The sequence below is a fragment of the uncultured Roseovarius sp. genome, from assembly GCF_913054395.1.
Lineage (GTDB): Bacteria > Pseudomonadota > Alphaproteobacteria > Rhodobacterales > Rhodobacteraceae > Roseovarius.
This window is the reverse complement of the sequence record NZ_CAJXIP010000013.1, coordinates 1-47,521: the sequence shown is the minus strand read 5'-3', so window position 1 is coordinate 47,521 and position 47,521 is coordinate 1. Positions and strand designations below refer to the sequence as shown.

At 61.5% G+C, this 47,521-nt stretch carries 41 protein-coding genes and 1 riboswitch; of the genes, 21 read left to right on the top strand and 20 right to left on the bottom strand.

The annotated features are described in order from the left end of the window. The 6 genes from QZ522_RS03375 to QZ522_RS03350 form a co-directional block, all read left to right on the top strand. On the top strand, positions 1-850 hold an 850-nt coding region (locus tag QZ522_RS03375), incomplete at its 5' end, for a formate dehydrogenase subunit alpha (protein WP_294607479.1). A 12-nt stretch (positions 851-862) separates the two neighbouring features. Then, positions 863-1,456: a formate dehydrogenase FDH3 subunit beta gene (gene fdh3B, locus QZ522_RS03370; RefSeq protein WP_294607476.1), complete on the top strand. Its 594-nt coding sequence runs from the start codon at positions 863-865 to the stop codon at positions 1,454-1,456. A gap of 116 nt (positions 1,457-1,572) precedes the next feature. After that, complete coding sequence (locus QZ522_RS03365) at positions 1,573-2,781, top strand: formate dehydrogenase subunit gamma (protein WP_294607474.1); 1,209 nt, start codon at positions 1,573-1,575, stop codon at positions 2,779-2,781. 2 nt (positions 2,782-2,783) lie between these two features. Beyond that, positions 2,784-4,097 (top strand): c-type cytochrome, encoded by a 1,314-nt coding sequence (locus QZ522_RS03360; RefSeq protein WP_294607472.1) that lies wholly within the window; start codon positions 2,784-2,786, stop codon positions 4,095-4,097. Between the two features lie 2 nt (positions 4,098-4,099). Further along, a complete protein-coding gene (locus QZ522_RS03355; RefSeq protein WP_294607470.1) occupies positions 4,100-4,237 on the top strand; it encodes a hypothetical protein in 138 nt (45 codons plus the stop codon). Continuing rightward, a complete protein-coding gene (locus QZ522_RS03350) occupies positions 4,234-5,607 on the top strand; it encodes a sigma-54 dependent transcriptional regulator (RefSeq protein ID WP_294607467.1) in 1,374 nt (457 codons plus the stop codon). The genes QZ522_RS03355 and QZ522_RS03350 overlap by 4 nt, the downstream gene beginning before the upstream one ends. A gap of 34 nt (positions 5,608-5,641) precedes the next feature. On the opposite strand, the gene QZ522_RS03345 is transcribed toward QZ522_RS03350, so the two are convergent. The 5 genes from QZ522_RS03345 to QZ522_RS03325 all read right to left on the bottom strand — a co-directional run bounded on the left by QZ522_RS03345 (position 5,642) and on the right by QZ522_RS03325 (position 10,879). Continuing rightward, positions 5,642-7,612 carry a HAMP domain-containing sensor histidine kinase gene (locus QZ522_RS03345; RefSeq protein ID WP_294607465.1) on the bottom strand — a complete coding sequence of 657 codons (1,971 nt, stop codon included), beginning with the start codon at positions 7,610-7,612 and terminating at the stop codon, positions 5,642-5,644. 79 nt (positions 7,613-7,691) lie between these two features. Beyond that, the gene (locus tag QZ522_RS03340; protein WP_294607462.1) at positions 7,692-8,708 is read right to left on the bottom strand and encodes an extracellular solute-binding protein; all 1,017 of its coding nucleotides are present in this window, start codon (positions 8,706-8,708) and stop codon (positions 7,692-7,694) included. Positions 8,709-8,823: 115 nt separating this feature from the next. After that, positions 8,824-9,642 (bottom strand): iron chelate uptake ABC transporter family permease subunit, encoded by an 819-nt coding sequence (locus QZ522_RS03335; RefSeq protein WP_294607459.1) that lies wholly within the window; start codon positions 9,640-9,642, stop codon positions 8,824-8,826. Beyond that, positions 9,639-10,400 (bottom strand): metal ABC transporter ATP-binding protein, encoded by a 762-nt coding sequence (locus QZ522_RS03330; protein WP_294607458.1) that lies wholly within the window; start codon positions 10,398-10,400, stop codon positions 9,639-9,641. The genes QZ522_RS03335 and QZ522_RS03330 overlap by 4 nt, the downstream gene beginning before the upstream one ends. Continuing rightward, complete coding sequence (locus QZ522_RS03325; RefSeq protein WP_294607456.1) at positions 10,391-10,879, bottom strand: transcriptional repressor; 489 nt, start codon at positions 10,877-10,879, stop codon at positions 10,391-10,393. The genes QZ522_RS03330 and QZ522_RS03325 overlap by 10 nt, the downstream gene beginning before the upstream one ends. Positions 10,880-10,975: 96 nt before the next feature. Between QZ522_RS03325 and QZ522_RS03320 the strand changes: the two genes are divergently transcribed. Next, entirely contained in the window at positions 10,976-11,950 is a 975-nt protein-coding gene (locus QZ522_RS03320; RefSeq protein WP_294607454.1) for a zinc ABC transporter substrate-binding protein, read from the top strand. A 118-nt stretch (positions 11,951-12,068) separates the two neighbouring features. After that, on the top strand, positions 12,069-13,955 hold the full coding sequence (locus QZ522_RS03315; RefSeq protein WP_294607452.1) for an acyl-CoA synthetase: 1,887 nt from the start codon (positions 12,069-12,071) through the stop codon (positions 13,953-13,955). Here QZ522_RS03315 and QZ522_RS03310 read toward each other — a convergent pair. Continuing rightward, entirely contained in the window at positions 13,952-14,554 is a 603-nt protein-coding gene (locus QZ522_RS03310; protein ID WP_294607449.1) for a TetR/AcrR family transcriptional regulator, read from the bottom strand. The two genes, QZ522_RS03315 and QZ522_RS03310, sit on opposite strands and share 4 nt — an antisense overlap. 67 nt (positions 14,555-14,621) lie before the next feature. Here QZ522_RS03310 and QZ522_RS03305 point away from each other — a divergent pair, with 67 nt between their 5' ends. Both QZ522_RS03305 and QZ522_RS03300 read left to right on the top strand, forming a co-directional pair. Continuing rightward, positions 14,622-15,203 carry an NAD(P)H-dependent oxidoreductase gene (locus QZ522_RS03305; protein ID WP_294607446.1) on the top strand — a complete coding sequence of 194 codons (582 nt, stop codon included), beginning with the start codon at positions 14,622-14,624 and terminating at the stop codon, positions 15,201-15,203. A 24-nt stretch (positions 15,204-15,227) separates the two neighbouring features. Continuing rightward, on the top strand, positions 15,228-15,716 hold the full coding sequence (locus QZ522_RS03300; RefSeq protein WP_294607443.1) for an anthrone oxygenase family protein: 489 nt from the start codon (positions 15,228-15,230) through the stop codon (positions 15,714-15,716). A gap of 74 nt (positions 15,717-15,790) precedes the next feature. Here the strand turns inward: QZ522_RS03300 and QZ522_RS03295 are convergent, their stop codons facing one another. Continuing rightward, on the bottom strand, positions 15,791-17,383 hold the full coding sequence (locus tag QZ522_RS03295; RefSeq protein WP_294607441.1) for a 2-isopropylmalate synthase: 1,593 nt from the start codon (positions 17,381-17,383) through the stop codon (positions 15,791-15,793). 270 nt (positions 17,384-17,653) lie between these two features. On the opposite strand from QZ522_RS03295, the gene QZ522_RS03290 reads away from it, so the two are divergent. Both QZ522_RS03290 and QZ522_RS03285 read left to right on the top strand, forming a co-directional pair. Next, positions 17,654-18,319 (top strand): SDR family NAD(P)-dependent oxidoreductase, encoded by a 666-nt coding sequence (locus QZ522_RS03290; RefSeq protein ID WP_294607485.1) that lies wholly within the window; start codon positions 17,654-17,656, stop codon positions 18,317-18,319. Next, entirely contained in the window at positions 18,313-19,842 is a 1,530-nt protein-coding gene (locus QZ522_RS03285) for a cryptochrome/photolyase family protein (RefSeq protein ID WP_294607439.1), read from the top strand. Before QZ522_RS03290 ends, QZ522_RS03285 begins: the two co-directional genes overlap by 7 nt. On the opposite strand, the gene QZ522_RS03280 is transcribed toward QZ522_RS03285, so the two are convergent. After that, complete coding sequence (locus tag QZ522_RS03280; RefSeq protein ID WP_294607436.1) at positions 19,843-21,282, bottom strand: 2-isopropylmalate synthase; 1,440 nt, start codon at positions 21,280-21,282, stop codon at positions 19,843-19,845. It lies immediately after the preceding gene. Between the two features lie 177 nt (positions 21,283-21,459). On the opposite strand from QZ522_RS03280, the gene QZ522_RS03275 reads away from it, so the two are divergent. Next, complete coding sequence (locus QZ522_RS03275; RefSeq protein ID WP_294607434.1) at positions 21,460-23,127, top strand: NAD+ synthase; 1,668 nt, start codon at positions 21,460-21,462, stop codon at positions 23,125-23,127. Between the two features lie 27 nt (positions 23,128-23,154). Here QZ522_RS03275 and QZ522_RS03270 read toward each other — a convergent pair whose 3' ends face one another. Both QZ522_RS03270 and QZ522_RS03265 read right to left on the bottom strand, forming a co-directional pair. Beyond that, complete coding sequence (locus tag QZ522_RS03270; RefSeq protein WP_294607432.1) at positions 23,155-25,350, bottom strand: ATP-binding protein; 2,196 nt, start codon at positions 25,348-25,350, stop codon at positions 23,155-23,157. Positions 25,351-25,354: 4 nt separating this feature from the next. After that, positions 25,355-25,750, bottom strand: a complete 396-nt coding sequence (locus QZ522_RS03265) for a hypothetical protein (RefSeq protein WP_294607429.1) — start codon at positions 25,748-25,750, stop codon at positions 25,355-25,357. A 200-nt stretch (positions 25,751-25,950) separates the two neighbouring features. On the opposite strand from QZ522_RS03265, the gene QZ522_RS03260 reads away from it, so the two are divergent. Continuing rightward, on the top strand, positions 25,951-26,763 hold the full coding sequence (locus QZ522_RS03260; RefSeq protein WP_294607428.1) for a PHB depolymerase family esterase: 813 nt from the start codon (positions 25,951-25,953) through the stop codon (positions 26,761-26,763). Positions 26,764-26,872: 109 nt separating this feature from the next. Here QZ522_RS03260 and QZ522_RS03255 read toward each other — a convergent pair whose 3' ends face one another. Then, complete coding sequence (locus tag QZ522_RS03255; protein ID WP_294607426.1) at positions 26,873-27,796, bottom strand: MBL fold metallo-hydrolase; 924 nt, start codon at positions 27,794-27,796, stop codon at positions 26,873-26,875. Between the two features lie 173 nt (positions 27,797-27,969). Here QZ522_RS03255 and gltX point away from each other — a divergent pair, with 173 nt between their 5' ends. After that, on the top strand, positions 27,970-29,295 hold the full coding sequence (gene gltX, locus QZ522_RS03250; protein ID WP_294607423.1) for a glutamate--tRNA ligase: 1,326 nt from the start codon (positions 27,970-27,972) through the stop codon (positions 29,293-29,295). Here gltX and QZ522_RS03245 read toward each other — a convergent pair. Together QZ522_RS03245 and QZ522_RS03240 are read right to left on the bottom strand one after the other, a co-directional pair. Next, positions 29,279-30,547 carry a DUF2254 domain-containing protein gene (locus QZ522_RS03245; RefSeq protein WP_294607421.1) on the bottom strand — a complete coding sequence of 423 codons (1,269 nt, stop codon included), beginning with the start codon at positions 30,545-30,547 and terminating at the stop codon, positions 29,279-29,281. The genes gltX and QZ522_RS03245 overlap by 17 nt on opposite strands. Positions 30,548-30,611: 64 nt before the next feature. Beyond that, positions 30,612-31,184 (bottom strand): gamma-glutamylcyclotransferase family protein, encoded by a 573-nt coding sequence (locus tag QZ522_RS03240; RefSeq protein ID WP_294607482.1) that lies wholly within the window; start codon positions 31,182-31,184, stop codon positions 30,612-30,614. A gap of 93 nt (positions 31,185-31,277) precedes the next feature. Between QZ522_RS03240 and QZ522_RS03235 the strand changes: the two genes are divergently transcribed. The 4 genes from QZ522_RS03235 (at position 31,278) to gcvP (ending at position 36,484) form a co-directional block, all read left to right on the top strand. Beyond that, positions 31,278-31,730, top strand: a complete 453-nt coding sequence (locus QZ522_RS03235) for an Rrf2 family transcriptional regulator (protein ID WP_294607419.1) — start codon at positions 31,278-31,280, stop codon at positions 31,728-31,730. A gap of 31 nt (positions 31,731-31,761) precedes the next feature. After that, positions 31,762-31,848: riboswitch (glycine riboswitch) on the top strand. 167 nt (positions 31,849-32,015) lie between these two features. Continuing rightward, entirely contained in the window at positions 32,016-33,140 is a 1,125-nt protein-coding gene (gene gcvT, locus QZ522_RS03230; RefSeq protein WP_294607417.1) for a glycine cleavage system aminomethyltransferase GcvT, read from the top strand. 20 nt (positions 33,141-33,160) lie between these two features. Further along, a complete protein-coding gene (gcvH, locus tag QZ522_RS03225; RefSeq protein WP_294607414.1) occupies positions 33,161-33,520 on the top strand; it encodes a glycine cleavage system protein GcvH in 360 nt (119 codons plus the stop codon). A 114-nt stretch (positions 33,521-33,634) separates the two neighbouring features. Beyond that, entirely contained in the window at positions 33,635-36,484 is a 2,850-nt protein-coding gene (gcvP, locus tag QZ522_RS03220) for an aminomethyl-transferring glycine dehydrogenase (protein WP_294607413.1), read from the top strand. A 279-nt stretch (positions 36,485-36,763) separates the two neighbouring features. Here gcvP and QZ522_RS03215 read toward each other — a convergent pair whose 3' ends face one another. From QZ522_RS03215 to QZ522_RS03200, 4 genes are all read right to left on the bottom strand, one after another. Next, positions 36,764-38,548, bottom strand: coding sequence for a helix-turn-helix transcriptional regulator (locus tag QZ522_RS03215; protein ID WP_294607411.1), 1,785 nt, complete (start codon positions 38,546-38,548; stop codon positions 36,764-36,766). An 86-nt stretch (positions 38,549-38,634) separates the two neighbouring features. Next, on the bottom strand, positions 38,635-39,510 hold the full coding sequence (locus QZ522_RS03210; RefSeq protein ID WP_294607409.1) for an inositol monophosphatase: 876 nt from the start codon (positions 39,508-39,510) through the stop codon (positions 38,635-38,637). Between the two features lie 60 nt (positions 39,511-39,570). Beyond that, positions 39,571-42,090, bottom strand: coding sequence for an FtsX-like permease family protein (locus QZ522_RS03205; RefSeq protein WP_294607405.1), 2,520 nt, complete (start codon positions 42,088-42,090; stop codon positions 39,571-39,573). Further along, positions 42,087-42,773, bottom strand: a complete 687-nt coding sequence (locus tag QZ522_RS03200) for an ATP-binding cassette domain-containing protein (protein ID WP_294607403.1) — start codon at positions 42,771-42,773, stop codon at positions 42,087-42,089. The genes QZ522_RS03205 and QZ522_RS03200 overlap by 4 nt, the downstream gene beginning before the upstream one ends. 52 nt (positions 42,774-42,825) lie before the next feature. Between QZ522_RS03200 and QZ522_RS03195 the strand changes: the two genes are divergently transcribed. Then, positions 42,826-43,449, top strand: a complete 624-nt coding sequence (locus QZ522_RS03195) for an arylesterase (RefSeq protein WP_294607400.1) — start codon at positions 42,826-42,828, stop codon at positions 43,447-43,449. Positions 43,450-43,494: 45 nt separating this feature from the next. Here QZ522_RS03195 and QZ522_RS03190 read toward each other — a convergent pair whose 3' ends face one another. From QZ522_RS03190 to QZ522_RS03180, 3 genes are all read right to left on the bottom strand, one after another. Next, positions 43,495-43,701 carry a cold-shock protein gene (locus QZ522_RS03190; RefSeq protein ID WP_294607398.1) on the bottom strand — a complete coding sequence of 69 codons (207 nt, stop codon included), beginning with the start codon at positions 43,699-43,701 and terminating at the stop codon, positions 43,495-43,497. A gap of 276 nt (positions 43,702-43,977) precedes the next feature. Further along, complete coding sequence (locus QZ522_RS03185; protein WP_294607396.1) at positions 43,978-44,544, bottom strand: L,D-transpeptidase; 567 nt, start codon at positions 44,542-44,544, stop codon at positions 43,978-43,980. Positions 44,545-44,902: 358 nt separating this feature from the next. Beyond that, positions 44,903-46,156: a multidrug effflux MFS transporter gene (locus tag QZ522_RS03180; RefSeq protein ID WP_294607393.1), complete on the bottom strand. Its 1,254-nt coding sequence runs from the start codon at positions 46,154-46,156 to the stop codon at positions 44,903-44,905. Positions 46,157-46,289: 133 nt separating this feature from the next. Between QZ522_RS03180 and QZ522_RS03175 the strand changes: the two genes are divergently transcribed. Next, the coding region (locus QZ522_RS03175; RefSeq protein WP_294607390.1) for an acyl-CoA carboxylase subunit beta at positions 46,290-47,521 on the top strand (1,232 nt) is incomplete at its 3' end.

Sequence of the window (47,521 nt, the reverse complement as noted above, 5' to 3'; positions counted from 1 at the left end):
CTTCCGTGCCCGATTTGGTGGGGAACGAGACGGTGACAACCTGCTGGCCGATGGCGTCTACTCGGTGAACTCGGAGATCCAGGACGGGTATCCGGAATTCACCATGCAGATGCTGATGGATCTGGGTTGGGATGGCGATCTTACGGACGAGGAACGTGCATCCATCGATGCGGTGGCTGGTCCTAAAACCAACTGGAAAACCGACCTCTCGGGCGGCATCCAGCGGGTTGCAATCAAGCACGAATGTGCGCCATTTGGTAACGCCAAGGCTCGCGCTGTTGTGTGGACGTTCCCGGATCCAGTGCCTGCGCACCGCGAGCCTCTGTACACCAACCGTCGCGATCTGGTCGAAGACTACCCAACATACGAGGACCGTCAGGCCTATCGCCTGCCAACTCTCTATGCCTCGATCCAGAAGAAAGACGTGTCCAAGGACTTCCCGATCATCCTGACATCCGGCCGCTTGGTCGAATATGAGGGCGGCGGCGACGAAACCCGATCCAACCCCTGGCTGGCGGAATTGCAGCAGGACATGTTTGTCGAGATCAATACCCGTGATGCCAACAATTTGGGTGTTCGTGACGGGGCTCAGGTCTGGGTCGAAAGTCCCGAAGGCGGCAAGGTCAAAGTGATGGCCATGGTCACTGAACGGGTCGGTGAAGGCGTTGCCTTTATGCCGTTCCACTTTGGTGGGCATTTCCAGGGCAAGGACCTTCGGGACAAATACCCGGATGGGGCGGACCCTTACGTGTTGGGCGAAAGCTCGAACACCGCTCAGACCTATGGCTATGACTCAGTCACGCAAATGCAGGAGACAAAATGTACTCTCTGCAGCATCAGTGCAGCATAAGGAGAAAGAAAGATGGCAAGAGCTAAGTTCCTCTGCGACGCCGACCGCTGCATTGAATGCAACGCCTGCGTCACTGCCTGTAAGAACGAGCATGAGGTACCTTGGGGTATCAACCGCCGCCGTGTTGTCACCATCAACGATGGTAAGCCCGGTGAACGGTCGATCTCAGTCGCCTGTATGCATTGTTCGGATGCGCCCTGTATGGCCGTGTGCCCAGTGGATTGCTTCTACCAGACCGACGACGGTGTGGTGCTGCACTCTAAGGATCTGTGCATCGGTTGTGGCTACTGCTTCTACGCGTGCCCATTTGGTGCGCCGCAGTACCCGCAGGCCGGCAACTTTGGCAGCCGTGGCAAGATGGACAAATGTACCTTCTGTGCCGGTGGCCCAGAGGAGAACCACTCCAACGCGGAATTCTCCAAATACGGCCGCAACCGGATTGCAGAAGGCAAACTGCCTCTCTGCGCCGAGATGTGTTCCACCAAAGCGCTGCTGGCGGGTGACGGGGACGTTGTGTCCGCGATCTACCGTGAGCGTGTTGTGGCACGCGGCTTTGGTTCCGGTGCATGGGGCTGGGGTACAGCCTACGAACAGAAAGGCGGCTGACCGATGGTCAGGGGCGTACCCCTTGTGGTGCGCCCTTCCGCAGTTCGGACCGGGTGGGCGACGGTTAAGTCGCCCACCTTGCCAATGTTTGAAATTCCCAGACAGGATGACCCGCGATGACCCGCATTATCATGACACTACTGGTGTCTCTTTTCCTGACGGTGCCGCTGGCCGCGCAAGAGGCGGTCGAGGTGCCGCAACCGGACCGTTCGGCGACCGGTGGGGCGCAGACACTGGACGATATCCTTGCCCGGCAACGTGGCGAGAAGATTGACGATTCATTCCGCTCCGGCGCGACGGGCGATCCCGACAACGCCGCCGGGGTTGCAAATCAGCTTGGCACGCTTGGCGGCACATCGGATGCCGAGGTCTGGCGCGGCCTGCGCTATGGGCTTTCCGATGTCAAAGTCTCGGCCGGTGGCCCCGAGGCCCGCGTCCTGATTCAGGATGGTGGGATGAGATGGCTGGAATTCCGCCAGGGGCCGCTGGCGACATACGGCGCCTATCTCCTTGGTGGCACCATCGTGTTGCTGGCGCTGTTCTTTCTGTTGCGTGGCCGTATCCGCATCGACGGCGAAAAGACCGGGCGTACCGTGACTCGCTTTCAGGCGGTCGAGCGCTTTGGCCACTGGCTTATGGCCGGCTCATTCGTGGTGCTTGGCATTACCGGGCTGATCACGCTGTTTGGCCGCAAGGTCCTTATTCCCGCTTTTGGGCATGAGGCGTTCTCGACCCTCGCGATTGCGTCGAAATGGGTGCATAACAATATCTCATGGGCCTTCATGATCGGTCTCGTGATGGTGTTTGTCATGTGGGTCATGCACAACATCCCCAACAAGACCGATCTGAAATGGATCGCCGTTGGCGGCGGCATCTTCAAGAAGGGCGTCCACCCGCCTGCCAAAAAGTTCAATGCTGGCCAAAAGATGATCTTTTGGGCGGTGATCCTGTTTGGCGCCTCGATCTCGGTGACGGGCCTGTCGCTTTTGTTCCCGTTCGAGATGCCGATGTTCGCCAAGACCTTCGCCATCCTCAATCAGACCGGCCTGCCGCAGGCGCTTGGCTTTGGCGAATTGCCGGTGATGCTTGCGCCGCATGAGGAAATGCAGCTTGCGACGCTCTGGCATTCGATGATGGCCTTTGTCCTGATGGCGATCATCCTGGCGCATATCTATATCGGCTCGGTCGGGATGGAAGGCGCCTATGACGCGATGGGGTCGGGCGAGGTCGAAGAGCAATGGGCACGCGAGCACCATAGTCTCTGGCTTGAAGAGGTGCGCAAGGCCGAGGGTCAGACCGAAGGCAAAGCGACCCCCGCAGAGTAGCGATGCGCAGGCATTTGACAGGCCTGTTGTGTCTTGGGCTGGTGGCGGTTGCGCCGCCACTGGCCGCGCAGGAGTTTACCACGCTCAAGGGGCATGGCGGACCGATCATGGGAATTGCCGTGCACGACCGCACCGGACAGGTGGCCTCGGCCAGTTTCGACAACTCGGTCGGTCTCTGGCAGGGGCGCAAGCCGCGCTGGCTTGAGGGGCACCGCGCGGCGGTGGTCAGCCTTGAGTATCTCGGTGAAACCCGGCTTGTCTCGGGTGGCGATGATTTCGCGGCCATGATCTGGGATATTGAAAGCGGCGCGTACACCCGCCTTGAGGGGCACAAGGGCAAGATCGCGGCGCTGGATGTGTCACCCGATGGCCAATGGATCGCCTCGGCAAGCTGGGATGGCGCGATCGGGATATGGCCGCTGGCGGGGGGCGCCCCCACGTTTCTGCGCGGCCATGACACCGCCGTGACCGATGTCGCCTTTGGCCGCGACAGCGCGCTGCTTTATTCGGCCTCCTCGGATGGCACGGTGCGCGAATGGCACTGGCAGGACCCGGCCATGCGGCCCCGGGTGGTGATTGATCAGGGGTTCGGCGTGAACCGGATCGTGCTTGGCCCTGACGACACATGGCTTGCCTATGGCGCGGTTGATGGCGCAACGCGGGTGATCCGCCCTGAAACAGGCGAGACCCTGGCCGATTTCACCCTCGACCGCCGCCCGATCCTGTCGCTGGCCCATCACGCCGGGACCGGGCAATTGGCGGCCGGGGACGGGCATGGCTATATCATGGTGATCGACACCCACGGCTGGCAGATCGCGCGCGACTTTCGCGCCATGCAACGCGGCCCGGTCTGGGCGCTTGAATTTTCGCCCGACGGCAAGATGATCTATGCCGGGGGGCTTAACGATGTGGTCTACGGCTGGCCTGTCGCCCTGTTGAGCGAATATGACCCGGCGGGCGCCCCTGAGCACAGCTTTTTGCGTGCCCCGAGGGAGATGAGCAACGGCGAGCGCCAGTTCATGCGCAAGTGCTCGATCTGTCACGCGCTGACGCCGCCACCCTCGCGCAAGGCGGGGCCTACTTTATACGGGGTGTTCGGGCGCCCGGCCGGAAGCGTGCCGGGCTATGCCTATTCCGAGATCCTGACCGGATCTGATATCATCTGGTCTGACGATACGATAGACGCTTTGTTTGATCTTGGGCCGGATCACTATATCCCCGGCTCGAAGATGCCTATGCAACGGATCACGGCGGCGCAGGACCGAGCCGATATGATAGACTACCTGCGTGATGCCACGGCCAAACGGGAGAACTGAGAATGAAAGCTATGATCACGGCCTTTGTCGCCTGCGCCATTATTGCCGCTGCCGCGCCCTATCTGCTTGAGGCCGCGGGCTTCAGCACCGAAGCCAAGCGCGCGGGCGATGCGGTTCGCCTAGGTGACGCCGCACAATGAGCCCAACTGCGGCGCGGGGGCGGCCTGCGCAGGACGAGCGTGACGATTACGGCGAAAATCTCGGTGCGGCATCGGTCCTTGTGATTGATGACGAGCCGGGGATGCGTAATTTCCTGGTCAAGATCCTCGGCCCGCGCTGCAAGCGGGTCGAGCAGGCGCGCTCTTGCCGTGAGGCGGGCGATATTCTTGATCAGGCCCATTTCGACCTGGTGATCCTCGACAACATAATGCCCGACAAGACCGGGCTCGATTGGCTTGAGGAACAGCGCCATGTGGGCTTTTTTGCCGATACGATCCTGATCACTGCCTATGCCGATCTGGATACCGCGATCAAGGCGCTGCGGGCAGGGGTGACAGATTTCGTCCTGAAGCCGTTTCGCGCCAATCAGATTTTGAATGCCGTCGCGCGTGCGCTGGATCGCAAATATCTGCGGCGCGAAAACTATTTGTTGCGCCACGAGTTGTCAGAGGGCGGACAGGCCGCGCGCGGGCGGCTTTTGGGCAATTCCGAACCGGTTCAGGCGGTCCGCGAGATGCTGGGGAAACTGGCGCCATTGCCCACATCGGTGCTTTTCACCGGCGCCAGCGGCACCGGCAAGGAGATCGCCGCGCGCACCCTGCATGGCATGTCGGATCGCGCGGAAAAGCCGTTCGTCGCGATCAACTGCGCCGCGATTTCCCCCGACCGGATCGCGGAAGAGCTTTTTGGCGTGGTTGAAGGCGAGCGCTATCGCAAGGACGGTCTTTTGCTGCATGCGGACGGCGGCACGTTATTGCTCGATGAGGTGGCACAACTGGCCGAGAACGTGCAGGCCGCGCTGCTTCGGGTGCTGGAGGACAAGCGGATCAGGCCGCTTGGCTCGGAACGGGAAATTCCGCTGAACCTGCGCTTTCTGTTCGCCACCAATGCCGACCTGAAACAGGCGGTCGATGAGGGCCGGTTTCGCGCCGATCTCTACCATCGGATCAATGTGGTCAATATCGCGATGCCGCATCTCAAGGAGCGCAAGGAGGATATCGTCGAACTGGCCGCCTTGTTCATGAGTGAATTTTCCAGAAGCCTTGGCATGCCCGCGCTTGAGTTGAACGAAGAAGTCCTGCTGAAGCTAAGCCGCTATGACTGGCCCGGTAATGTGCGCGAATTGCGTAACCTGATTGAACGTTCGGTCATCCTTGGCGCCTTTCCGGACGAGTTCGCGGGCAATGGCCGCATGACCGGAACGCAGGCCATCGAGACGCTGGAACTGGTTGAACAGCGCCATATCATGGCGGTGCTGGATGCCTGCGGCGGGAACCGCGCCGAGGCCGCAAGGCGGCTTGGTGTGGCGCGCAAGACGGTGGATCGCAAATGCGCGGCCTGGGGGCTTTAGCCGCGCGTCGCGCCCTTGTCCGCCGCAAAGGCGCTCAGATATCCTTGCCGCTGTCCTCGGGAAGCCAGACCGTGAATTCGGCGCCGCCCGTCGTTTGGTTGCGCACCGAAATAAGCCCTTTGGCCTGTTGAATAAGGGTCTGGCTGACCGACAGGCCAAGCCCGGTGCCCTCGCCAAGCTTGGTTGTGAAGAACGGATCGAATACCGAGGCAAGCTTGTCGGCGGGAATGCCGGGGCCGGTGTCGGCGATCACCAGAGCGGCGCCACTCTGGCCGTCGTGCTCTGCACGCCGCAGGGTGATCGTCAGTTGGCCGCGCGGTCCCATTGCCTGAACCGCATTGACCACGAGGTTGATGATCACCTGCTGCAATTCGCCGGGGTTGATGCGCACGGGCGGCGTGTCCTCGGCCACCTTGATGCAAAGATGGGTCTGGGCGTTGACGATCACGTGATCCACCAGCACGAGACAATCCTTGAGCACGGCCGCAATGTCGATCTGCTCTTCGAAACTGCCAAATTCGGTGGGCCGGGCGAATTGCAGCAATTTACTCACGATGGCACTTATCCGCCCGACTTGCCGGTCGATCAGCGATAACTCGGTCTCTACCGGTTCCGTGCTCTTGCCAAGGGTCTGGCGGATGACGTCGACATTGCCCTGAATGACCGCCACGGGGTTGTTGATTTCATGCGCGACCCCGGCGGTGATCTCGCCGATCGAGGCCAACTTTTCCGACATGACCAGTTGTTGATAGGTGGTTTCCAGCTTTTGATTGGCCTCGCGCAATTCTGCCGTGCGCTCTTCGACGCGGGTGTTCAATTCATCCGCCCAGGAGCGCAGATCGCGGTCGCGTTCCTGAACCTGGTCAAGCAGGCTATCGAGATGTGCGGCCACCGCGCCGATTTCATCGCGTGAGGGCACCGGCCCGATCCGCGCGTCAAGCTCTCCGCTTTCGACCTTGCGCATGGTCTGGGTCATCCGTTCCAGCGGCGAGAATATTCCCCCCGCCATCCGCAGGAACAGTGGGATGGTCAGCGCCAGAATGGCGAGAAAGGCCACGAAGATAAGGATATAGGCGCCGCGTTTCACGGCGGTGAACGGCGCCTCGAGAAAGCCCACGTAGAGCATCCCGACGCGGTTGCCAAAGCTGTCGGTCAGCGGTTCATAGGCCGAGATATACCAGTCATTTACCACGAAGGCGCTATCCAGCCAGGTGCGCCCGGCATCCAGAACAGCGCCGCGCACCGCCGCCGATACGCGCGTACCAAGGGCGCGCTCGCCCTCGAACAGGCGCACATTGGTCGAGATGCGCACATCGTCGAGAAACAGCGTCGCGGTGCCCTGACGGTCGTCGCTGGCGCCGGTCGTGCGGTAGACAAGCGCATTGATCGTGTCGATGAAATCAAGGTTCCGGTTAAGCAATATCCCCCCTACAAGCACCCCGCTGCGCCCCGGAGTGGTCACTGCGGTGGCGGTGTGCATGACCATGCCGCGATCCTCGACCTGTCGATCTGTCGGCACGGCGGCGCGGGTCGCGATCAGCGGGACGCGCGCGCGGGCCGCAAGACCCGACCCGCTGGGAAGGGCATCGAGATCAGCGCCCGAAAGAATGTCGATTTCCGTGGCCGATCCGCCTCGTACCGCTGCCGCGATCACCGGCCAGCTATTGGCCTTTTCGCGGGCCTCGGGGGCGGGCAGGAAATAGAGGAAATCAAGCCCGAGGGTCGTGCGGTTGTCCTGAAGGAAGCGGTTGAAGCGGTCCGACGCGTGCTGGCTGGCGCGGTTGAACTCAAGCGAGCGCGCCAGACTTCGGACGTCGTTGCCGGTGGTGTCGAGGATGCGTTGCAGATACTGATCGGCGATGCGCAGGTCACTCTGCACATTGGTGATCAGCAGGTTGTCGTAATTGGCTGACCAGCGGTTGACGGCCAGCAACAACAACAGCGGCATCAGCACCATCAGGGGCAGCAGGGCCAGGATCAGTAGTCGAAGCCGAACTGAGGTCATGAAAATGTCGGGCCCTTTGGTCTGGGCCCGACATTAGGTCATTTACAGGTTGCAGGCAATTGCCCCTGCGCGGCAGGTCTTAGTTCCAGCCGACCTGGTTGAAGATCGCCTGTGCCTCGGCGGCATTGCGGCTAAAGGCCGAGGTGTTGGTGGTGGTGTCGGCCTTGAACGTGCCAAGCCGCGCCGTACCCTCGTCACCGGCCACGCCCTCGACGGCGGGGTATTCGTGGTTGTCGCGGGCAAACTGGGTCTGGGCAAAGTCACCTGTCAGAAACTCGAGCAAGGCGGTCGCCTCGTCGGGGTGCGGAGCCGCCGCAGTCATCGCGGCCACTGCGAGGTTGACGTGCGCGCCGCGTCCGTCCTGGTTGGGCCAGACCCAACCGATGCCTTCGATTCCCGAGGTCAGCCCGTCAACGTCGCCGTCAAAGCCACGCAGGAAGTAATAGTTGTTGGCCACTACCACGTCGCATTCGCCCGACACGATACCGCGGAGTTGGTCGGTATCGCCGCCCTGGGGCGGGCGCGCCATGTTCGCGACAACGCCAGCGGCCCAATCCTTGGCGGCCTCGGCCCCGTTTGCCTCGATGAGCGAGGCCAGAAGCGACTGGTTATATACGTTCGACGAGGAGCGGATACAGACCTTGCCCTGCCATTTCGGATCGGCAAGCTCTTCGTAGGTCTGCGGCGGGGTCTCGACGCGATCCTTGGCGTAAAAGATGATGCGCGCGCGCTGTGACAGGCCGAACCAAAGATCGTCGGGGTGGCGCAGATGGGCAGGCACGCGATCCTTGATGGACTCAGAGGTGAAGGCCTGCAGGACACCGGCCTCTTCGGCGCGTGCCATGCGACCGACGTCAACGGTGATGAACACATCGGCGGGGCTGTTGGCGCCCTCGGCGGTGAGGCGCGCTATAAGCTCGTCTGCGTCGGCCTCGATCCGGTTCACGGAAATGCCGGTCTTGTCGGTGAATTCCTCGTAAAGCGCGTTATCGGAATCATAGTGGCGGCTGGAATATACATTGACCTCCTGTGCGAGCACGGGGGTGGTCAGCGCCAGCGTTGCAGTAATGCCAATGGCAGCTTTGAGCGATTGCATCGGGTGTCCTCTCTTGGGTGTCCGAGTGAATTGATGCGCCCGTTCTCATGTTTCTGACTAAAAGAGTCAATATATAATTCCGACAAAAATAGTCGGACCTTTTCAGGGGTGCGATTCAGCGTGCCGCGCGACCTGATCGACGGCTGGCAAGGCTGCCGCCGATGCTTGTCACGGCAAAGACAAGCGCGGCGAGACAGACAATCGTCGGCCCCGTCGGCGTATCAAGCCGGAATGAAGCGCCAAGCCCGCCTAGCGCCGCGATGGCGCCGATCAGCATGGCAAATGCGGCCATGCGCTCTGGCGTGGCGCTGAGCGGACGCGCGGCGGCGGCGGGCACGATCAGCATGGCGGCAATCAGCAGCACGCCGACGACCTTGATCGCCACTGCCACCACAAGCGCCAACGCGAGCGTCAGCACAAGTTGTTCGCGGCGCGGGTTGATGCCACCGGCATAGGCCAGATCAGGGTTTAGCGTGGCGGTCAAAAGCGCCTGCCAACGCCAGGCCAGCAAGCCAAGCACAAGCACGGCCCCGCCCCAGATCACGGCAAGGTCGCCCGCGCTTACCGCAAGGATATCGCCGAACAGATAGGCCATGAGGTCAATCCGCACCCCCGACAGGAACGACACCGCCACAAGCCCGAAGGCAAGCGCGGAATGCGCCAGAACACCAAGCAGGGTATCCATCGCAAAGCCGCGCCCCGACAGGCCCGATACCGTCATCGCCATCGCCAGCGAAACCGCGAGCGCGCCGATAAAGATCGAGGTCGAAAATGCCAGGGCAAGCGCCACGCCAAGGATCGCCGCATGCGCCGTCGCATCGCCGAAATAGGCCATCCGTCGCCAGACCACGAAACACCCCAGGGGGGCAGCGGCAAGCGCCACGCCAAGCCCGGCGAGGGCGGCGCGGACCATGAAATCGTCAAGTAGAATCATTCGGCGGCCTCATGTGGGTGTTCGTGATTGCAGTCTGCACTATGATCGTGATCGTGATCGTGGTTGTGCTCGTGGCGGTAAAGCGCCAATGCGCCTTGGGTGCCGGTGCCGAAAATGGCGCGGTATTCCTCGGCCTGTGCGACGATTTCGGGGCGACCTTCGCAACAGATGTGACCGTTAAGGCAAATCACCCGGTCGCTGGCGCTCATCACCACATGCAGTTCGTGACTGACCATCAGAACGGCGCAGTCAAGGCTTTGGCGCACCTCTTCGATGCGGCGGTAAAACGCGGCAGAGCCGGGTTGATCAAGCCCCTGCGTGGCCTCGTCCAGGATCAGAAGATCGGGCTTTTCCATGAGGGCGCGGGCCAGCAGGACGCGCTGAAACTGCCCGCCCGATAGATCCGCCATCTGGTGATCGCGCAGATCCGGAAGGCCCGCCTGTTCCAGTGCGGCACGCAGGTCTTTTGCGGGATGGCGGCGCGGCAGGCCCAGAAACCGGGTGACGGTCAGCGGCAGCGTCGGGTCGATATGAAGCTTTTGCGGCACATAGCCGATCCGAAGCCCCGGCGCGCGGATGATCGAACCGCTGGTCGGGGCGAGGGCGCCGACAATGGCGCGCAGCAAGCTTGACTTGCCAGAGCCGTTCGGCCCGACAATGGTCACGATCTCGCCGCGCTCGATCGACAGGTTGACGCCCTCAAGAACAAGGTTGCCGCCGAGCCGCAGGTTCAGATTCCTGGTCTCGATCAGGCGCATGCGGGCGCCCCCTTGCGGCAGTCAGGGCAGAGGCCAAGTGCTTCGACCACGGCCTGTTCGATGGAAAACCCGGTATCGGTCGCCGCGCGCCCCAGCATCCCGCGCGAGGGTTCGGCATGGGCCTCGGCCACCGCATCACAGTTGCGACAGATCAGAAACGCAGGCGTGTGGTCCTGTCCGGGGTGGGTGCAGGCGACAAAGGCATTCAACCGCTCGATCTTATGGGCAAAGCCGTGGCTGACCAGAAAATCAAGCGCGCGATAGGCCACCGGAGGCTGTGATCCAAGGCCCTCGTCGCGCAGGGTGTCGAGGATTTCATAAGCGCCCATCGCCCGGTGCCGCGCCAGCAGGATTTCAAGCACCCGGCGGCGCACCGGGGTAAATTGAAGCTTGTGCTCGGTGCAATAGTTCTCGACCGCCGCAAGCGCCGCGCGCATGCAGGAAGAGTGGTCATGCTGTCCGAATCCGATGGTATCCATGGCAGGCCTTTCGAGAGTATCGTTTAGGGGTTGATATGTTATAGGGTTACATTTATCAAGCGAAATGAAATGTTATATTATCACGGGGGAAGTCTGATGTCGAAGCGTCTTTTGGGGGTGTTTTCCGGCGCGCTGAGTGGGGTCATGGGCCTTGCGGGCGTGGCCCTGGCCGAGGCACCAAGGGTCGCCACGGATATTGCCCCGGTTCATTCGCTGGTGGCGCGGGTGATGCAGGGCGTGGGCGAGCCTGCGCTGATCGTGCGCCCCGGTGCCTCGCCGCATGGCTATGCGATGCGCCCATCCGAGGCGCAGGCGCTTGAAAAGGCGGATCTGGTGATCTGGGTCGGCGAGGCGCTTGCGCCCTGGCTTGAGGGAAGCATTGAAAACCTTGCTGGCACGGCCCGTGTGATCGAATTGCTTGATCGTGACGAAACCCATGTCCTGCCTTTGCGCGAAGGCGTTGCCTTTGCGGCGTCGGGAGAGGATGAAAGCGGGCATGAACACGAGGGGCATGAACACGAGGGGCATGAACACGGGGGGCACGATCATCAGGGGCTTGATCCGCATGTCTGGCTTGATCCGGAAAATGCGCACCGCTGGCTTGGGCTTGTGGCCGGGGAACTGGCTGCGATTGATCCCGAAAACGCCGCGCAATACGCCGAAAACGCCAGTGCCGCGCAGGCCGAACTTGACACCTTGATGGCCGCGCTCAAGGCCGGGATAGCGCCGGTCCGCGACCTGCCCTTTCTGGTTTATCACGATGCCTATCAGTATTTTGAGGCCTGGGCGGGGCTGCACGCGGACGGCGCGATTGCCCTTGGCGACGCGTCCAATCCGGGGCCCGCGCGGGTGGCCGAATTGCGCGACATGGCGCAACGCCACAACATCGCCTGCGTCTTTTCCGAACCGCAATTCGATCCACGGCTGGTCGAGCGCGTCTTCGGTGATGTGGCGGGGCATGGCGTGCTTGACCCGATGGCGAGCGGACATGCGCCGGGACCGGACCTTTACGCCGATCTGATGCGGGCGATGGCGCGATCCCTTACGGACTGTCTTGGCACATATCGCTGAGCGGGCGAATCCTCCGTCAATACGCAGCGTAAAACTTGCGCCGCCCCCGAATCCCGCACATTCTCGGGTGCAGGGACAGAGCCGCGCGGCAAGGCGCGGCCCAGAGGGAGAACGCGACATGAGTTTTACGTGCCGACAGGATGTGATCGACATCCAGAACGAAACCACATGGGAGGCGCGTGACAAACCTGATACCCTCTATCAGATGCTAAGCCAGACGGCGCGCAGCTTTCCTGACCGCCCCGCCGTCAGCTATCAGCTGTTTTCCGGGGCGGGCGATCCGTCGCATACCCTGACCTGGAAACAGTTTCACGATCAGTGCTGTCAGGCGGCCAACCTGTTCCGCAGCCTCAAGGTGGGCGAAAACGACGTGGTGGCGCTGGTGCTGCCGAATTGCCTTGAGACCGCGGTCGCCACCATCGGTGGCGCCATCGCCGGTATCGTCAACCCGATCAACCCTCTGCTTGAGCCCGAACAGATCGGCGCGATCCTGCGCGAGACCGAGGCCAAGGTGGTTGTCACCCTCAAGTCGTTCCCGAAAACAGACATTGCCCAGAAAACCGCCGAGGCGGTGCGCCATGCGCCGGGTGTGCATACGGTTCTTGAAATCGACCTCAACCGTTATCTGAGCCCGCCCAAAAGCTGGATCGTTCCATTGGTGCGCCCAAAAATCCCGACCGGGCACCATGCCGATATCCTGAACTTCAACAAGGCGGTGGCGGGCAAGAACACCGCGCTTGATTTTCCCGATTCCAGCGGCGACCGGGTGGCGGCCTATTTTCACACCGGTGGCACCACGGGCATGCCCAAGGTGGCGCAGCACCGCTATTCGGGGATGATTTACAACGGCTGGATCGGGCATACCCTTTTGTTCACCGAGCGGGACAACGTGATGTGCCCGCTGCCGCTGTTTCACGTCTTTGCCTGTCATGTGATCCTGATGGCGATGATCAAATCGGGTGCGCATGTGGTGTTTCCGACGCCTGCGGGCTATCGCGGCGAGGGGGTGTTCGACAATTTCTGGAAGCTCTGCGAGCGCTGGAAGATCAGCTTTGTGATCACCGTTCCCACGGCCGTTTCCGCGCTGATGCAACGCGAGGTCGATGCCGATCTGAGCACTGTCAAAAACGCTTTTTCCGGCTCGGCGCCGATGCCTCTTGAACTGTTCAAGCGGTTCGAGGCCGCCACCGGCATGACCGTGATCGAGGGCTATGGCCTGACCGAGGCGACCTGCCTTGTGGCCTGTAACCCGCCGGAGGGCGAAAAGAAGGTCGGCTCTGTCGGGGTGCCGTTTCCCTATACCGATGTGCGCATCTACAGGACCGACGCTGACGGGCAGCCGGTGGAATGCGCCGTTGATGAGGTTGGCGAAATCTGTATCTCGAACCCGGGGGTTTATCCGGGGAATACCTATACCGAGGCGGCAAAGAATGTCGGACTTTATCATCACGACACCTATCTGCGCACCGGCGATCTTGGCCGGATTGACGAGGATGGATATCTTTGGATTACCGGGCGCGCCAAGGATCTGATCATTCGGGGTGGTCACAATATCGACCCTGCCGAGATCGAAGAGGCGTTGATGGCGCATGCCGAAGTGGCCATGGCTGGTGCGATCGGTCAACCTGATGCGCATTCCGGCGAAATGCCCTGTGCCTATGTCGAGTTGATCGAGGGTGGCACCGCGACTGGTGAGGAGCTGCTTGAGCATTGCAAGATCCACGTCCACGAACGCGCCGCAATCCCGAAATATGTCGAGGTTCTGGACGAACTGCCGAAAACTGCCGTGGGCAAGGTGTTCAAGCCCGACCTGCGCAAGCGCGCCATCACCCGGATCTATAACGCGGCCCTCGCCAAGGCCGGGATTGCCGCCGAGGTGGTGCTTGTGGTCGATGACAAAAAACGCGGTCTGGTGGCGCAGCTCCGCAAGACCGGCGATGTCGACGAGGAAAAGCTTGGCCATACCCTTGGGCAATTCGTGCGCCCGTGGGAATGGGCCGACTAGGCGGCGTTCGGGGCATGCGGCGGCGTGGTCAACCCGCCAAGCGCCAGCCGTTTGATCGTGGCGATATAGCGTTCCTGCGGCCAGCCGCAAAGCTGGGTCAGGTGCTCCCATGTGGGGATCGACAGCAGGGTCCAGAGCAGGTCGGTCGCACCTTCGGGATCGAGATTTAGGGCGCCGTCACGGTCCAGCGCCGCAACTGCGGCGGCGCAGCCCTCGCGCATATCCTGCATCCGTTCGCCCCAAGCGCGGGCGGCGTCCTCGTCGGTGGCCTGCATCACCATCAGAGTTTTTGCAACGCCGAAGATTTTCGGAATGTAATTGCCCCAGGCCTCGATAAAGGCATCAAGCCGCTCGTGCCCGGTCGTGGCCGCGCGGCTCTTGCTCAGCATGTCCTGAACACCAAACATCTCATCCTGATATTTGGTGGTGGCGATGAAAAGCTCTGTCCGGTTGGGGAAATGCAGATAGAGCGCCTGTCGGCTGACCCCGGCCTTTTTCGCAATATCCGACATGCGTGCGGCAACGCCGGGATTTGTTTCAAGCAATTCCCAGGCGGCTTTCAGGATGCGGATTCGGGTGGGCGAATTTTCACTTGACACAATGTAAACCTCCAGCTTATTTACACGGTGTAAATTTACACTGTGTAAAGTCAACGGAGAAAATACAATGACCAAGAAAATCTTCATCTGGGTGGCGCATCCCAAGGCGGTCTCGCTCTGTGCTGGCCTTGCCGATGCCTATCAGGCGGGGGCCGAGGCCAAGGGGGCCGAAATCCGCCGCATGGACCTTTGCGCCATGCAATTTGATCCGACGTTCGAGGGCTATGGCCCCGATGCCCCGGCGCTTGAGCCGGACCTTCTGGAGTGGCAGGGCAACCTTGCCTGGGCCGATCATGTGCTGATCGTGCACCCCTATTGGTGGGGGGCGATGCCGACACGGGCCAAGGCGGTTCTGGATCGCGCACTGACCTCGGGGTTTGCCTATAAGTATCACCGGCGCGGCTTGGGCTGGGATAAATTGCTGACCGGGCGCACGGCGGATGCCTTGATCACCTCGGATACGCCGCCGCTGATCGACACGTTTATCTATCGCAAGCCGGCGCGCCGGGTGATCCGCAACCAGGTGCTTGGTTTTTGCGGGATCAAGGCGCGCAATGTGGTGCAATTCGGCTCGGTCAAGCTTGCCGATGCGGCCAAGATCGACCGCTGGATCGGAAAGGCCCGCGCCATGGGACAGGCCGCGGCCTGAGACATCGAAGAAAGGAACGGATCAATGACACATATGATTGAAGTGACAGTTTTCGCGAGCGCGGCCCTTGTGATGGCGCTTGTGGCGGGGGTGTTTCTGGCGTTTTCGGATTTCGTCATGCGCTCGCTTTGGGGGGCCACGCCGGAAACGGGGATCGAGGCGATGCAAAAGATCAACCGCGAGGTCTATGGATCGGCGTTCCTGGTGGCGCTTCTGGGGCTGGCACCGGTGTCGCTCGGGCTGGCGGGCTATGCGCTTTGGGGGATGGACGGACCTGCGGCGGGATGGATCATCGCCGGAGGGCTGATCTATTTTGGCGGCACGATCCTTGTGACGATGCTGGGCAATGTGCCGATGAACAAAAGGCTTGACCTGATGGTCCTGACCGCGCCGGAAACCGTCAGCTATTGGCAGGTCTACGCGCGCCGCTGGACCCGCTGGAATCACCTGCGCACGGTGGCCTCGGCGATTGGGGCGGCCTGTTTGCTGATTGGCTCGGTGCTTTATGCCTGAAGCGGCAACTCATCGCGCCCTTGCGTGTGCGCCTCGTGCGAGGCAGCCACGCAAGGGGCTGATGAGCCTGTCGTCTAGGTCAGGTCTTTATAGTTCACCTCGGGCGTGTCGCCGCCCGATTTCTCGCGCCGCACCAAGAGGTTGTTGAGCGCGTGCACATAGGCCTTGGCACTGGCCACGACCGTGTCGGTATCGGCCGATTGCCCGGTCACGATCCGCCCGGCCTCTTCCATCCGCACGCTGACCGTGGCCTGGGCATCGGTGCCCTCGGTGACCGCATGCACCTGGTAAAGTTGCAGGCGCGCGTCATGCGGGAACAGGTTTCTGACCGCGTTGAACGTCGCATCGACCGGCCCGTCACCGGTGGCCTCGGTGGTCTGTTCCACGCCGTCGATCGCCATGGTCAGCGTCGCCTGCTGCGGCCCTTCGGTGCCACAGACCACGCGCAAATGCTTGATCTGCAAGCGCTCACCCTCACCATCAATGCCGACATTGACCAGCGCGATCAGGTCTTCGTCATAGACCTCTTTCTTGCGGTCGGCCAATTCCTTGAAGCGCACGAACACATCATTGAGCTGATTATCGGCCAGATCATAGCCCAGATCATGCAGCTTCGAGCGCAGGGCGGCGCGGCCCGAATGCTTGCCCATGACGATGTTGGTTTCCGCAAGACCCACATCCGACGGGCGCATGATCTCGAAGGTTTCGGCGTTCTTGAGCATGCCATCCTGATGGATGCCCGATTCATGGGCAAAGGCGTTCTTGCCGACAATCGCCTTGTTGAACTGTACCGGAAAACCCGAAACAGTCGCCACCCGGCGCGAGATGTTCATGATCTTGGTGGTGTCGATGCCGGTGGCGTAGGGCATGATATCGCCCCGCACCTTGAGCGCCATCACCACTTCTTCCAGTGCGGTGTTGCCCGCGCGTTCGCCAAGCCCGTTGATGGTGCATTCGATCTGGCGCGCGCCGCCTGCCACCGCGGCAAGGGCGTTGGCCGTCGCCATGCCGAGGTCGTTGTGACAATGGGTGGCAAAGACCACCTCATCGGCGCCGGGCACGGTTTCGATCAACCGACGGATCAGATCAGCCGATTCAACCGGCGCCGTATAGCCCACCGTGTCGGGAATATTGATTGTGCTGGCCCCGGCCTTGATCGCGATCTCGACCGTTCGGCACAAATAGTCCCATTCGGTACGGGTGGCATCCATTGGCGACCATTGCACATTGTCGCAAAGGTTGCGGGCGTGGGTCACGGTCTCGTGGATACGATCCGCCATCTGATCCATGTCGAGATTGGGGATCGCCCGGTGCAGCGGCGAAGTTCCGATGAAGGTGTGAATACGCGGTTGCGCAGCACTTTTCACCGCTTCCCAGCAGCGGTCGATGTCCTTGATATTCGCCCGCGCCAGCCCGCAGATCACCGCGTTTTTCGAGTTTTTCGCAATTTCGCTGACGGCGCGAAAATCGCCTTCCGAGGCGATGGGAAAGCCAGCCTCGATGATATCGACGCCCATTTCATCCAGCAGCCCCGCAATTTCGAGCTTTTCGGCATGGGTCATGGTTGCGCCGGGGGATTGTTCGCCATCGCGCAGGGTGGTGTCAAAAATCACCACACGCTCTTTTTTCGCCTGCGAAGAGGCGCGGTTTTGGGTCTGATCAGTCATTTTGGGTCTCTTTTTGTTTGTCCTAAGCCTATGGCGCGAAAAGGCACATCCTCTGAGCGGTCGCGCCGGGCTGGCACGCTCAGAGGCGGCTTAGGTCTAGCAGGGCAGCCGGAAACGCGCGCGAAAGGGCGCGTGTCATGGGCAATGTCATATGATCCTGCTGTGTCATGCGGCGAACTATAGGATTGGCCGCGCCGGATGAAAACCCCGAAATTGCGCTTTGGCGCGATTGGTCTTGATCCGGGGTGCAATCCGTCTAGCTCTGGCGTCATGGAAAACGCATTGATCATCGGCGCCTCGGGCGGAATCGGCAGCGCCCTAGGCGCGGCGCTTATCGCGCGGGGCGTCAGGGTGACTGGCCTGTCGCGACGCAGGGACGGCCTTGATGTCACGAACGAGGCCTCGGTTGCCGATGCCCTTGGCCGCCTTGCGGGACCGTTCGACCTTATCTTCGTGGCCACCGGTGCCTTGGCGGTGAAAGGGGCCACGCCCGAAAAAACCCTGAAATCGCTGGATGCAAATGCGATGATGGATCAGTTTGCCGTCAATTGCATCGGTCCCTCTTTGGTGCTCAAGCACAGCCTTCGCCTTATGCCGCGCAAGGGGCGGGCGGTCTTTGCCGCGCTTTCGGCGCGGGTTGGCTCGATCGGGGATAATGCCAAAGGGGGCTGGTATAGCTATCGCACGGCCAAGGCCGCACTGAACCAGATGATCCATACCGGGGCGATTGAGCTGGCGCGCACGCACCGGGATGCGATCTGTGTGGCACTGCATCCGGGAACGGTGCGCACCCCCTTTACCGAGAACTACCTTGATCGCTACCCCGCCGTACCCGCGCCCGAGGCTGCCGAAAACCTGCTTTCGGTGATCGAGGGGCTGACCACGGCGCAGAGCGGGCAGTTCTTCGACTGGCAGGGCAAACCCGTCGCATGGTAGCGCGTCTTGTCCTGGTGCTGGGCGATCAGCTTTCGCATGACCTTTCGGCGCTCGCCAAGGCGGATAGATCAAGCGATATCGTTGTGATGGCCGAGGTGATGGATGAGGCGCGCTATGTGCCGCATCACCCAAAGAAGATCGCGCTTGTCCTCTCGGCGATGCGCCATTTTGCGCAGACCCTGCGCGCCGGTGGTTGGCAGGTCGAGTATACCCGGCTTGATGATCCTGATGCCGGCAAGTCAATCGTGCAAGAGCTGTTGCGGCGCGCCGAGGCGCATGGTGCCACCGAGGTGCTGGCCACTGCCCCCGGCGAATGGCGGCTGATCAAGGCGCTTGAAGAGGCCCCTCTCAAGGTGACGCTTTTGCCGGATGACCGGTTTTTATCTTCGCCCGAAGAGTTCAGCACCTGGGCCGAGGGGCGCAAAGAACTGCGGATGGAATATTTCTATCGCGAGATGCGCCGCAAGACCGGGTATCTGATGGAAGGCGGAAAACCGGCGGGGGGCAAGTGGAATTATGATCACGACAACCGCAAATCGGCACGCCCCGACATGCTCCGTCCGGCCCCGATTCAGTTCACCCCGGACGCGATCACCGAGGAGGTGCTTGATCTGGTCGAGGCCCGGTTTGGCGACAACTTTGGCAGGCTGCGCCCGTTCCGGTATGCCGTCACAACGGCGCAGGCCAAGCGCGCCTTGGATCATTTTTCCCAGCATCTGTTGCCCGGGTTCGGTGATTATCAGGATGCGATGCTGACGAATGACAAATTCCTGTATCATTCGGTCCTATCTCCGTATTTGAATATTGGATTGCTCAATCCTGTGGATATCTGCGACAGAATTATTGAAGAATGGCAAGCTGGGCGTGTGCCGATCAATGCCGCCGAGGGTTATATCCGTCAGGTGATCGGTTGGCGGGAATATGTTCGTGGCCTCTATTTTCACGAGGGCCCCGAGTATACGGCGCGTAATCACCTCGGCCATGATCGCGATCTTCCGCCCGCTTACTGGGGCGGCAAGACCGGCATGAATTGCCTTGCGCATGCCGTTGATCAGACCCGGCAGGAGGGCTATGCCCACCACATTCAGCGGCTGATGGTGACCGGGAATTTCGCGCTATTGGCCGGGGTCGATCCGGCGCAGGTGCATGGCTGGTATCTGGCGGTTTACGTTGATGCCTTTGAGTGGGTCGAGGCCCCCAACACCATCGGCATGAGTCAGTTTGCCGATGGCGGGATCATTGCCAGCAAGCCCTATGTCTCGTCGGGCAATTACATCAACAAGATGTCGGATTATTGTGCGGGCTGCGCCTATTCGGTCAAGGAAAAGACCGGCGAAAACGCCTGTCCCTTCAACCTGTTATACTGGGATTTCCTGCACCGGCACCGGGATCGGTTTGCCCAAAACCCGCGCATGGGGCCGATCTTTCGGACATGGGACAAGATGGAAGACACCCGCAAAGCCGACATTCTGAGCGGCGCAGCGCGAATCCTTGGCGATCTTGACGCGGGCAGGGCGGTCTGATCACTCTGACGGGGACGGGGACGGGGCCGGGGCCTCTTCGCTCGGTTGCACGGCCTCTGCCGGGGTGGTGTTTTCGGTCAGCGCGCCGTCCTGCCATTCGCCGCTGGCCTCTTGCCCGGTGGCATATCGCATCGTGCCTTTGCCCTGACGCTTGCCCTGACGGAACATGCCCTCATAGATATCGCCATTGACGTAGGTCGCAACGCCTTGCCCGGAAATCTCGCCATTCTGCCAGGCACCTTCATAGGTAAAGCCATCCGGCATGACGATCTTGCCCTGACCGTGGCGCTGTCCGGCGGCAAACTCGCCGGTATAGATCGTGCCATCGGGATAGGTCGCTATGCCTTGCCCGTCGCGCTGGCCGTTGCGCCATTCCCCCTCGTAGCGATAGCCATCGGCGTAGGTCATGACGCCCTGGCCATGGTTGCGCGCATTCTCGAACTCGCCCTCATAGACAAGCCCGTTGGGATAGGTCGCGCGGCCCGCACCCTCGATCACGCCGCCAACCCATGACCCTTCATAGGTTGAGCCGTCAGGATAGATGATCTTGCCCTCGCCATTGGCCAGATCGTCACGAAATGCGCCCTCATAGACCGACCCGTCCGGATAGGTGACCCGCCCCTGACCCGAGATTTTGCCCGCCACCCAGGACCCGGTGTAAGCATAGCCATCGGTGCCGGTGAATGTGCCTTCACCGTGGCGGCGATCATCCTTGAAGGCCCCCTCGTAGATGTCGCCGTTTTCGTAGGTGACACGGCCCATGCCCTCGCGTCGGCCGGCAACAAGATCGCCTTCGTAGATATCGCCGTTGGGCTGAATGAGCTTGCCCTTGCCGTCAATCTGGCCCGCGCGCCAGGTGCCTTCGTAAACCAGCCCGTCTGACATGGTCAGCTTGCCCTGACCCTCACGTGCGCCTCGCGCCACCTCGCCCTCGTAGATTGCGCCATCCGGATAGGTGATCCTAGCGATGCCTTCCTTGACGCCGTTCACCCAATCGCCGTCATAGGTATAGCCGCCGGGTGATTCCATGCGGCCGCGCCCGTCGTGCATCGCGTTGCGAAATCCGCCCTCGTAACGCACGCCATTGGCATAGATCGCGACACCCTGACCGGTGATCTTGCCATCTTCCCAGGTGCCCTCATAGGTGCCGCCATCGGTGAACACGATCTTGCCGACGCCGTTCGGCTTGCCGCGCGCGAATTCGCCCTCATAGACCGAGCCATTGGGAAACCGCGCCACGCCGGTGCCGCGGATTTCACCGTCGATCCATTCGCCGGAATACTCATAGCCATTGGGCAGGGTATAGGTGCCGGTGCCGTGCTGAAGGCCGTTCTTGAACGTGCCCTCATAGGTGCCGCCGTCATCGTATTGCTTTACACCCACTTCGCCATCCTGCGCCAAGGCGGTGTTTGCGGCGCAAAGCGCGATGCTCAAAATCATCGTTCGTGTCAGCGAAAAGTTCATAAGTGCCCCGATGCCCCATCCCGCCTGATTGTGCGACGGTTGTGCCAAATCTAATGGACAGGGCACAGGCTGACAACGGGTTTTGGGCAAATCGGCTTTCCCTCGCGCGGTGATCTGCTAAATCAGGCGGGAACAGCAGCAAGGGGCATGCATATGTCTGACAGGTTTCGCCTGACACTGGCACAGTTGAACCCGACGGTGGGTGACCTTGAAGGCAACGCCGCCATGGCGCGCGCCGCGTGGGAAAGCGCGCGCGCGGCGGGGGCCGATCTTGTCGCCTTTCCCGAGATGTTCATAACCGGCTACAACACTCAGGACCTTGTGCGGAAACCCGCCTTTCATCAGGCGGCCATCGCCGCGATCAAGGCGCTTGCGCGTGAATGTGCCGATGGTCCGGGCATCGCAATCGGCGGTCCCGCGCTTGAGGGGGTGGGGCTTTACAACGCCTATTATATCCTTCAACGCGGTCAGGTCACGGCGCGGGTGCTCAAGCATCACCTGCCCAATGAGACCGTGTTTGACGAAAAGCGCATTTACCAGTCCGGCCCGGTGGGCGGGCCCTATTCGGTGGGCGGTGTGCGCATCGGAAGTCCGATCTGCGAGGACAGCTGGCACGAGGATGTCGCCGAAACCCTGGCCGAAACCGGGGCCGAGTTCCTTCTCGTGCCCAACGGGTCGCCACATTACCGCGACAAGATGGATCTGCGCCAGAACCTGATGGTGGCGCGGGTGATCGAAACCGGCCTGCCGCTGATTTACCTCAACCTTGTGGGCGCGCAGGACGATCAGGTCTTTGATGGCGGCAGCTTCGTGCTCAACCCTGGCGGCAAGCTGATGCTGCAAATGCCGATGTTCCAAGAGGCGATTGCCCATCTCGACCTGCGGCGCGGGCCGGATGGCTGGGTCGCCGAGCCGGGCGCGCTTGCGCCGTTGCCGGACGCAATGGAGCAGGATTATAACGCCATGGTCCTGAGCCTGCGCGATTATCTGCGCAAGACCGGGTTTTCCAAGGTTCTGCTGGGGCTGTCGGGCGGAATTGACAGTGCAATCGTCGCCACCATCGCGGTCGATGCGATTGGCGCGCAGAATGTGCGCTGTGTGATGCTTCCGTCGGAATATACCTCCGAGGCCTCGCTGGAGGATGCGCGCAAGGTGGCCGAAAACCTCGGTTGCCGCTATGATTTCCTGCCGATTTCCGAGGCGCGCGCGGCGATCACCAGTACGCTTGCGCCGCTTTTCGAGGGCACAAAGCCCGATCTTGCGGAGGAAAACATCCAGTCGCGCCTGCGCGGGCTCTTGCTTATGGCGCTGAGCAACAAATTCGGCGAGATGTTGTTGACCACCGGCAATAAATCCGAGGTCGCCGTCGGCTATGCCACGATTTATGGCGACATGGCGGGGGGCTATAACCCCATCAAGGATATGTATAAAACCCGCGTGTTCGAGATTTGCCGCTGGCGCAATGCCAATCACCGGGACTGGATGAAAGGCCCCAAGGGCGAGGTCATCGCGCCCCGTGTGATCGACAAGCCGCCAAGTGCCGAACTGCGCGCAGATCAGAAGGATAGCGATTCCCTGCCGGATTATCCGGTGCTGGATGGCATCCTTGATATCCTGGTCGATCAGGACGGAAGCATCGCCGATTGCCTCGCCGCAGGATATGATCGTGCCGATGCCAGGAAGGTCGAGCACCTGCTTTATATAAGCGAATACAAACGCTTTCAGTCGGCCCCCGGAACACGGTTGAGCAAGCGGGCGTTCTGGCTTGACCGGCGCTATCCGATTGTGAACCGCTGGCGTGATGAAACCGCCGACGACTGAGCGGTCGGAGTGTTTTGACGTTGCGGTTCATTCGCCGGCAGAGCGCAGAGTTGACCCGCCGCGGGGGGTGACCGTGCCGGCCTCGGGGGCCTCGTGGCTTGGGCACAGGTCAGGCGCCAATCGTTCGACATAGGCAATCAGGTCGGCCTTGCGCAGAGGTTTGCCGAGAAACCCGTCCATGTCAGCCAGATGAGCGGCCTGCCTGTGCTGTTCAAGCACATTCGCGGTCACTGCGACCACATGGGCGGGCCTTAGCCCTTTGCTTGCCTCACGCGTGCGGATCAAGCCGGTCGCCTGATAGCCGTCCATGCCGGGCATCGACACATCCATCAGGACAAGATCGGCAGGGGCGTGACTGTAAAGGGCAACCGCGTCATGCCCGTCGACGGCCAGCCGGAGCTCTGCTCCCGAGTCCTTGAAATACCGCTCTAGCAAAAGCCGGTTGGTGGCGTTGTCATCAACAGCCAGAACCCGGATACCTGCGGCCCAGCCGGTTTTGGCGGGTGATGCTTTGGTCTTGGGCGATGGCAGGGACGTGATCCTGGCGTGGGCGCCTTTGGGCCCGTTGAGCGCGGCGCGCACGGCTTCGATCAGGAAAGATTCGCGCACCGGTTTGCGCAGGTATCCGTCCCCGACCGATGCCTGTGCGGTGTTTGCATCCGACATCAGTATCTGTGCGCTGCTTGCAGGCAGGGCGGTTTCAGCAAGGCTGCTGTCCAGCAGGATAAGATCGGGGGGCTCGCCGGCGGCCCTTTCGGCGAGGTCCGCTGAATCGGCGGCGGCCTGAACATTGCACCCAAGATAGCGCAGGGATGCGGAGAGCCCGGCCCGCCGTTCGGGGATTGGATCAAGGATCCATATGACCGGCTTTGCCGTGCCCGGCTGATCGAGCGGCGCCGCGCGCAACCCCTGGCCCGCAGCCTCTTGCGGGACCAGCGGAAGGGTGATGTCAAAGCGGGTGCCAAGCCCTTCTTGCGAGGTAACCTCAAGGGTGCCACCCATGAGCGTGGTCAACTGGCGACTTACCGCAAGGCCAAGGCCCGTGCCGCCAAAATTGCGGGTGGCTGTGTTGTCGACCTGTTCAAAGGCAGCGAACACCTTCTCTATCTGGTTTTTGGGGATGCCGACGCCAGTGTCGAGCACCGAGATCACGATCCGGCCCTGGTCCGGCGGGGCGACGCGCAGGGCGACATGGCCATCAAGTGTGAATTTCAGGGCATTTCCGGCAATATTCACCAGGATTTGACGCAAACGCCCGGCATCGCCCAAGATCACATCCGGCAGCTCTGGCGCAACGTCAGAGAAAAATTCAAGCCCTTTGCGCGCGGCCAAAGGTGCCAGAAGCTGGGTGACATCCTCGACAATCTCGCGCAGCCGGTAGGGTTCCTGCGCGAGGGTGAGCTTGCCCGCCTCGATCTTGGAAAAATCAAGGATGTCGTTGATGATCGTCAGCAGGGCATCACCGGAGCGCACGATCGTGCTCACATAGCTTTCCTGTTCGCGGTTCAACGCGGTCTCGCCGAGCATGTCGGCCATGCCGATGATGCCGTTCATCGGGGTCCGGATTTCGTGGCTCATCTTGGCAAGGAAGGCCGATTTCGCCTGGTTGGCGGCAACGGCCGTTTCGCGCGCATCCTCAAGCCGGCCGATCAGCGCATGCAGGGGGCGCCCGACGATGACGCGAAAGGATATCCAGTTCGCCAGAGAGGCAATAAGGATACCACCGGCCAGCAAAAGCAGAAGGAAATCACGCTGATAGCGTTTGAAGGTGGCGATTTCGCGTTCGTCAAAGCGGGTCACCAATTTGGTGATCGGCCAGGAATAGACCTCATAGGGCAGGGTCAGCGCCGTATCGGCCCCCTGACAGCCAAGCCCTTGCGGCACAACCGCCAGCACCTTGTCGTTCTGGGGATCGGTCAGTTCGACACAGCGAATGGCCGGATCGCCCAGCATCGTCTGCATAAGGTCGGTGACGAAGGGGCTCGACCAGTCCACCGTGCCGTCACCCTGGTCGCTAAAGCGTTCCAATGCTCCGCCGACGCGAGCGGTGGCATTGCCGATGCGCATGGCCATCGCCTCTTCGCTGCGCAGCAGGTTTTTCTGGCTCATCCACAACAATCCACCTGCCGCGAACAGAAGGAAGGTGGGCACCATCACTGCGGTGAGTCGCAGGTAAAGCCCGAGCGTTGGTGTGTGCAGCCTGGAGCCGTCGGTTCGGATCATTCCACTACTCCAGCCGGATTGCCTTGCCTGCCCTGATCAGGGACTTGATCGGGGCCCGGTTGTCGATTTCGGTCCGAATGACCCCATAGCTGCCGCGATTTTGAGCCATGTAATAATCGACCGTCGAGGGCTTTCCTTCCGCGTTGACCAGGGTCGCGCACATGACGTAGAGATCGTTCAGCCGCAGGATGACATCGTGATTTTCGATCGGGTAAAGCTTTGTGATTTCCCCTGTATCAAGATCAAGATGCGGCAGGGCGCCGTCGATCATGGTGCGGCTGAGGCTGCGTTGCAGGGCGGCCTGAAGTCTGGTCCTGACCTCGGTCAGGGATTGCGCAGTTGCCCCGGTCGTCAAGACCATGGCCAAGGCCATGAGGGCAGGCAGAATGAAGCGTTTCATTTAGGGGCCTCCTTTGATGGCGGATCACGGGATCGTCGGGCCGCGCATCGTCAGATCAAAGCCCCGCATGATTACCAAAAGGTTGAGCGGGGCCGGCTATTTGCCGAAAATGCGAGATAATCAGGGTGAGGGCACGCGGTTGTGATTTGCCTTTGCGGCTGATGACTTCAGATTGGGACGGCATTAAACGGAGGTTTTTCATGCGTTTTCTGGCAGTTTGTTTCGCGGCCCTGTCGCTTGGCACGGCGGCGCCTGCACAGGCCTGTGGGGCGGAAACCGATTGCCGGCTTGGTGATCGCCACTATCGGATCGCGCTGCCCGAAAGCCATGCGAGCGGTACGCCCATGGGGGCGGTCGTGTTTGCGCATGGCTATCGTGGGTCGGCGGCTAAAGTTATGCGCAACAAGAGCTTGCGGCGCGTTCTTTCCGATATGGGGTTGGCCTTGATTGCGTTGAAATCGGCCGATGACGACTGGGTCATACCCTACGCCCCCCGCCATATGGAAAGTGACGGATCAGAAGAATTCCGCTATGTCGAGGCCGTCCTGAGGGACGCAGCGGCGCGCTTTCCGATTGATCAGAAGCGGATCATGGCTGCCGGATTCTCGGCGGGCGGCATGATGGTGTGGAACCTGGCCTGCACCATGCCAGGCCGGTTCGCGGGGTTCGCGGCGATTTCAGGCACATTCTGGATGAAGCCGCCGGATCATTGCGCCAAGCCAGCGGCCAGCCTGGTTCATATTCATGGCGAGTCGGATCCGACCGTGCCGCTTGCAGGGCGCGCCATTCTTGAAACGCATCAGGGCGATGTGGCCGAGGCGCTTGCAATGTACCAAGCCCTTGGCGGGTTCCGCCCGAGCGGAAATGCAACGGCGAATGGCCTGACGTGCCGGTCACAAAACAACGCCAAGGGCGATATCCTTGATTTCTGCCTGCATCCCGGTGGGCATTCGTTTCGCAGCGATTATGTGAAATTCGCCTGGGAACGGTTGCAGGCCGCAGGCAAGCTCTGACGCGGGATGCCCTACGGTTCAAACGAAACTGACCGCTCCTTTGATGGGCGGTCAGTTTCTTTTTATATCAATAAATTGAGTGCCAAAGTTAAGGCATTGCATGAAGCTTTCAGAGCATCAATTGATAGCTGCTCGGGACATATGAGAAGCTGCTGTTCCGGGCCTCTGCATAACCGACGGCGGGCCATGGCATGTGATAGCCGATAAAGGGGATCTTATCGGTTGCGAGCATCCCCAGAAGACGGCGCCGGGTCTTGGCTGCGGCGGATTTGTCCATGTCAAATTTCACCTCCCAGTCTGGCTGGGCGAGCGACCAGACATAATGATTGGCGAAATCGGCAGCCAGCAAAAGCGATTTGCCGCCGCTCTCGATCATATAGGTCATATGCCCCGGTGTGTGCCCGAAGGCAGCCATGGCCGTGATGCCGGAAGCGACGCTTGCGCCATCGCCGATCATCGTGGTCTTTTCGGCCAGCGGGCGCATGTTGCTGTCAAACCGGTCGTTTCCGGCTGCCGCCCAGTGATCATATTCGGCGCTGCCGGTGACATAGCGGGCATTGGGGAAGGTCGCCTCGCCACCTTCGCGCATCAGCCCGCCGATGTGATCGCCATGCATATGGGTGATCACCACGATATCGACCTGATCGGGCGTATAGCCCGCATCATTCAGCGCAGTGGTGATCGCATCGGGGTTAAGGCCAGTGTCGAACAGGATCAGCGCGCTGCCGGTGTTGATCACGGTCGGGGTGAAAAAGAACTGTGCCGCGTCGGTGGGGATATTGGCCTTGGCCGAGACCGCGGCAAAGTCTTCGGCGCTGACGTTCAGGCCAAAGATCGAATGCGGGTCGGGGCGCGGCATGGTCGCGGCCAGGAGCGTGGTCACTTCGCAATCTCCAAGCACAAAGCGGTTGTGGCGCGTTGTTGACGCCCCCATCATCGGGGCGCTGGCATGGACCGGGCCAAGGGTCGCGGCCAAAGGCACGGCGGCTGCGGCAGTCAAAAGGCTGCGTCGCGTAAGGGGCGTTCTTGTCATCTGATTCCTCCAGTTGCTGGCCAGAAGGATAGGGCATTTTAAGCGCCCGCCTAGCGGCTCACGTTATTTTGACACATGCCGCTCCCAAAAACGGTCGGCGCGGCGGCAAAATCCGGGATTTCTGGACAATGGCGCCCGGCTGTGACACATCCACCGCGAAGCAGGAGAAGCCCATGACCACCACACGTTTTGCCCCGTCGCCCACCGGATATATCCACGTGGGCAATCTGCGCACCGCGCTGATGAACTATCTGATTGCCGCCAAGGCCGGGGGCAGCTTTATCCTGCGGATCGACGACACGGACCCCGAGCGCTCGAAGCAGGAATATGTCGACGCGATCAAATACGATCTGGAATGGCTGGGCCTGCATTGGGATCGGACCGAACGCCAGTCAGAGCGGCTTGACCGTTACGCCGAGGCGGCCGACAAGCTGCGCGAGATGGGCCGGTTCTACGAGGCCTTCGAGACCCCGACAGAGCTTGACCTCAAGCGCAAGAAACAGCTCAATATGGGGCGCCCGCCGGTCTATGACCGCGCGGCGCTTGCCCTGAGCGATGCCGAAAAAGACGCGATGCGCGCCGAGCGCGGCAACGGTGTGTGGCGCTTCAAGCTTGATCAGGAACGGATCGAGTGGAAAGACGGCATCCTTGGCGATATTTCGATTGATGCCGCATCGGTTAGCGATCCGGTTCTTATCCGGGGCGACGGCCAGGTGCTTTACACGCTGGCCTCGGTTGTCGATGACGTGGAAATGGGCGTGACCAATGTGGTGCGCGGGTCCGACCATGTGACCAACACCGCGACGCAAATTCAGATCATCACCGCGCTTGGCGGCACCCCGCCGGCCTTTGCGCATCATTCGCTTTTGACCGGCCCGCAGGGCGAGGCGCTGTCAAAGCGTCTTGGCGTGCTCTCCCTGCGTGACCTGCGCGAGCAGGGGGTCGAGCCGATGGCCCTGCTAAGCCTGATGGCGCGTCTTGGTTCGTCGGACCCGATCGAGCTTCGCACCGACATGTCCGAGCTGATCGAAGGGTTCGATATCGAACGCTTCGGCGCGGCCCCGACCAAGTTTGACGAAAACGATCTCTTCCCGCTGACCGCGCGCTATTTGTCGGCCCTGCCCCTTGAGGCGGTCGCCGATACCATCGCCGAGGTTGGCGTGCCCGCAAATCTGGCCGAGCATTTCTGGCAGGTCACGCGCGAAAACATCACCACGCTCAAGGATCTTGCTGGCTGGTGGGCGATGTTCCGCGATGGCGCAGAGCCGGTGATCGAGGACGAGGATCGCGACTTTATCGCCGAGGCGATGGCGCTTTTGCCCGAGGGTCCGCATGACACCGAAACCTGGGGCAAGTGGACAGCCGCCGTGAAAGAGGCCACCGGGCGCAAGGGGCGCGGGCTTTTCATGCCGCTGCGCAAGGCGCTGACCGGACAGGCGCACGGGCCCGACATGTCGCAGGTTCTGCCGCTGTTGCAGGTGATCAAGGCCAGGGGCTAGGGTTGCTAGCGCTCTGGCGCAGGGTCTCTTTTTCGCTATCGAGCGCAAGGGCAAGATCGGCATGATCAAGCGCCCGTGCGGCCATGTTGCGCGCCGCATCTGCCAGTTCCGGCTCGGGCGCCTCTGACAATCGGCGCAGCGCGTCCTGAAGCCGCTGCGCCACCTCGATCAGCCCGGCGCCGTCGCGCGCCGTGCTGGCAAACGCGTTTTCAATCAGCGCGCGACGCGACACATCCGGCAGGAACAGCCGTGGAAACAGCGGCGTGTCGCTATCGGGTCGGGCATGTGCCCAGTCAAGCAACAGCTTTTCCTGACGACAGATCACCGCGATCGCGGTTCCCGGATCATTGATGCCCGGCGACAGGGCGCGCGATGCGGTTTCCGATAGCACAAGAAGCCCGTAAGAGGCATCCTGTTCAAAGGTGCGATAGCGCCCCACCGTCAGGCTTTGGGCAATCGCGCTCTCTTCGGTTTCGCTCAGGCCGGTGGCATGGCCGATCACCTGACCCTGAATGATGTAATCGCCGGGGCGCACATAAAGATAGACGCGGGTCTGATCGCTGGTCAGCTTCTGGCTGATGGCGCGCAGGTCGATGAATTGCACATAGCCGGTATCCTGCGCGGCAAGGGCGCGCGCCTCGACGGGCAGAACGGTGTCGCGGGTCATCCGCCGCCCGCCAAGCGACGGCAGGTGCCGCGTGCGCATCAGGCAATCGCGGCTGACCTCTTCGGTCGAGGCCAGCGTGGCATCCATGCTGCCCAGGTCGCTGAGGTGATGGATCCAGCGCAGCAGCGCCAGAATGACAAGCACCACCACCGCCACGGTAAAGCCCAACACCAGAACGCTGGCACCCTCGGGATAAAACCCGGCCTTGAACAGGATGATCGCACTCAGCGCATAGACGAAGGCGCCGATGAAGGTGGCCAGAACCGTATGCGTGGTGGTGTCGGCCAGCAGAATGCGATGCACCCGCGGCGTCGCCTGACCGGCGGCCGCATTATGCGCCGTAACCATGATGTTGAGCGAGAACGTGCTGACCGCAAGCATGCCAGAGGCAAGGATCGTCAGGATCGGCATCACCGCATCGGGATTAAAGCGATTCTGGAGGCTCGCCGGAATATAGCCTTCGAGCAGGATCGCGATGGCCGAGGCCAGCACCGCCAGAAATGCCATGAGAGCGACCCGTATCCAGAGTCTCCGGGTCATCCGCAGAAGGGTCATGCCGGTTGTTGACAGGATCTGAAGTTTCACGAGACGCGGGCCCTTTTCGCCCCAGTGTGGCGCGGCGCGGCCTCCGTGTCCATATGTCGGCTGCCTAGGCGCTGTCGCGGATCAGGCGGGCGTTGAGGCGGTCAAGGTGCGCATCGCTCAGCGCGCGTTCTTCGGCGCTCAGGGTCTGGTGGCGCGGATATCGCGGGGCGGCGCGGTCATCAAGGATCGGGGCGTCCCAGCCATGGGTGGTGTCGAAAAACCGCGCGACACCCTCCGGGCCGAATTCGCGCGCATAGCCCTGTACCACCACATCAAGATAACTCAGCAGGATCGGATGGGCGACGCTCGGGCTGCCATGTGCGCCCTCGGGGATGCTGTAGACGGCAATGTCGGGGCGATGCGGCAAGGGGTGGCTCACCTGATGCCGGGCGGGCACGCGGGCATAGGCCGCCTCGCGCAGATCAAGCGCGGCCCAATCGGCACCGGGCACTTCCGCGATCAGCCCGTCGATGGTGCTGGCGGGGTCGGGCACGACCGTCAGAAAGGCAACCGGGCGCAATTCCGTGTGCCGCCAGACCCGCCGCCACCCGCGAAGCTGCGCGGGATGGGCTGCGTCGAAGACATGCGTGCCGCGGTTCACGAGGCTGCCGTAGCCGAAGAAATATGCATCGAAAATTGAGGTTATGACGCCGTCCTTTGATCTGAATCATGGTCGGGTACTGTTTTGCAGGCAAAGTTGACGATATTCAAGCAAGGGGGCGGTTGCGCCATGCGGATTACCAAACGTGCAAATATCGCCATCAGGCTGCTTATGTTCTGTGGTGCCAATCAGGACCGTATGGTCACCAAGTCCGAGATTGCAGAACGCTGCAATACCTCGGAAAGCCATCTGGCGCAGGTGATCAACAAACTGGCACAGCTCGGGTTTTTGAACACACAGCGCGGGCGCCATGGCGGGGTCATGCTTGGCCGTGCGATGAACCGGATCACCGTCGGCGAGGTGTTTCGCGCGATCGAGGTCAACACGCCGGTGGCGGAATGTTTTGCCGATGTCGACAACACCTGTCCCCTGGTCGATGCCTGTCGGCTTCGTCTGGCACTGGCCGATGCGGTCGAGGCATTCTATGCCCACCTTGACGAAATCACGCTTGAGGCGCTGGTCTGTAATAACGAGGCGCTGTTCACATTATTTTCAGCACCGCCCTGCCTGAATCAGGCTTGAAGCGGTCGCGACAGTATACTAGCGTACACGCAAGATCGGATAGGGAGAACTGGCTTGGGCCAGTGCCGAAGGAGCAACCGCCCCGGAAACTCTCAGGCGACAGGACCTGTCCGACATCAAGACACTCTGAAGAGATCCCGGATTTCAGACCGGGGCGCCGAAGGGATAGCGATCTCAGGCAAAAGGACAGAGGGGGCATCGTGACGCGGCTTTCGGGCCATGCGTCGTAACGGTGCCGGTGTGATCATCTGATTATCCGCGCCCAAAGGTTAAGGGAGGATGCAGATGGCCGATCTGCTGACAACGCCGCTCAATGCAATGCACAGGGAACTGGGCGCCAAGATGGTGCCTTTCGCCGGTTACGACATGCCGGTGCAATATCCGGCTGGCGTGATGAAGGAACATTTGCATTGCCGCGCCAGTGCCGGGCTTTTCGACGTCAGCCACATGGGCCAGGTGATCGTGCGTGCGCCGGATGGGTACGCCGAGGCGGCCAAAGCCATGGAGGCACTTGTGCCGGTTGACCTTGTCGGGCTTGGCGAGATGCGTCAGCGCTATGGGTTTTTCACCAATGAGCAGGGTGGCATTCTGGATGACCTGATGCTGGCTAATCGCGGCGATCACATGTTTGTCGTGGTCAATGCTGCCTGTAAGACCGGCGATATCGCCCATATGCGTGCCGGTTTGCCCGGCTGCGAGGTCGAGGAAATCACCGATCGCGCGCTTTTGGCGCTGCAAGGCCCCGCCGCCGAGGCGGTGCTTGAGGCGATGGTGCCCGGCGTCGCGGCGATGCAGTTCATGGATGTGGGCATTTTCGCCTCGGAGTTTGGTGAGCTGTGGATTTCACGCTCGGGCTATACCGGCGAGGACGGTTATGAGGTTTCGGTCACCGAGGATCAGGCCGAGGCCCTCGCACGCGCGCTATTGGCGCAGGACGCGGTCGAGCCGATCGGCCTTGGCGCGCGCGACAGCCTGCGCCTGGAGGCGGGGCTTTGCCTTTATGGACATGATATCGACGAGTCCACCTCCCCGGTCGAGGCGAGCCTGATCTGGGCGATCCAGAAGGCACGCCGCGCGGGTGGCGCGCGCGAGGGTGGCTTTCCCGGCGCGGATCGCATCCTTGACGAGATTGCGAACGGCGCCGCACGCGCCCGCGTCGGATTGCGCCCCGAGGGCCGCGCGCCGATGCGCGAGGGCACGCCTTTGTTCGAGGCCGCCGAGGGTGGCGCGCCGGTCGGTCAGGTCACTTCGGGCGCCTTTGGTCCGACGATCCAGGCGCCGATGTCGATGGGATATCTGCCCAAACCCTTGGCAACCGAGGGCACGGTCATTTACGGAGAAGTGCGCGGCAAGCGCATGCCGGTCAGGGTTGCCAAGCTGCCCTTTACGCCTGCCAATTTCAAACGCTGAACATCATCAGGGAGAACAACATGAAATTTACCGAAGAACACGAATGGCTGCGGGTTGAAGACGATCTTGTGGTGGTCGGAATCACCGAACACGCCAGCGAACAGCTTGGCGATGTGGTGTTTGTCGAAATGCCCGAAGTCGGCACCCAGGTGACCAAGGACGACGAGGTCGTCGTGATCGAAAGCGTCAAGGCCGCAAGCGATATCCTGGCCCCGATTGATGGCGAGATCGTCGAGATCAACGAAGTGCTGGCCGACACGCCGGGCAAGGTCAACGATGACCCGACCGGCGATGGCTGGTTCTTCAAGATCAAGCCGAGCGACCTGGGGCAGCTGGACGAATACATGGATGAAACCGCCTATCAGGATTACATCAGCTAGCGCCTGATCGTGCGGCGGGACGCGCGCCGCGCGGGAGTATTTTTGGAAAGATGAAAGCCGGGACGCCGGGCCATGACGGTCCGGCAGCCCGTGCCTGTCAGAGGGAGACCCGGGATGCCTTTCAAGCCAACAGACTATTTGCCGTATGATTTTGCCAATCGGCGCCATATCGGCCCGTCGCCCAGGGAAATGGACGAGATGCTGGAGCGTCTTGACGTGCCCAGCCTTGAGGCGCTGATTGATGAAACCGTGCCCAAGTTGATCCGGCAGGAAGAGCCGCTTGATTTCGGCAAGCCCAAATCCGAGAGCGAATTGTTGCATCATATGTGGCAGACCGCCTCGAAGAACAAGGTTCTGACCTCGCTGATCGGGCAGGGCTATCACGGGACGGTCACGCCGCCCGCGATCCAGCGCAATATCTTCGAGAATCCGGCCTGGTACACGGCCTATACGCCCTATCAGCCGGAAATCAGCCAGGGACGGCTTGAGGCCCTGTTGAATTTTCAGACCATGGTCAGCGACCTGACCGGTCTTGAGATCGCCAATGCCTCGCTTCTCGACGAGGCGACGGCGGCGGCCGAGGCGATGACCATGGCGCAGCGCGTGGCCAAATCCAAGGCGCGCGCGTTTTTCGTGGATGAAAACTGTCATCCGCAGAATATAGCGGTGATGAAGACCCGCGCCGCGCCGCTTGACATCGAGGTGATCGTCGGTGCCCCTGAGGATCTTGAGGCCGACAAGGTGTTTGGCGCGATTTTCCAGTATCCCGGCACCCATGGGACCCTGCGCGATTTCACCGCCGAGATCGAGGCGCTGCACGCGCAAAAGGCCATTGGCATCGTGATCGCCGACCCGCTCGCGCTTACCCTGTTGAAAGAGCCGGGCGCGATGGGCGCGGATATTGCCGTGGGCAGCACGCAGCGCTTTGGCGTGCCGGTTGGCTATGGCGGGCCGCACGCCGCCTATATGGCGACGAAGGATGCATACAAGCGCGCGATTCCGGGGCGGATTGTCGGGGTGTCTGTCGACAGCCATGGCAACCGTGCCTATCGGCTTTCGTTGCAGACCCGCGAGCAGCATATCCGCCGCGAAAAGGCCACCAGCAACGTCTGCACCGCGCAGGCGCTTTTGGCGGTCATGGCGTCGATGTACGCAGTGTTCCACGGCCCCGAGGGCCTACGGGCGATCGCAGAGCGTATTCACCGCAAGACCGTGCGCCTGGCCAAGGGGCTTGAAGCGGCCGGTTTTCATGTCGAGCCCGAGGCGTTCTTTGATACGATCACGGTCGATGTCGGCCTGTTGCAGCGCGGCGTTTTGCAATCGGCGGTGCGCGAAGGCGTGAACCTGCGTCGTGTGGGCGACACCAAGATCGGCATCACCCTCGACGAGCGCACCCGCCCCGCCACCATCGAGGCGGTCTGGCGCGCCTTCGGGATCATCATGGATGACACCGATTTCACACCCGATTACCGCGTGCCCGAGGCGCTGCACCGCGCGACGGAATACCTGACCCACCCGATTTTCCACATGAACCGGGCCGAGACCGAGATGATGCGCTATATGCGCCGCCTTGCGGATCGCGACCTTGCGCTTGATCGCGCGATGATCCCGCTTGGCAGCTGCACGATGAAGTTGAACTCGGCTGCCGAGATGATGCCGGTAAGCTGGCGGGAATTTGCTTTGCTGCACCCGTTTGTGCCGCAAGATCAGGCGCTTGGCTATAAGGAGATGATCGACGACCTGAGCGCCAAGCTTTGCGATATCACCGGCTATGCCGCGATCTCGATGCAGCCCAATTCCGGGGCGCAGGGCGAATATGCCGGCCTGTTGAGCATTGCGGCCTATCACCGTGCACAGGGGCAGGGGCATCGTCGCGTCTGTCTTATTCCGGTCAGTGCGCATGGCACCAACCCGGCCAGTGCGCATATGGTCGGCTGGGATGTTGTGGTGGTCAAATCCGCCGCCAACGGTGATATTGATGTCGATGATTTCCGCGCCAAGGCCGAGAAATACTCGGACAACCTTGCGGGCTGCATGATCACCTATCCAAGCACCCATGGTGTATTCGAGGAGACCGTCAAGGAGGTCTGCAAGATCACCCATGGCCACGGCGGTCAGGTCTATATCGACGGTGCCAATATGAACGCCATGGTCGGTCTGAGCCGCCCCGGCGATCTCGGCGGGGATGTGAGCCACCTCAACCTGCACAAGACCTTCTGCATCCCGCATGGCGGGGGTGGGCCCGGCATGGGGCCGATTGGCGTCAAGTCGCATCTGGTGCCACATCTTCCGGGCCATCCGGCAACCGGCGGGACCGAAGGACCGGTCAGCGCCGCGCCCTATGGCTCGCCGTCGCTTCTGCCGATTTCCTGGGCTTATTGCCTGATGATGGGCGGTGCGGGGCTTACCCAGGCGACGCGGGTTGCGATCCTGAATGCCAACTATATCGCCAAGCGGCTCGAGGGGGCCTATGACGTGCTCTACAAGGGGCCGACAGGCCGGGTGGCGCATGAATGCATCCTCGATACGCGCCCCTTCGAGAAGAGCGCGGGCGTGACCGTGGACGATATCGCCAAGCGGCTGATGGATTGCGGCTTTCACGCGCCAACGATGAGCTTTCCGGTGCCCGGCACGCTGATGGTGGAACCCACCGAGAGTGAGACCAAGGCCGAGCTGGACCGCTTTTGCGATGCGATGCTGGCGATCCGGCAGGAGATCCGCGACATCGAAGAAGGCCGGATGGATGCGGAAAACAACCCGCTCAAGAACGCGCCGCATACGATGGAGGATCTCGTGCGCGACTGGGATCGTCCCTATAGCCGCGAACAGGGCTGTTTCCCGCCGGGGGCGTTCCGGGTCGATAAATACTGGCCGCCGGTCAACCGGGTCGACAATGTGTATGGCGACCGGCACCTGATCTGTACCTGTCCGCCGCTGGAAGACTATGCCGAGGCGGCAGAGTGATCCGACGGGCGTGATGCTGCGTTGACGATGGCCGCAGGGTGCCCCCTGCGGCCATTTCGTTTGGCGAGGTCAAATCTTGTGGGGAAACGAAAAAGGCGGTCCTTGCGGACCGCCCCAACTCGTACTGAAAAAGAATGTCTGAAACGGAATGTCGACCAAATAATCGGCCAATTTTAGCGGTGTCGGCTGCGCCATCACGTCATTCCAACCCACTCACATGAGATCACTTTAAGGTGAATAAGATGATTCTGTCATACCCCATATAGGGTAAAATGGTGATTATTCGGCAATCAGAGGGGCAAGGCGGTCCAGAACAACGCGCCAGTGCCGGAAAAACGCGAGCTGGCCTGCATCTTCAAACAGGTGATATTCGATCCAGTCGTAATCGCGGCGGAACTCTTGCAGGGTGGCAGGGGGCACCTGCGGGTCCTGGGTGCCGCTCATGAAGATCACCGGAAACTGGCCGCGCAGCGCGTTGACCTCGTCGCTCCAGTCGTCAAGCTGGCCCGAGGTGAGTTGCCGCGAAAACGGCTCATCGGCGCAATGGGTGTCGGACAGGGCGGTGTCGGATCCAGTAACGACGGCCTCGAACACTTCGGCCTCTTCAAAGGTGGCGATATCGCCGGGCGAATTTCCGAAAACCGAGTGGAAGAAACCGCGCTTGCCGATCTTGCGGGCCAGAAGGAAGCCCGCCTTGACCATGAAAGGCAGCAGATGCGGCGTATATTTTGCGCCCGCCAGAATGAAGCGGTGCCATTTGTCCATGCGCTCGAATTGTTCGCGCCGGGTCAGCGGCAGCATGCCGGAACAGGCGATGATGGCGCTGATCACTCCGGGGTGCTGGCTGGCCAGCCGCACCGCGTAATAAAAGTCGCCGCTTTGGCAAATGACCGGGCAGCGGATTACGTTTTCGGCCTGCAATACCTGCATTGTATCGGCAATCAGGGCGGCGTCATAATCGGTTTTGCGCGCCACCATGTCCGACATTCCATACCCGGCGCGTATTGGCACGATAATGCGCCACCCGCGCCTGGCGGCTTCTGCCTCGGCCGAAGCGGGCCAACGGACAAGTCCGAAGTCCAGCGGCAGGTAAAGCACCGGCGTTCCGCCCGGATCGCCAAGCACCAGATAATCAAGCCGCCGCCCGTCCGGGGTGACCAGAGATTGAAAATCCAGTTCTTTGAGCATGCCGCTGCCGCCGCTGACCACGCGTGGACCGGGCGCGGATTTCAGGGTCAGGTTGGTCATGTCCATGACCGAAAGTGCCAGGCGCACCAGCTCTAGCTGGGAATGGGTTTCCGTCTTGGAGAGGATGGATTTGATCTGCGCGCGGATCGTGTCAACCGAGCGCCCGCGCTGTTCGGCGATTTCGGCGACTGTGCGACAATCGACAAGGTGGCGCACGATTGCGGCCTCGGCACCGGTCAGATCAAAGGCGTGGCGCAGGATGTCGCAGAACCCTTCGGGCCAGGCGGCCTCATTCGACGCGGCAAGAACAAGCGGCGTGCCATCGGCGGTCAGATGCCGTTGCAGGCGCAGCACGATCAGGTGCCCCCCAACGCGCGAGCGCACGCGCAACACAGCCGCATCCCTTTGACCACCACAGATCAGCAGGCGCAGGGTTGCGGCCACGGTCGCGATATCGTCGGCATTGATCGGCAGATCGGCAAGCCGCGCGCGATCAGGAAGGCCGAGCTTGACGCGCGCCGCCTCATTCGCGGCACGAATGTAATGGTCACGGTCGAACACAAGCGCGGCCACCCGGTCAAACGGAGCAAGGATGGTTTCGATTTCGTCGGGCCGATCGGTCAGCGCGATACGATCGAGAAACTCACCGGCACGGTGGAAATGGCTGGCGAGTTGCGGATCGTCAAGCAGGCGCGGCGCCGCGAAATCCGCCTTGGCACGCAGCGGGCTTATCGCGCTTTCCCAATGATCCAGCAGCGTCTCAAAGCGCATCGGATCAAGTGCAACGTCGTAAAGGCACCCGATTGCCTCTGCCCTGTCCTTGTCGGACAGGGTGGGAAAATCGTCATCATCCGCCTGTTGCCGGTTGGAACCCATGCGCGAAACCCGTGTGAGATCAATCTGAGGTGGATCTATCGCATGTCATGCAGTGATGTCGACATTATGACGGTATTGAGAAGATATTATTTTTGCGTGTCCCCCAAAAGCCCGGAAAAGTGATCGCGCAGGTGCTCCCATGTGGCCTGATTGGACGCACAAAGCAGGAAGCCCTCGGTGATTTCAGCGTTATAGTCGCGCCCGTCCAGCATCATGGCGACCCCGCCCGCCTTTTGACAGATGATCACCCCGGCGGCGTGATCCCAGGGGTTAAGCATGCCAGACATGACGAAATCGACCGATCCCTGCGCCAAAAGCCGGTATTCATGGCAAGAACAGCGCAGCGCCGTGACCCGTGTCAATCCCGGAATGAGAGGCGCCACAAGCTCTTTCTGGGCCTGCGTCATCAGCGAGAAATGCATATAGCCCTGAAGCGTATCAAGCGCGCCGCCGGGGGACACCTGCACCGGGCGTTCGGTGCCAAGGGCGGCGCCAAGGCGGCTTGGGGTGGTCTCATCCGCGATGATCCAGTCATCCCCGACCGGGTCGTAAAGCAGCCCAAGCACCGGGCGACCAAAGCGTGTCACGGCGATGATCACCCCGAAAAGCGGCAGGGCATGGGCAAAATTCCAGGTGCCATCAACCGGGTCGATGATGATCGCAAGCTCTGCCTTGGCCACCTCGTCGCGCAGTTCGGGCCTGGCGGCGACCGCCTCTTCGCCGACAATCAGGGCGTGCGGAAACATCCGTTGTAAGCCGCGCGCCAGCATGGCCTCGGCCTGACGGTCGGCCTCGGTCACAAGGTCATGCGGCCCCGATTTGGTGGCGATCTCACCTTGAGCCAGATTGCGGAACCGGGGCATGATCTCGGCCCGTGCGGCGCGGCGCACCATGTTGACCAGTGCGGTCTGCTGGGCCGGGGTCATCGGCGAACTAAGCGGGATGGGCAGCGAATCTGTCATGAGGTCTCCTGTCAGGCTGGCCCGATACCTGCCACCCTGCGGGCGGGTGTTCAATGCGGCTTACTCGCGCGCGCGCAGAGTGCGCGCCGGACGCGCGGTCAATGGCCCAAGCGCAAAACCGAGGCCCGCCAGAAGCGTGACAAGCGCCCCGCCGAGGATGATCAGGATCGCCGAGGGCCAGATCACCGCAAAGCCGGTTTCCATCACATAATGGCTTACGGCCCAGCCCCCGGCAAGCCCGGCGCCAAGTGCGACCATGCCCGCAGCGGCACCAAGAATGGCGGCGCGCAACACAAGGCTGGTCAGAATACGGGCACGCGTGGCGCCAAGCGTCTTGAGAATCGCGGCTTCATAGGTGCGGGCGCGCTGATCGGCGGCGGCGGCCCCTATCAGCACCAGGAACCCGGTCAGAAGCGTCACCGACGCGCCCCATGCCGTGGCCGAGGCCAGCCCTGCCAATAGTTCCGACACCTGCGCGATCGCATCGCGCACCCGGATCGCGGTGACATTGGGAAACCTGTCGTTGATATCGTTCAGGATCGCCGCCTCGGCCTCTGCCTCGGCATAGACGGTGGCAATGAAGCTATGCGGCGCACCGGCGAGCGCCGACGGGTTCATCAGCATCACGAATCCCATGCCAGCGGTCGAAAAATCAACCTCGCGGAACGAGGTGATCGGCGCGGTGATGTCGCGCCCGAGGATATTGAGGGTGATCTTATCCCCCAGTTCAAGGCCGATTTCCATCGCCTCTTCTGCGGCAAAGCTAAGCTGTGGCGTGCCGGTGTAATCCTCACCCCACCATGTCCCGGCGGTCAGCCTGGTGCGCGCGGGCAGGGCATCGGCGTAGCTTACGGCGCGGTCGCCTTCGACAACCCAATGGCCGGGGGCCACTTCGGTGGCGGGGCGGTCGTTGATGTGGCTGATGATGCCGCGCAGCATCGGCGCGCTGTCGATCCGGCTAACGCCGGGATCGTTTTCCAGCCGGTCAAGAAAGCCGGGCATCTGATCCTTTTGCATATCCACGAAGAAGTAGGAGGGCGCGCGCTCGGGCAGGTCAGAGGCAATGGCACGGCGCAGGTTACCGTCGATCTGCCCCACTGCGGCCAGTACGCTAAGGCCAAGGCCAAGCGAAAGCATCACCGGCCCGGTGGTGGTGCCCGGCCCGCCAATCGCAGCCAGGGCCCAGCTTAACGCGGGGCGGCGTCGCAGGCGTGGGCGCATGGAGCGCGCGGCGCGCTGTACCAGCCATGCGGCACCTGCCAATACGGTCAGCGCCCCGCCGATCCCACCCGCCGTCCAAAGCGTCAGGCGCAGGTTTCCGGAAAACAGGATGGCCGAGCCCAGAAGCGCCGCGATAAGAAGGGCCGTCGCCAGCAGATAGGGCCAGCCTGGCCAGCGGCTTGTCCCGGTTACTGCCTCGCGAAACAGGGCAGCAGCGCGCACATCGCGCGCCCGCGCCAGCGGCCAGAGGGTAAAGATCAACACGCTGAGGATGCTGTAAAGCGCGGCCTCGGCCATCGGGCCGGGATAGGGCGCAAAGACCGCCGGGACCGGCAGGCGGTCGGCAAAAAGCGGCGCCAGGGCAATCGGAAGGCCGACCCCAAGCGCAATCCCCGCGACGATCCCGACGAGCGCCAGGACACCGACCTGAATGAAATAGGTCAGAAAGATCGTGCGCTGATCCGCGCCGAGGGTGCGCAGGGTGGCAATCACCCGCGTCTTGCCCGCAAGGTAGGAGCGCAGGGCAGATGAAATGCCGACCCCTCCCACGGCGAGCCCCGACAGTCCGACCAAGACGAGAAACGCGCCAAGGCGCTCGACAAACTGGGCGACGAGAGGCGTCCCGTTGCGTGCGTCAAGCCAGCGAAAGCCGCCACCTGCAAGCCCGGTACTGGCGGCGTCTTCTGCTGCGGAAAGGTCTGTGCCGTCGGGTAGATCAAGCCGGTATTTGGTCTTGAACAGCGATCCCGGTGTCAGAAGGCCCGAGTTTTCAAGCGCCGTGGTCGTCACGATGGTGCGCGGCCCAAGGCCAAAGCCGGCGCGCGACTGATCCGGTTCGCGCACAAGTTCCGCCATCAGGCGAAACTCTTGCGTGCCAAGGCGAAATGTGTCGCCGATCTCAAGGCCAAGCCGCTGGATCAACAGCGCATGCATCACCGCGCCGGGCAGGCCCTCGGCGCCGGTAAGCGCCTCTGCAAGCGGCATCTCGGGTAGCAATTCGACGGCGCCGACAAGCGGATAGGCGCCGTCGACCGCCTTGACCTGGGTCAGCTCGCGCGCGCCCTCGGGGATCACCGCGAGCGAGCGAAAATCGGCAACTTCCGAGGTGCGGATGGCAAATTCGTCAATCCAGTCGCGCTCGGCTTGGGTCGCAAAGCGATAGGTCAGCTCAAGCTCGGCGTCGCCGCCCAAAAGGGCGGCCCCCTGCGACACAAGCCCGGCCTTGATGCTTTCGCGGATCGTGCCGACGGCGGCAATCGCAGCCACGCCAAGGATTACGCAGGCCAGAAAGATACGAAACCCCCGCAAGCCGCCACGCAGCTCGCGCCGGGCCAGTTTTGCCGCAATGCCAAGGCTCATGCGGCGGCCCCGGCGGCCTCTATGCGGCCATCGCGCAGGTTGATCACCCGGTCACAGCGTGCCGCGAGCTCCGGGTCATGAGTGACCAGAACCAGCGTGGCATCATGGCGGTCGCGCAGATCGAACAGCAGGTCGATGATCAAGGCGCCGGTGCTGCTGTCGAGGTTTCCGGTGGGTTCATCGGCCAGGATGATCGCCGGGCGCGGCGCGGCAGCACGGGCCAGGGCAACACGCTGTTGCTCGCCGCCCGAAAGTTGTGAGGGATAATGCCCGGCGCGCGCCCCAAGCCCGACCGCCTCAAGCTCTTGCACAGCGCGGCTTTGGGCGTCGGGCTGATTGGCAAGTTCAAGCGGGGTAGCGACGTTTTCGACCGCAGTCATCGTCGGGATCAGGTGAAAGGATTGAAAGACGATTCCGAAATTGTCCCGCCGCAGGCGCGCAAGCTGATCCTCGTTCATTGCGGACAGATCATGATCAAGGGCCATGACCTTGCCCGAGGTGGCGCGTTCCAGCCCGCCCATGAGCATCAGGAGCGAAGACTTGCCGGACCCCGACGGCCCGATCAGCCCGAGGGTTTCGCCACGGTGGACATCCAGGGAAATCCCGTGAAGTATCTGCACAAGACCGGCATTTCCCTCAAGGGACAGCGTCGCGTTGGAAAGAGACAAAATCGGAGAGGTCATGCGTTTGCGCCTGATGAATAAGGATTTTCTGACATATGGGGCCTGCCGGACAATGAGCAAGGCAATAGCGGCCTTTATCGTGCTTGTCAGCCCTGCATGGGCCGGGCCGGTCACGGTGCTGGCGCTTGGCGACAGTCTGACACAGGGCTATGGGCTTGTTCAGGATCAGGGCTTTGTGCCGCAGATGCAGAAATGGCTTGAGGATCAGGGCATTGAGGCGCGTCTTGTCAATGGCGGCGTGTCGGGCGACACCACGGCGGGTGGGGCGGCGCGCGTCGAGTGGAGCCTGACCGAAGAGGTTGGCGCGATGATCGTCACGCTGGGGGGCAATGACTTGCTGCGCGGGATTGATCCCGCGGTAAGCCGCGAGAACCTGGAAAAGATCTTGCAGGTCGCAAAGGCCCGGGACATCGAGGTTCTGCTTGTCGGGATGAGTGCGCCGGGCAATTACGGCGCCGCGTACAAGGCTGATTTCGACGCGATCTATCCCGATCTCGCCCAGAGTTATGACACGCTTTACGCGGCGAATTTCTTTGCCGGTCTGGGCGAAGGCACCCCGGCCGAGCTTCGGGCTTATTTCCAACCTGACGGAATCCACCCCAATGCCGAAGGAGTCGGACGCATCGTCGAGGCGCTTGGCCCCAGAGTGGTCGATCTTATCGCCGCCACCAAATGAAAAAGGGCCCGCAGGGGGCCCAGTTCCGAAAGCATGATCGCCGCGTCAGGCGAGGGCGATATTGGTCGCCGATTCACGGCCATCGCGGCCTGCTTCGACATCGAAGGTCACCTTCTGATCGTCGGCCAGACCGGTGAGGCCTGCACGCTCAACAGCCGAGATATGGACGAAGACGTCCTTGCCGCCACCATCGGGCGCAATAAAGCCAAAACCTTTGGTTGCGTTAAACCATTTTACAGTGCCACTAGCCATTGCGTGGTCTCCTTTCAGTTGTCGCTGCCCGCGTTGATGCGGCAGCCCGGCAAAGTCGTGCAAGATCGAGTGACTGAGCCGTTGATAGGAGCAGGTGGTCGATAGTGGTAACGTCGCACCGAAAAATATGGGTGCAGTTTTTTTAAAAATCAAGGGTCAAGAATGCGCGCGCCATGACGGGCAGCCGCTGTATCCTTTGCCGGATTTCCGGCGTTGTAGGCGAAACCGCCGGTGGCGCGGGGCACGAAACCGGCGGTTGGAACGCTGCGCTTGGGTTCAGAGAACAGTGACGACGGTGCCGGTCGGGACGCGCTCGTAAAGATCCTGAACGTGTTCGTTGATCATCCGGATACAGCCGTTAGAGACCGACCGCCCGATCGAGCTTGGCTGCGTCGTGCCGTGAATACGGTAATAGGTATCGCGCCCGTTCTGGAACAGGTAGAGCGCGCGCGATCCAAGCGGGTTGTCCTTGCCGCCGGGCTGAACATAGTCGTTGTCCTTGAAGCGCCCATAGGCGGCGGGGTCGCGCTCGATCATCTCGTTGGTGGGGCGCCAGGTGGGCCATTTCTTTTTGACGTCGATGGTGGCGGTGCCGGTGAACTCGAGACCGGCCTTGCCCACGCCCACGCCGTAACGGCGCGCCACGCCGGGCGCGGTCACCAGATAAAGGAAATGCGCGCGCGGCAGGATGATAAGCTGGCCGGGCTCGTACTTGGGATCAAAGGCCACCTCTTGCGGAAGGAAACGCGGTTCAAGTTCAAAGGCAGTCGCCATTTCGGGCGAAAGCCCAGGAAAGGCAGCGACGGCAAGGCCTGTGGCAAGGAATTTGCGGCGTTCAATCATTGGGACTCTCCTAAACTTTGGCGAAATTATAGAATAGCAGCGGGATCGGTAACCATCAAAACCGGGTGATTTCATCAACTTTTGCGCGACTGTGGCGGTGGGGTCGCGATCAGTGCATCGGCCTGGCCGCCCTCGGGCAGGTCAGATGGCGGCCCAGTCGCTAAAGGTAAAGGCCATGGGCTGTGGTGGCCACGGGGCGGCGGGCGCAGGCGGCGTTTTTTGGAGTTTTATAGCGGGTTGGGGTTGAAAGCGGGTCATGCGGGCCTCCTTTTGGTTGGTCTCGACACGAGGTGGGGCCGCATGTCGCCCAGGGCCATACCCGGTCGGCAAAACGTGAGCGGATGTGAGCGCCGGGCGGTTAAATCAGGCCAAGCCTGCGTTCGCGGCGTATCACCATCAGGATTGTCACGATCCCCGCAAGCGCGGTGCTGAGCATGATCCACAAAAGCGCGAAGGCCCCGCTTCCGGGCGTCAGCAACATCCCGGCCAGCGCTGAGAGTGCCGCCCCGATCCCGATCATCAATGCCCCTGCCAGCCCGCTTGCGGTTCCCGCCAGCTGTGGGCGTACCGAAAGGGCGCCTGCGGTGGCGTTTGGGATGACCATGCCATTGCCCAGACCCATCAAGGTCATCAGGCCGAAAAAGGTGATCGGCGTCCCATGCCCGAGATAGAACACCAAGAGGTTCACCGCGATCCCGCCTGCATTGAACAGCGTTCCCCATAACACCATCCGGTTAACGCCAAGCCGGGTGGAAAAGCGTCCCGATGCGAAATTGCCGAGAAAATAGCCGATCGCCGGAGCACCGAAGAAAAGGCCAAGTTCGGCGGGCGCGAGGCCAAAGACCTTGGCGCCCACAAAGGGTGCACCGCCGAGATAGGCAAAAAAGGCCCCCGACGAAAAACCCGACGCCAAGGCATAGCCCCAAAAACGCTGCGAGGTGAGCAGTTCGGGGTATTCGCGAAACTGCTGGGTCAGGCTGCGCCCGCTGAGCGGGGCGGTTTCGCCAAGATCGGACCAGGACAGCCACAGGATCAGGGCGCCAAGCGCGAAAAGTGCCCAGAAATTGGCCTGCCAGCCAAACAGATCGTCCAGTACTCCGCCGAAGGCCGGGCCGATCATCGGCACGATGGCCATGCCCATGGTGACATAGCCGATCATGCTTGCGGCGCGATCCTGCGGGACCATGTCGCGAACGATGGCGCGGCTCAGGACCATGGCTACGACCACGCTGGCCTGAATCATGCGAAAGCTGAGGAAAACATAGACATTCGGCGCGAAGATACAGCCAAGCGTGGCTATCAGGAACAGGCTCAGCCCGCCGATGATCACCGGACGGCGGCCCCAGCGGTCCGAAATCGGCCCCATCAGCAATTGCAGCCCCGCGTTGACGCCGAGATAAAGCGCGACCGAAAGCTGGATCAGGCGGTATTCGGTGTCAAACCATGCGGTCATTCCCGGCAGGCTTGGCAGGAAAATATTCATCGCCAGCGCAGAGAGTCCTGCCAGCAGGATCAGGGTGACGATATGCGGTGGTGTTGTGCGGTCCAGAAACCGGACCTTATTTTCCCGGCTCATGCGGATGGCGTAAAAGGCGGGCGCGGGGAAGTCCATGCTGTCCGCTTCGGATTTGCAAATTTACAGATATTCAGTTTGAGGTTTTCATATCTTTGCAAATTTGCGGGATTCCGCTTTGTGCTTGCGCAGAAAATCCCTATGCTTCCGGCAACATCGCAAGGGGAGTGCCATGAAAGACATCCTTCAGGAACTGGAAGACCGCCGCACCGATGCCCGTCAGGGCGGCGGACAGCGCCGGATCGACGCGCAGCATGCCAAGGGCAAACTGACAGCGCGCGAACGTATCGAGCTGTTGCTGGACGACGGCAGCTTTGAAGAATTCGACATGTTCAAGGCGCATCGCTGCACCGATTTCGGCATGGACAAGGACCGGCCCTATGGCGACGGCGTTGTCACCGGCTGGGGCACGATCAATGGCCGAATGGTCTATGTGTTCAGCCAGGACTTTACGGTGTTTGGCGGTTCGCTTTCGGAAACCCATGCGGAAAAGATCTGCAAGATCATGGATATGGCGATGCAGAATGGCGCGCCGGTAATCGGTATCAATGATTCCGGTGGTGCGCGCATTCAGGAAGGCGTCGCAAGCCTCGCGGGCTATGCCGAAGTGTTCCAGCGCAATATCATGGCCAGCGGTGTCGTTCCGCAGATCAGCCTGATCATGGGGCCCTGCGCGGGCGGCGCGGTCTATTCGCCCGCGATGACCGATTTCATCTTCATGGTGCGCGACAGTTCTTACATGTTTGTGACCGGCCCTGACGTGGTCAAGACCGTGACCAACGAGGTGGTGACGGCCGAAGAGCTTGGCGGGGCCAGCACCCATACGCGCAAATCGAGCGTCGCCGACGGTGCATTTGAAAACGATGTCGAGGCTCTGGCAGAAGTGCGCCGCCTTGTGGATTTCCTGCCGCTCAACAACCGCGAAAAGCCGCCGGTGCGCCCGTTCTTTGATCAACCGGGCCGCGTCGAGGAGAGCCTTGATACGCTGATTCCCGACAATGCCAATACGCCTTATGACATGAAGGAATTGATCCATAAAGTCGCCGATGAGGCCGATTTTTACGAGATCCAGGCCGATTTCGCCAAGAATATCATCACCGGGTTCATTCGTCTCGAAGGGCAGACCGTAGGGGTGGTGGCCAATCAGCCGATGGTTCTGGCGGGGTGTCTTGATATTGACAGCAGCCGCAAGGCGGCGCGCTTTGTGCGGTTCTGCGATGCCTTCGAAATTCCGATCCTGACGCTGGTCGATGTGCCGGGGTTCCTGCCGGGCACGGGACAGGAATATGGCGGGGTGATCAAGCATGGGGCGAAGCTGCTCTTTGCCTATGGCGAGGCGACGGTGCCCAAGGTGACGGTGATCACCCGCAAGGCCTATGGCGGCGCCTATGACGTGATGGCCTC

What these genes read in the sequence shown, in the direction of transcription:
- fdh3B (WP_294607476.1), top strand. Translation starts at nt 863, where the DNA reads ATGGCAAGAGCTAAGTTCCTCTGCGACGCCGACCGCTGCATTGAATGC.
- QZ522_RS03365 (WP_294607474.1), top strand. Translation starts at nt 1,573, where the DNA reads ATGACCCGCATTATCATGACACTACTGGTGTCTCTTTTCCTGACGGTG.
- QZ522_RS03360 (WP_294607472.1), top strand. Translation starts at nt 2,784, where the DNA reads ATGCGCAGGCATTTGACAGGCCTGTTGTGTCTTGGGCTGGTGGCGGTT.
- QZ522_RS03355 (WP_294607470.1), top strand. Translation starts at nt 4,100, where the DNA reads ATGAAAGCTATGATCACGGCCTTTGTCGCCTGCGCCATTATTGCCGCT.
- QZ522_RS03350 (WP_294607467.1), top strand. Translation starts at nt 4,234, where the DNA reads ATGAGCCCAACTGCGGCGCGGGGGCGGCCTGCGCAGGACGAGCGTGAC.
- QZ522_RS03345 (WP_294607465.1), bottom strand. Translation starts at nt 7,612, where the DNA reads ATGACCTCAGTTCGGCTTCGACTACTGATCCTGGCCCTGCTGCCCCTG.
- QZ522_RS03340 (WP_294607462.1), bottom strand. Translation starts at nt 8,708, where the DNA reads ATGCAATCGCTCAAAGCTGCCATTGGCATTACTGCAACGCTGGCGCTG.
- QZ522_RS03335 (WP_294607459.1), bottom strand. Translation starts at nt 9,642, where the DNA reads ATGATTCTACTTGACGATTTCATGGTCCGCGCCGCCCTCGCCGGGCTT.
- QZ522_RS03330 (WP_294607458.1), bottom strand. Translation starts at nt 10,400, where the DNA reads ATGCGCCTGATCGAGACCAGGAATCTGAACCTGCGGCTCGGCGGCAAC.
- QZ522_RS03325 (WP_294607456.1), bottom strand. Translation starts at nt 10,879, where the DNA reads ATGGATACCATCGGATTCGGACAGCATGACCACTCTTCCTGCATGCGC.
- QZ522_RS03320 (WP_294607454.1), top strand. Translation starts at nt 10,976, where the DNA reads ATGTCGAAGCGTCTTTTGGGGGTGTTTTCCGGCGCGCTGAGTGGGGTC.
- QZ522_RS03315 (WP_294607452.1), top strand. Translation starts at nt 12,069, where the DNA reads ATGAGTTTTACGTGCCGACAGGATGTGATCGACATCCAGAACGAAACC.
- QZ522_RS03305 (WP_294607446.1), top strand. Translation starts at nt 14,622, where the DNA reads ATGACCAAGAAAATCTTCATCTGGGTGGCGCATCCCAAGGCGGTCTCG.
- QZ522_RS03300 (WP_294607443.1), top strand. Translation starts at nt 15,228, where the DNA reads ATGACACATATGATTGAAGTGACAGTTTTCGCGAGCGCGGCCCTTGTG.
- QZ522_RS03295 (WP_294607441.1), bottom strand. Translation starts at nt 17,383, where the DNA reads ATGACTGATCAGACCCAAAACCGCGCCTCTTCGCAGGCGAAAAAAGAG.
- QZ522_RS03290 (WP_294607485.1), top strand. Translation starts at nt 17,654, where the DNA reads ATGGAAAACGCATTGATCATCGGCGCCTCGGGCGGAATCGGCAGCGCC.
- QZ522_RS03285 (WP_294607439.1), top strand. Translation starts at nt 18,313, where the DNA reads ATGGTAGCGCGTCTTGTCCTGGTGCTGGGCGATCAGCTTTCGCATGAC.
- QZ522_RS03280 (WP_294607436.1), bottom strand. Translation starts at nt 21,282, where the DNA reads ATGATTTTGAGCATCGCGCTTTGCGCCGCAAACACCGCCTTGGCGCAG.
- QZ522_RS03275 (WP_294607434.1), top strand. Translation starts at nt 21,460, where the DNA reads ATGTCTGACAGGTTTCGCCTGACACTGGCACAGTTGAACCCGACGGTG.
- QZ522_RS03270 (WP_294607432.1), bottom strand. Translation starts at nt 25,350, where the DNA reads ATGATCCGAACCGACGGCTCCAGGCTGCACACACCAACGCTCGGGCTT.
- QZ522_RS03265 (WP_294607429.1), bottom strand. Translation starts at nt 25,750, where the DNA reads ATGAAACGCTTCATTCTGCCTGCCCTCATGGCCTTGGCCATGGTCTTG.
- QZ522_RS03260 (WP_294607428.1), top strand. Translation starts at nt 25,951, where the DNA reads ATGCGTTTTCTGGCAGTTTGTTTCGCGGCCCTGTCGCTTGGCACGGCG.
- QZ522_RS03255 (WP_294607426.1), bottom strand. Translation starts at nt 27,796, where the DNA reads ATGACAAGAACGCCCCTTACGCGACGCAGCCTTTTGACTGCCGCAGCC.
- gltX (WP_294607423.1), top strand. Translation starts at nt 27,970, where the DNA reads ATGACCACCACACGTTTTGCCCCGTCGCCCACCGGATATATCCACGTG.
- QZ522_RS03235 (WP_294607419.1), top strand. Translation starts at nt 31,278, where the DNA reads ATGCGGATTACCAAACGTGCAAATATCGCCATCAGGCTGCTTATGTTC.
- gcvT (WP_294607417.1), top strand. Translation starts at nt 32,016, where the DNA reads ATGGCCGATCTGCTGACAACGCCGCTCAATGCAATGCACAGGGAACTG.
- gcvH (WP_294607414.1), top strand. Translation starts at nt 33,161, where the DNA reads ATGAAATTTACCGAAGAACACGAATGGCTGCGGGTTGAAGACGATCTT.
- gcvP (WP_294607413.1), top strand. Translation starts at nt 33,635, where the DNA reads ATGCCTTTCAAGCCAACAGACTATTTGCCGTATGATTTTGCCAATCGG.
- QZ522_RS03215 (WP_294607411.1), bottom strand. Translation starts at nt 38,548, where the DNA reads ATGGGTTCCAACCGGCAACAGGCGGATGATGACGATTTTCCCACCCTG.
- QZ522_RS03210 (WP_294607409.1), bottom strand. Translation starts at nt 39,510, where the DNA reads ATGACAGATTCGCTGCCCATCCCGCTTAGTTCGCCGATGACCCCGGCC.
- QZ522_RS03205 (WP_294607405.1), bottom strand. Translation starts at nt 42,090, where the DNA reads ATGAGCCTTGGCATTGCGGCAAAACTGGCCCGGCGCGAGCTGCGTGGC.
- QZ522_RS03200 (WP_294607403.1), bottom strand. Translation starts at nt 42,773, where the DNA reads ATGACCTCTCCGATTTTGTCTCTTTCCAACGCGACGCTGTCCCTTGAG.
- QZ522_RS03195 (WP_294607400.1), top strand. Translation starts at nt 42,826, where the DNA reads ATGAGCAAGGCAATAGCGGCCTTTATCGTGCTTGTCAGCCCTGCATGG.
- QZ522_RS03190 (WP_294607398.1), bottom strand. Translation starts at nt 43,701, where the DNA reads ATGGCTAGTGGCACTGTAAAATGGTTTAACGCAACCAAAGGTTTTGGC.
- QZ522_RS03185 (WP_294607396.1), bottom strand. Translation starts at nt 44,544, where the DNA reads ATGATTGAACGCCGCAAATTCCTTGCCACAGGCCTTGCCGTCGCTGCC.
- QZ522_RS03180 (WP_294607393.1), bottom strand. Translation starts at nt 46,156, where the DNA reads ATGGACTTCCCCGCGCCCGCCTTTTACGCCATCCGCATGAGCCGGGAA.